Below are 56,621 nucleotides of genomic sequence, written 5' to 3'. Positions count from 1 at the left end.
TGAAAAATGGCAAAAGAGAAATTTGAGCGGACCAAGCCGCACGTCAACGTCGGCACGATCGGTCACGTTGACCACGGCAAGACCACCCTGACCGCGGCCATCACCACCGTGCTGGCGGCCAAGTTCGGTGGCGCCGCCAAGGCCTACGACCAGATCGACGCAGCGCCTGAAGAAAAGGCCCGCGGCATCACCATCAACACCGCCCACGTGGAATACGAAACGGCCAACCGCCATTACGCCCACGTTGACTGCCCCGGCCACGCCGACTACGTCAAGAACATGATCACCGGTGCCGCCCAGATGGATGGCGCCGTGCTGGTGTGCTCCGCCGCTGACGGCCCGATGCCCCAGACCCGCGAGCACATCCTGCTGGCCCGCCAGGTGGGCGTGCCTTACATCATCGTGTTCCTGAACAAGTGCGACATGGTCGACGACGCCGAACTGCTCGAACTCGTCGAAATGGAAGTGCGCGAGCTCCTGGATAAGTACGACTTCCCCGGCGACGCCACCCCCATCATCCACGGCTCGGCCAAGCTCGCCCTCGAAGGCGACAAGGGCCCCCTGGGTGAAGAAGCCATCATGAAGCTGGCCGACGCCCTGGACACCTACATTCCCACGCCCGAGCGCGCTGTGGACGGTGCCTTCCTGATGCCCGTGGAAGATGTGTTCTCCATCTCCGGCCGCGGCACCGTCGTGACCGGTCGTATCGAGCGCGGCATCGTCAAGGTCGGCGAAGAAATCGAAATTGTCGGTATCAGCGACACCCAGAAGACCACCTGCACCGGCGTGGAAATGTTCCGCAAGCTGCTGGACCAGGGTCAGGCTGGCGACAACGTCGGTATCCTGCTGCGCGGCACCAAGCGCGAAGACGTGCAGCGCGGCCAGGTGCTGTGCAAGCCCGGCTCCATCAAGCCCCACACCCACTTCACGGGTGAGGTGTACGTGCTGTCCAAGGATGAAGGTGGCCGTCACACGCCGTTCTTCAACAACTACCGTCCGCAGTTCTACTTCCGCACCACCGACGTGACCGGCTCGATCGAGCTGCCCGAAGGCAAGGAAATGGTCATGCCAGGCGACAACGTGTCGATCACGGTCAAGCTGATTGCCCCGATCGCCATGGAAGAAGGTCTGCGTTTCGCCATTCGCGAAGGTGGCCGTACCGTCGGCGCCGGTGTGGTTGCCAAGATCATCGCGTAAGTTCAACGCCCGCTAGGGCACAGCCAGTAGGGGTATAGCTCAATTGGCAGAGCGTCGGTCTCCAAAACCGAAGGTTGTAGGTTCGATTCCTACTGCCCCTGCCACAAAACAGGCAAGCATCGGAACCTGAATCCGCTCTGTTTTCGTGGTTTACAAGCCCGCCGAAGTCGTCAAGACCTCTGGTGGGCTTGCGTGTCTCAAGCCTCGGGCTTCGATGTCGCGCGTTTTTGTTACGAATCGTCTGGAACCCCATGGCCTCTTCCGAAGTTCAAACCGTCAACACCAGCGCCGACAAGGCCAAGCTGGCGGTCGCTGTTGTGCTGCTGCTGGGGGCGTTCGTTGCGTTTTATCTGCTGTCGGGCCGGGGTGCGCTCGCGCAATGGGGCGCGTTGATCGCTTGCCTGGTGGCCGCCGTGGTGGTGTTTGGTGTGTCCGAGTCCGGCAAGCGGCTTGTGGCCTTTGGGCGTGATTCCTGGCGTGAAGCCAAAAAGGTGGTCTGGCCGGCGCGCAAGGAAGCGATCCAGATGACGGCTTATGTGTTTGCCTTCGTGTTTGTGATGGCGCTCTTTCTGTGGCTGACCGACAAGACCCTGGAATGGTTGTTCTACGACCTGATCCTGGGCTGGAGAAAATAATGACCGACCAACACAGTCCTGTGACGGATGGCGTGGCCGCTGAGGGCATGCGCTGGTACGTGGTGCACGCCTATTCCGGCATGGAAAAGGCGGCCGAGCGCAACATCATTGAGCGCATCAACCGCGAGGGCATGCAGGACAAGTTCGGCCGCATCCTGGTGCCCACCGAAGAAGTGGTGGAGGTCAAGAACGGTCAGAAGCGCACCACCGAGCGCAAGTTTTTCCCCGGCTACGTGTTGGTGGAAATGGTGATGGACGACGAAACCTGGCACCTGGTGAAGCACACCAACAAGGTGACCGGTTTCGTGGGTGGTGCCAAAAACCGCCCGGCCCCGATTTCCGAGGAAGACGTCCAGAAGATCGTCAACCAGATGCAGGAAGGCACCGACAAGCCGCGCCACAAGGTGGAATTTGTTGTGGGCGAATATGTGCGCGTCAAGGAAGGCCCGTTCACGGACTTCAACGGCACGGTCGAAGAAGTCAACTACGAGAAGAACAAGATGCGCGTGTCGGTGACCATTTTCGGTCGCGCCACGCCGGTTGAACTCGAATTCAGCCAGGTCGAAAAGACCTGAGGTTTCCGTGACGCTGGTGGGTCGGCCCGACGCCAGCGCCATTTGTCTTTTCCGGGTCCCCCACCGCGAGGAGGTTGTCTTGATGGCAGCCGTCTGCACTCGCAGGAGCTAAAAAATGGCGAAAAAAATCGTCGGCTTCATCAAGCTGCAAGTGCCAGCTGGTAAAGCCAACCCATCCCCACCGATCGGCCCGGCCCTGGGCCAGCGCGGCCTCAACATCATGGAGTTCTGCAAGGCGTTCAACGCCCAGACCCAGGGTCTTGAGCCCGGCATGCCGATCCCGGTGACCATCACCGCGTTTGCGGACAAGAGCTTCACCTTCAAGATGGGTACGCCCCCGGCGACCTACATGATCAAGAAGGCCATCAAGCTCGACAAGGGTTCTCCGGTGCCCAACAAGCAAAAGGTCGGCAAGATCACGCGCGCTCAGCTCGAAGAGATCGTGAAGACCAAGATGAAAGACATGACCGCCGCCGATGTGGACGCCGCTGTGCGCACGATCGCCGGTTCGGCCCGCTCGATGGGCGTGATTGTGGAGGGTGTGTAAATGTCCAAGCTGACCAAAAAGCAAAAAGCTTTCGCCGGCAAAGTGGATGCCAACAAGCTCTACGCGCTGACCGACGCCCTGGCCATCATCAAAGAATGTGCCAACGCCAAGTTTGACGAATCCATCGACGTGGCGATCCAGCTCGGCGTGGACGCCAAGAAATCCGACCAGGTGGTGCGTGGCGCCGTCGTGATGCCCAACGGCACCGGCAAGACCAAGCGCGTGGCCGTGTTCGCCCAGGGTGCCAAGGCCGAAGAAGCCAAGGCCGCTGGTGCCGACATCGTCGGCATGGACGACCTGGCTGCTGAAGTCAAGGCCGGCAAGATGGACTTCGACGTCGTCATTGCTTCGCCCGACGCCATGCGTGTGGTCGGTACCCTGGGTCAGATCCTGGGCCCGCGCGGCCTGATGCCCAACCCCAAGGTGGGTACCGTGACGCCTGACGTGGCGCAAGCGGTGCGCAACGCCAAGGCGGGCCAGGTGCAGTTCCGTGTTGACAAGGCCGGCATCGTGCACGGCACGATCGGTCGCCGTTCGTTCGAAGCCGACAAGCTCCAGGGCAACCTGGTGGCCCTGCTCGACGCGCTGACCAAGGCCAAGCCTGCTACCAGCAAGGGTGTTTACCTGCGCAAAGTGGCCGTTTCTTCGACCATGGGTGTGGGCGTTCGCGTCGACATGCAGTCCATCGCGGCCTGATCGCGAAAAGAATTCGGGCCACTCCGGTGGCCCGGGTGTGGTGGGTCCGGGGTTTGACAGTACCGTCAGTCCACGGGGCCATCCAAGACCGTTGGTGTCGGGGAGTGTTCGTTAGAGCGCCGACCGACTTAATTGTGATAAGCCAACGCAGATGGCGATCCCGCTGCAGATGGAATGAGTTCCTGAAACAGTTGGTCGCTGCAATGAGGCGTGCCGGAGGCTTTTGGGCCGAGGGCACATTTAAGGAGTAGACCTTGAGTCTGAATCGCAGTGAGAAAGAAGCGGTCATTTCCGAAGTGACCAGCCTCGCCGCTAAAGCTCAAACGCTCGTGATGGCGGAATACCGTGGCATCACGGTCGCGAACATGGACAAATTGCGTGTCACAGCCCGCAACAGCGGTGTGAGCCTGAGCGTGTTGAAAAACACCCTGGCCCGCCGTGCGGTGGCTGGCAGCAGTTTTGAAGTGGTCGCCGACCAGATGACCGGTCCGCTGATCTATGGCTTCTCCGAAGACGCCGTGGCCGCCGCGAAAGTGGTGGCCGAATTCGCGAAAACCAACGACAAGTTGGTGATTCGCGCTGGCGTCTACGGTGGCAAAGTCCTGGACATCGAGGGCGTCAAGCAGCTCGCCAGCATCCCTTCCAAGGAAGTGCTGTTGGCTCAGCTGTGTGGCTTGCTGATGTCGCCTATTTCGCGTACGGCCGTTGTGCTGGGCGCGTTGGCGGCGAAAAAAGGCGAAGGCGCTGCCGCTCCGGCAGAAGCAGCTGCAGAACCCGCAGCTGAACCCGCCGCACCGGCAGAAGACGCTGCCGCCGCCTGAGCGCGCGGCAGATTCGTTTAACCAATTGTTAGGAAATCAAAATGGCATTCGATAAAGACGCATTTTTGACCGCGCTGGACAGCATGACGGTCATGGAACTCAACGACCTGGTGAAAGCCATCGAAGAGAAGTTTGGTGTGAGCGCTGCCGCCATGGCCGCTCCTGCCGCTGGTGGTGGCGGTGCCGCTGCTGCTGCTGAAGAGAAGACCGAATTCAACGTTGTGCTGCTCGAAGCCGGCGCCAACAAGGTCTCCGTCATCAAGGCCGTGCGCGAAATCACCGGTCTGGGCCTGAAAGAAGCCAAGGACCTGGTCGACGGCGCTCCGAAGAACGTGAAAGAAGCTGTTGCCAAGGCCGACGCCGAAGCCGCAGTGAAGAAGCTGGTGGATGCCGGCGCCAAGGCCGAGTTGAAGTAATTCGCTCGCCAGGCCAGGGCTGGAGTGCTCGAAAGAGCCTCCAGCCTTTGGTGCTTTCTGAGCCGCCAGTGCCAATGGGCTGGCGCAGTGGGTTCGCCCACTGTCAACGCCCATGGCATTGGCGCAGTGTTTTAAATAGACACTGATAAGCAGACTCGCCAGAGTCTGCTTATCAGTGTTTTCTGACCCCGACTGCAGAAAACGACTTGGTTCGGGCCCGTGTGCAATGCACGGGCCGTCCGCCAATGGTTGGTAGAGGCCAGCCACCAAGCAAGTCACCAGGAGTCCATCCCTGGTAGGCAGACAGTCGCCGCAGACCTCAAGCCCGGAGATCTCATGGCCACAGCATCGAATTATTCATACACCGAACGCAAACGCATCCGAAAGAGTTTTGGCACCCGCGAAACCGTCATCGCGATCCCTTACCTCTTGCAGATGCAAAAGGACGCGTACACCGCGTTCCTGCAAGCCGATTCGGCTCCCAAAAAGCGCACCAACGAGGGCCTGCAGGCAGCGTTCGAAGCGGCATTCCCCATCGTCTCGCACAACGGCTTTGTCGAGATGAAGTTCGTCGAATACAACCTGGCCAAGCCGGCGTTTGACGTGCGCGAATGCCAGACCCGTGGTCTGACGTTTGCTTCGGCTGTGCGCGCCCGCGTGCAGCTCATCATCTATGACCGCGAGTCCTCGACCAGCCAGTCCAAGGTGATCAAGGAAGTCAAGGAGCAAGAGGTTTACATGGGCGAAGTGCCCCTGATGACCGACAAGGGTTCCTTCATCATCAACGGCACCGAGCGTGTCATCGTGTCGCAGCTGCACCGCTCACCCGGTGTGTTCTTCGAACACGACAAGGGCAAGACCCACAGCTCGGGCAAGCTGCTGTTCTCGGCCCGCATCATTCCTTATCGCGGTTCGTGGCTCGACTTCGAGTTCGATCCGAAAGACGTGCTGTTCTTCCGCGTCGACCGCCGCCGCAAGATGCCGGTCACCATCCTGCTCAAGGCCATCGGTCTGACGCCGGAAACCATCCTGGCCAACTTCTTCGTCAACGACCACTTCCGCCTGATGGACAGCGGCGCCCAGATGGCCTTCGTGCCCGAGCGCCTGCGTGGCGAGGTGGCCCGTTTCGACATCACCGACAAGTCGGGCAAGGTCGTGGTCGCCAAGGACAAGCGCATCACCGTGCGCCATACCCGTGAGATGGAACAGTCCGGCACCACGCACATCAGCGTGCCCGAAGACTTCATGATCGGCCGCGTGGTCGCGCGCAACATCGTTGACGCCGACACCGGCGAGATCATCGCCAAGGCCAACGACGAGTTGACCGAAGTGCTGCTGAAGAAACTGCGCACCTCGGGCGTGCAGGACCTGCAGTGCCTCTACACCAACGAACTCGACCAGGGCGCCTACATTTCGCAGACCCTGCGCAGCGACGAAACCGCTGACGAGTTCGCCGCCCGTGTCGCCATCTACCGCATGATGCGCCCCGGCGAACCGCCAACCGAAGACGCGGTGCAGGCCCTGTTCCACCGCCTGTTCTACAACCCGGACACGTACGACCTGTCGCGCGTGGGCCGCATGAAGTTCAACGCCCGCGTGGGCCGCGACGAATCCACCGGCGCCATGGTGCTGTCCAACGAAGACATCCTGGCCGTGGTCAAGATCCTCGTGGACCTGCGCAACGGCCGTGGTGAAGTCGATGACATCGACCACCTGGGCAACCGCCGCGTGCGCTGCGTCGGCGAACTCGCCGAGAACCAGTACCGCACCGGTCTGGCGCGCATCGAAAAAGCCGTGAAAGAGCGTCTGGGCCAGGCAGAGCAAGAGCCGTTGATGCCGCACGACCTGATCAACTCCAAGCCGATTTCGGCCGCCCTGAAGGAGTTTTTCGGTGCGTCCCAGCTGTCGCAGTTCATGGACCAGACCAACCCGCTGGCCGAGATCACCCACAAGCGCCGCGTGTCGGCCCTTGGCCCGGGTGGTCTGACCCGCGAACGTGCCGGCTTCGAAGTGCGCGACGTGCACGTGACCCACTACGGTCGCGTCTGCCCGATCGAAACGCCTGAAGGTCCGAACATCGGTCTGATCAACTCGCTGGCCCTGTACGCCCGTCTGAACGAATACGGTTTCATCGAAACCCCGTACCGTCGCGTGATCGATGGCCAGGTGACGAACCAGATCGACTACCTGTCGGCCATCGAAGAAGGCAAGTACGTCATCGCCCAGGCCAATGCCATGCTGGACGCCGAAGGCCGTCTGACCGGTGACCTGATCTCTGCGCGTGAAAAGGGTGAATCCATCCTGACCACGGCCGACACCATCCAGTACATGGACGTGTCGCCCGCGCAGATCGTGTCCGTGGCCGCTTCGCTGGTGCCCTTCCTGGAGCACGATGACGCGAACCGCGCGCTGATGGGCGCCAACATGTCGCGCCAGGCCGTGCCCGTGCTGCGCCCCGAAAAGCCGCTGGTCGGCACCGGCATCGAGCGCGTCGCCGCGATCGACTCCGGCACCGTGGTCACCGCCAAGCGCGGCGGTGTGGTCGACTACGTGGACGCGACCCGCATCGTGATCCGCGTGAACGACGCCGAAGCCGTGGCCGGTGAAGTCGGTGTGGACATCTACAACCTGATCAAGTACCAGCGTTCCAACCAGAACACCAACATCCACCAGCGTCCCATCGTCAAGAAGGGCGATCAGCTGGGCAAGGGTGACGTGATCGCCGATGGCGCTTCGACCGACCTGGGTGAAATCTCGATCGGCCAGAACATGCTGATCGCCTTCATGCCCTGGAACGGCTACAACTTCGAAGACTCGATCCTGATCTCCGAGCGCGTGGTCGCCGAAGACCGCTACACCTCGATCCACATCGAGGAACTGGTGGTCATGGCGCGCGACACCAAGCTGGGTGCGGAAGAAATCACCCGCGACATCCCCAACCTGGCCGAGCAGCAGCTCAACCGCCTGGACGACTCCGGCATCATCTACGTCGGCGCCGAAGTGCTGCCCGGCGACGTGCTGGTCGGCAAGGTCACGCCCAAGGGCGAGACCACGCTGACGCCTGAAGAAAAACTGCTGCGCGCCATCTTTGGCGAGAAGGCCAGCGATGTGAAGGACACCTCGCTGCGCGTGGACCAGGGCTCACAAGGCACCGTGATCGACGTGCAGGTCTTCACCCGCGAAGGCATCACGCGCGACAAGCGCGCCCAGCAGATCATCGACGACGAACTCAAGCGCTTCCGCCTGGACCTGAACGACCAGCTGCGCATCGTGGAAGCCGACGCCTTCGACCGTATCGAGAAGCTGCTGACCGGCAAGATCGCCAACGGTGGCCCGAAGAAGCTGTCCAAGGGCACGACCATCGACAAGGCCTACCTGGCCGACGTCGAGAAGTACCACTGGTTTGACATCCGCCCGGCCGACGACGAAGTCGCCGCCCAGCTGGAGTCGATCAAGAACTCCATGGAGCAGACGCGCCACAGCTTCGACCTCGCGTTTGAAGAAAAGCGCAAGAAGCTCACGCAAGGCGACGAGCTGCCGGCTGGCGTGCTGAAGATGGTCAAGGTCTACCTGGCCGTCAAGCGCCGCCTGCAGCCGGGTGACAAGATGGCCGGCCGCCACGGCAACAAGGGTGTCGTTTCCAAGATCGTTCCGGTCGAAGACATGCCTTACATGGCCGACGGCACGCCCGCCGACATCGTGCTGAATCCGCTCGGCGTGCCTTCGCGCATGAACGTGGGTCAGGTGCTGGAAGTCCACCTGGGCTGGGCCGGCAAGGGCATCGGTCAGCGCATCGGCGACATGCTGCAACAGGAAGCCAAGGCTTCTGAAATGCGCACGTTCCTGGAAACGGTCTACAACCACACCGGCAAGAAGGAAACTCTGTCCGACCTCAGCGACGCTGACGTGATGGAAATGGCCGAGAACCTGCAGAACGGTGTGCCGTTTGCGACTCCGGTGTTCGATGGTGCATCGGAAGACGAAATCCGCGCCATGCTGAAGCTGGCGTACCCGGACGACATCGCCGCCAAGAAGGGCCTGACCGAAACCCGCACCCAGGCGCAGCTGTACGACGGTCGCACCGGTGACGCTTTCGAGCGCAAGACCACCGTGGGTTACATGCACTTCCTGAAGCTGCACCACCTGGTTGACGACAAGATGCACGCCCGTTCCACCGGCCCGTACTCCCTGGTCACGCAGCAGCCGCTGGGCGGCAAGGCGCAGTTCGGTGGTCAGCGTTTCGGCGAGATGGAAGTGTGGGCGCTGGAAGCCTATGGCGCTTCCTACATCCTGCAGGAAATGCTCACCGTCAAGTCCGACGACGTGCAGGGCCGCACCAAGGTGTACGAAAGCATCGTCAAGGGCGAGCACTCGATCGAAGCGGGCATGCCCGAGTCGTTCAACGTGCTGGTCAAGGAAATTCGCTCGCTCGGTATCGACATCGAGTTGGAACGCTCCTAATTCGCCGGCAAGACAAGGATTGAACCCATGAAATCATTACTCGACCTGTTCAAGCAGTTCACGCCCGACGAGCATTTCGATGCCATCCGCATCGGCCTGGCTTCGCCGGAAAAAATCCGCTCGTGGTCTTTCGGCGAAGTCAAAAAGCCCGAAACCATCAACTACCGCACGTTCAAGCCCGAGCGCGACGGCCTGTTCTGCGCCAAGATTTTTGGTCCCATCAAGGACTACGAATGCCTGTGCGGCAAGTACAAGCGCCTCAAGCACCGCGGCGTGATCTGCGAGAAGTGCGGCGTTGAAGTCACGCAGACCAAGGTGCGCCGCGAGCGCATGGGTCACATCGATCTGGCCGCGCCCTGCGCCCACATCTGGTTCCTGAAGTCGCTGCCTTCGCGTCTGGGCCTGATCCTGGACATGACGCTGCGTGACATCGAACGCGTGCTGTACTTTGAAGCCTATGTGATCGTCGATCCGGGCATGACCCCGCTGAAGAAATTCGCGATCATGAGCGAAGACGACTTTGACGCCAAGCGCAAGGAATTCGGCGACGAATTCATCGCCAAGATGGGCGCCGAAGGCATCAAGGAACTGCTGCAGGCGATCGACCTCGACATCGAGATCGAGAAGCTGCGCAACGACCTGACCGGCTCCGAGCTCAAGATCAAGAAGAACGCCAAGCGCCTCAAGGTGCTGGAAGCCTTCAAGAAATCGGGCATCAAGCCCGAGTGGATGGTGCTCGACGTGCTGCCCGTGCTGCCGCCGGACCTGCGTCCGCTGGTGCCCCTGGATGGTGGCCGCTTCGCGACCTCCGACCTGAACGACCTGTACCGCCGCGTCATCAACCGCAACAGCCGCCTGCGCCGTCTGCTGGAACTCAAGGCCCCTGAGATCATTGCGCGCAACGAAAAGCGCATGCTGCAGGAAGCCGTGGACTCGCTGCTGGACAACGGCCGCCGTGGCAAGGCCATGACGGGCGCCAACAAGCGCGCCCTGAAGTCGCTGGCTGACATGATCAAAGGCAAGAGCGGTCGTTTCCGTCAGAACTTGCTGGGCAAGCGCGTTGACTACTCGGGCCGTTCGGTCATCGTGGTCGGACCGACGCTCAAGCTGCACCAGTGCGGCCTGCCCAAGCTGATGGCCCTGGAGCTGTTCAAGCCCTTCATCTTCTCGCGCCTGGAAGCCATGGGCATCGCGACCACCATCAAGGCCGCGAAGAAGGAAGTGGAAGCCGGCACGCCGGTGGTGTGGGACATCCTGGAAGAGGTGATCAAAGAGCACCCGGTGATGCTGAACCGCGCACCGACGCTGCACCGCCTGGGCATCCAGGCCTTCGAACCCATCCTGATCGAAGGCAAGGCGATCCAGCTGCACCCCCTCGTTTGCGCGGCCTTCAACGCCGACTTCGACGGTGACCAGATGGCCGTTCACGTGCCACTGTCGGTGGAAGCGCAGATCGAAGCCCGCACCCTGATGCTGGCCTCGAACAACATCCTGTTCCCGGCCAACGGCGAGCCCTCCATCGTGCCGTCGCAAGACGTGGTGCTGGGTCTGTACTACGCGACCCGCGAGCGCATCAACGGCAAGGGCGAAGGCATGATCTTCGCCGACCTGCTGGAGCTGCAGCGCGCGCTGGACAACGGCGCAGTCGAAATCACCGCCAAGATCAGCGTGCGTCTGCAGCAGTACACGCTGGACAAGGCGACGGGCGAATTCACGCCCTTCGTGTCCCTGGTGGACACGACGGTTGGCCGTGCGCTGCTGTCCGAGATCCTGCCCAAGGGCCTGCCTTTCGAAGTGCTGAACAAGCCGCTGAAGAAGAAGGAAATCTCCAAGCTGATCAACGTGTCCTTCCGCAAGTGCGGTCTGAAGGAAACGGTGGTCTTCGCCGACAAGCTGCTGCAGAACGGTTTCCGCCTGGCGACCCGTGCCGGCATCTCGATCGCCGTGGACGACATGCTGGTGCCGAAGGAAAAGCCGGCCATCATCGAGCGCTCGGAAAAAGAGGTGAAGGAAATCGCCCAGCAATACGCTTCGGGTCTGGTGACCGCGGGCGAGCGCTACAACAAGGTGGTGGACATCTGGGGCAAGGCCGGTGACGAGATCTCCAAGGTGATGATGGCCCAGCTGGCCAAGCAGAAGACCACCGACCGCCACGGCAAGGAAGTGGACCAGGAGTCCTTCAACTCCATCTACATGATGGCCGACTCGGGTGCCCGCGGTTCCGCGGCCCAGATCCGCCAGCTGGCCGGCATGCGTGGCCTGATGGCCAAGCCCGATGGCTCCATCATCGAGACCCCCATCACGGCGAACTTCCGTGAAGGTCTGAACGTGTTGCAGTACTTCATCTCCACCCACGGCGCCCGAAAGGGTCTGGCCGACACGGCGCTGAAGACCGCGAACTCGGGTTACCTGACCCGACGTCTGGTGGACGTGACGCAGGATCTGGTGGTCAACAGCCAGGACTGCGGCACGAGCAACGGCACGGTGATGCGCGCCATCGTCGAAGGCGGTGAAGTGATCGAGTCGCTGCGCGACCGCATCCTGGGCCGCACCACCTGCGATGAGGTGATCCACCCGGAGACCCGCGCGGTCCTGTTGCCGGCCGGCACCCTGCTGGACGAAGACATGCTCGACGAGCTGGAAGCCGCTGGCGTGGACGAGGTGAAGGTGCGCACCGCACTGACCTGCGAGACCCGCTTCGGCATCTGCGCCAAGTGCTATGGCCGCGACCTGGGCCGTGGTGGTCTGGTGAACATCGGTGAAGCCGTCGGTGTGATCGCTGCCCAGTCCATTGGTGAACCCGGCACGCAGCTGACCATGCGTACCTTCCACATCGGTGGTGCGGCGTCGCGTGCGGCCGTGGCCTCCAGCGTGGAAGCCAAGTCCAGCGGTTCGATCGGTTTCAACGCCACCATGCGTTATGTGACCAACACCAAGGGCGAGCTGGTGGTGATCGCGCGCTCCGGCGAAATCATCATCCACGATGAAATCGGTCGTGAGCGCGAACGCCACAAGGTGCCTTACGGCGCCATCCTGGCGGTCAAGGCCGACCAGGCCATCAAGGCCGGCGCGATCCTGGCCAATTGGGACCCGCTGACCCGACCCATCATCACGGAATTCGCCGGTCAGGTGAAGTTCGAGAACGTGGAAGAAGGTCTGACGGTGGCCAAGCAGGTCAACGACGTGACCGGTCTGTCCTCGCTGGTGGTGATCGATCCGAAGCACCGCGGTTCGACCAAGGTGGTGCGTCCGCTGGTCAAGCTGCTCGACGCCCAGGGCAACGAAGTGAAGATACCCGGCACCGACCACTCGGTGACGGTGGGCTTCCAGATCGGCGCGCTGCTGGAAGTGCGCGACGGTCAGGACGTCGGCCCCGGCCACGTGCTCGCCCGCATCCCGGTCGAAGGCCAGAAGACGCGCGACATCACCGGCGGTCTGCCGCGGGTGGCCGAGCTGTTCGAAGCCCGCAGCCCGAAAGACAAGGGCATGCTGGCCGAGATGACCGGTACCGTGTCGTTCGGCAAGGAAACCAAGGGCAAGGTCCGCCTGCAGATCACCGATCCGGAAGGCAAGATCTGGGACGAACTCATCCCCAAGGAAAAGAACATCCTGGTGCACGAAGGCCAGGTGGTCAACAAGGGCGAGAGCGTGGTCGACGGCCCGGCCGATCCGCAGGACATCCTGCGCCTGCTGGGCATCGAAGAGCTGTCGCGCTACATCGTGGACGAAGTGCAGGACGTGTACCGTCTGCAGGGCGTGAAGATCAACGACAAGCACATCGAAGTGATCGTTCGCCAGATGCTGCGCCGCGTGATCGTCGACAGCGTGGGCGATTCGTCGTACATCGCTGGCGAGCAGGTCGAGCGTTCGGAGATCCTCAACACCAACGACGCGCTGCGCGCCGAGGGCAAGCTGCCCGCGGTCTACAGCAACGTGCTGCTGGGCATCACCAAGGCCTCGCTGTCCACCGACTCCTTCATCTCGGCGGCCTCCTTCCAGGAAACCACCCGCGTGCTCACCGAAGCGGCCATCATGGGCAAGCGCGACGAGCTGCGTGGCCTGAAGGAAAACGTGATCGTGGGTCGCCTGATCCCGGCCGGTACCGGCATGGCGTACCACGAAGCGCGCAAGATCAAGGAGAAGATGGACGACGAAGAGCGCCGTGCCATTGCCGAAGCCGACGCCGTGTCGCTGGCGGCCGATCAGGCCGACGCTTCGAGCACCAACGAAGCGGCTGAATAAGCCAACTCACCTGAACCCGGCATCATCGCCGGGTTCCTGAACGCCTCCGGCCATCTGGCCGGAGGCGTTTTTTTTGCCCGATGGCCAACGCCCCTGACAGCGCCGACAGGCGCTGGGGTATATTGCCTGCGCCCTGGCACCGGATCGGGGCGCTTGTTCAACAACCGGAGTTCACACACCATGTCGGCTACTTTGTGGGTTTTGCTGGCCGTTGGGCTGGCGTTGGTGTTCTGGGCCGTGGGCGCCTACAACCGCCTGGTGCGGCTGAAAAACGCCATCGCCAACGCGTTCGGCCAGATCGATGTGCAGCTGAAACGGCGCTACGACCTGATCCCCAACCTGGTTGAGGTCGCGCGCAAGTATCTGGCTCACGAGGCGCAGACCCTGGAAGCCGTGATCGCCGCGCGCAACCAGGCCCGCAGCGCCGAACAAGGCGCTGCCGCCAGCCCCCTGAACGCGGGCGCGCTGGGTGCACTCGCGGGAGCCGAGCAACTGCTCGGTGGCGCGCTCGGGCGCCTGTTCGCGGTGGCCGAGGCCTACCCCGATCTGAAGGCCGACCAGACCATGCGGGAGCTCAGTGAAGAGCTCTCCAGCACCGAAAACCGCATTGGTTTCGCGCGCCAGGCTTACAACGACCATGTGCTCGAATTCAACGATGCGGCGGCCCAGTTTCCGACGCTGATCGTGGCGCGCCTGTTCAATTTCTCCACCCAGTCGATGCTGGAATCCACCAGCAGCGAAGTCGAGCGCCAGCCCGTGAAGGTGGCGTTCTGACGTGCTGATTTTCGAATCCCAACGCGAGGCGCGGGGCCAGACGCGTCAACTGCTGCTGGTGTTCGCGCTCACCGTGTTGCTGCTGGTGCTGGCGGTCAATGCGGCTCTGGCCCTGGCCTGGGGGTTGACGTGGAGCTTCTGGTTCCCGGGCGCCGGATTCCCTCGGCACTTTTTCGCCGTCAACACCGCTGTGGTGCTGTTGTTCGTGCTGGGTGGCTGGTGGGTGGAAACCTCGCGTCTGGCCAGTGGTGGCGGCCAGCGCCTGGCCGAACAGATGGGCGCACGGCCCGCGCAGCCATCGGGCGATTTCGACGAGCGGCGCTTCTGCAACATCGTTGACGAGATGGCCATCTCATCCGGGCTGAAGCGGCCGACCGCCATGGTGGTGGCGCGCGACCAGGGCATCAATGCCTTTGCCACCGGCTGGGACGAGGACGATGCGGTTGTCGCTGTCACCCGGGGTGCGCTGGAGGTCCTGACGCGCGAAGAATTGCAGGGGCTCGTGGCCCACGAGTTCAGCCACATCCGGGAGGGCGATACGCGCCTCAACATGCGGTTGATCGGCATGGTGTTTGGTCTGGAGATGCTCTACCGCATGGGCCAGCACCTGTTTGAGCCCGATGAGCGGGGTCGGCGCATGGCCGCTGCCTTGCTGGGTCTGGCCATCATGGCCGCCGGCTGGCTGGGCTGGGTGGCCGGGCATGCGTTGCAGGCGGCGGTGTCGCGCCAGCGCGAATACCTGGCCGACGCGCGCGCCGTGCAATGGACGCGCAGCCGCGATGGCCTCGGCGGTGTGCTGCGCAAGGCCATGAGCGAGCGCCAGGCGGACTTTGAACCCCGCCAGCTCGGCTCCACAGTGCAACACATGCTGCTGGTGGGGAACGAGGTCGGTCAGGTGGCACACTGGCTCGATTCGCACCCCACGCTGGAGCAGCGCATTCGCCGGATCTATGGGCGCCCCATGGGGGCGCTGCCTCTGGAGCGCGACCGCACGCTGGATGCCACCACCCCGGGCCAGAACCCGGCGACCGGGCCTTCAGACCCTCAGGCTCCGGGCTGGACACTCATCTGACCGTGAACTTCAAGCAGGACCCTCATTGACTTCTACCCGCCCCGCAGACCGCCCGGTGCCCAGCGCGCCCACGCTGGCCACTCAGTTGCGCTGGACCGCGCACTGTGTGCTCGCGGTCGAACAGGGCCACTCGCTCAGCGAGGTGCTGCCGCAAATCGTTTCGGCGCTGCGACCGGGTGTGCAGGCGCTCACCTTCCAGACCCTGCGTCAGCTCGGCGCCGCGCGCGCGCTCGGTCGGCTGTTGGCCCAGCGTGCGCCCGCAGCACCGGTGCTGGCCTTGCTGCACAGTGCGCTGGCCGTGCTGCTGGGGGATGAAAACGGGCAGCACTACCAGCCCCACACCGTCGTGGATCAGACGGTGGAGGCGGCCAAGCAGCAGCGCAGCACCAGCATGCAGGCGGGCTTTCTCAACGCCTGCCTGCGCCGGTTTCTGCGCGAGCGAGAGGCCTTGTGCGCGCAGCTGGTGGACGATCCGGTCGCGCGCTGGAACCACCCGCTGTGGTGGGTGGAGCGGCTGCAGCACGATCATCCCGAGCACTGGGCCGCGATCCTCGAGGCCAACAACGTACCCGGCCCGATGGCGCTGCGGGTCAACCGGCGCCGCGCCGCGCGGGACGACTACCGCGCCGTGCTGGAGGCCGCCGGTCTGTCGGCCAGCCCGGTGGGCGATGACGGTCTGGTGCTGTCGGCCGCGCAGCCGGTGGAGCGCCTGCCCGGCTTTGCCCGAGGGCATGTTTCCGTGCAGGACGCAGCGGCCCAGATGGCCGCCAGCCTGCTGCTCGACGGCCGCGCCTGGAGCACCGCCGACCGCGTGCTCGACGCCTGTGCCGCGCCCGGCGGCAAAACCGCGCACCTGCTCGAACGCGCCGATCTCGACCTGCTCGCGCTGGACGTCGACGCCCGGCGCTGCACCCGCATCCACGACAACCTGAGCCGCCTGGGCCTGAGCGCCGAGGTGCAGTGCGCCGACGCCGCCAACACCGCGGGCTGGTGGGACGGGCGCCCCTTTGACGCCATCCTGCTTGACGCGCCCTGCACGGCTTCGGGCATCGTGCGTCGGCACCCCGACGTGCGCTGGCTGCGCCGTGCCAGCGACGTGGCCCAGCTCGTGGCCGTGCAGCGGCAGTTGCTGGAGCGGCTGTGGCCGCTGCTCAAGCCGGGCGGTCGCCTGCTGTATTGCACCTGCTCCGTGTTTCATGCCGAAGGATCAGAACAGGTCAATGCGTTTCTGCAGCGCCACACCGATGCCGTTCTGCTGCCCTCGCCGGGCCATTTGCTCCCTGGAACTGTCGTTGCCAATGGGGAGTTCTACGACAATGTGCCCGGTGGATACGACGGTTTTTATTACGCACGCATCGACAAGGCTGGTCCTTGATGGGGCGGTGCGCCGGGTGGTAGGGAGCCTGTCGCTGCGGTGTGTTCGTGCGCTGGTCTGGGTGTTCGCGCTCGCCTGCCTGGCAGCGCCGGCCATGGCGCGCGAGCCCGAGATCCAGTTTGTCGGCCTGCAGCGGAACACGGACGCACTGACCCTCACCGTGCGGCTGGGCTCGGTGGCCACGCCAGCGGTTGAAGATGCCCTGTTCAAAGGGGTGCCGATGTACTTCGTCTGGCAGGCCGACGTGTACCGCGACCGCTGGTACTGGACCGACAAGCGCGTGAGTTCGGTGGTTCGCACTTTCCGGCTCGCCTACCAGCCGCTGACCCGGCGCTGGCGCCTGAGTCAGGCCCACGATGGTGTGACAGGCGCCGGTGCTGCGGCACTGCAATACGCGCTGCACCAGAACTTCGAGGGCCTCGATGAGGTACTGGCGGTGGTGGGCCGCGTTTCCAACTGGGCGATTGCCGACGCCGCACGGCTGGACAACGATGTCGAGCACCGGGTCGAATGGCGCTTCAGCCTGGATCTTTCCCTGCTGCCCCGCCCGTTCCAGATCGGCATGGCGACCCAGTCTGACTGGAACATCGAGGTGGACGGCCGCCTTGACGTGCCCATGCGCGCACCGGTCGAACCGCACCCGGAAATCGCTGTTGAGGTCAAGCCCGGCGAGTCGGCGCGTTGATACGCGATTGCCTTCGGATCCTCTCCCACTTCTGTTGAACCATGAGCGACCCACACCTCCGATCCCCGGAAAAGCAGCGCACTTCGCGGCGCTGGGCGGTGGTTGTTGCACTGGTTTTCATGACCGGACTGGGCATGGTGTTGCTGTTCCTGCTCACGCTGGCAACGCGCAACCGCGTGCTCTACGAAGAGAACTTCACCTGGCTGGTCGGTATCAACGTGGCGGTGGCCTCGCTGCTGTTCCTGGCCATCGTCTGGCTGGCGGTGCGGCTGGTCAAGCGACTGCGGCGGGGCAAGTTCGGCAGCCAGTTGCTGCTCAAGCTGGCCGCCATCATCGGGCTGGTCGGGGTGTTGCCCGGGTTGCTGATCTACACGGTGTCGTACCAGTTTGTTTCGCGTTCCATCGAAAGCTGGTTCGACGTGCGGGTCGAATCCGCATTGTCGGCGGGGCTGAACCTGGGTCGCACCACGCTGGACACCCTGAGTGCCGATCTCGGCGCGAAGACCCGACTGGCCGCCGAACAGCTGGCGCGGGTACCCGACGCCTCGGCGGTGCTGGCGCTGGAGCGGCTGCGCGAAAACCTGTCGGCGAGCGATCTGGTGCTCTGGAATGCCTCCGGCCAGGCCATCGCCAGCGCTGGCGCCTCCCGCTTCGACTTTTCACCCAACCGTCCTGCCATTGCCCAGCTGCGCAGCGTGCGCGCGAACCGGGTGATGGTGCTGGTCGAGGGGCTTGAAGAGGTGGGTGAAGAGCCGCTGCAGACCGGCTTGTCGGTGGCGCAGGCGCACATCAAGGTGCTGGCCCTCGTGGAGGCCACCGGATTCGGATTCAATGAAAACCCGCGCTACCTTCAGGTCGTGGTGCCCTTGCCGCGCGCGCTGGTCGCCGATGCCCTGGCCGTTCAGGTGGCCAACCGCGAGTACCAGGAGCGCGCGCTCGGACGCCAGGGGCTGCAGCGCATGTACATCGGTACGCTAACACTGGCCCTCTTTCTGGCCATCTTCGGCGCCGTGTTGCTGGCCGTGCTGCTGGGCAACCATCTGGTGCGTCCGCTGCTCGTGCTCGCGGAAGGCATGCGCGAGGTCGCCCAGGGCAACCTTGCGCCCAAGGTGGAGCTGGCCTCGCGCGACGAGCTTGCGGGTCTGACCCGTACCTTTGCCCACATGACACAGGACCTGGCCGATGCGCGCTCGGCGGTGCAGCACAGCATGGAACAGGTGGACGCTGCCAGGGAAAATCTGCAGACCATCCTGGACAACCTCACGGCCGGGGTGGTCGTGCTCGACGAACGCGGCGGCGTGCTCAGTGTCAATCCCGGTGCGGCCCGCATTCTGCGCACCCCGCTGGGGCTGCACCTGGGGCAACCGCTGGCGGCCGTGGTCGGTCTGGAGAATTTTGCGGCGCAGGTGCTGCAGCAGTTCGAACGCTTCCTGTCCGACGACACCCCCCACGAAGGCGGCCACTGGCAACAATCGTTCGAACTCGGCGCCCACGGCGACACCGGCAACAACCAGGGCATCACCTTGATCGCACGTGGCGCACTGCTGCCCAACAACGAGCGCTTGCTGGTGTTCGACGACGTGTCGGAAATGGTGTCCGCCCAGCGCGCCCGGGCCTGGGGGGAGGTGGCCCGGCGCCTGGCGCACGAGATCAAAAACCCGCTCACGCCGATCCAGCTGTCTGCCGAGCGCCTGGCCATGAAACTGCAGGGCAAGATCCAGCCGGCCGAGCAGGCCCTGCTGGACAAATCGGTCCGCACCATCGTCGATCAGGTCGACGCCATGAAGCACCTGGTCAACGAATTCCGCGACTACGCGCGGCTGCCGGCGGCACAGCTCACCCCCATCGACCTCAATGCCCTGGTGCGTGACATCCTGGTCCTGTACGACAGCTCGGCCGTGCCCGTGAGAGCCGATCTGGACAACGACTGCCCCAGCGTGATGGCCGATCCGCAGCAACTGCGGCAGATCCTGCACAACCTGGTGCAGAACGCGCAGGACGCCATGGCCGGACAGGCCGGTGCCGAAGTGCTGCTCCACACGCGGCGCTCGGGCTCGGGCCAGTGGGTGCGTCTGTCGGTGGTCGATCAGGGCCCCGGATTCGCCGAGAACATCCTGAAGCGGGCGTTCGAACCGTATGTCACGACCAAGACCAAAGGCACCGGTCTGGGCCTTGCGGTGGTCAAAAAAATCATGGAAGAGCACGGTGGGCGCGTCGATATCAGCAACCGGTTGATCGACGGCAAAGTGGTGGGCGCCCAAGTGTCGTTATCATTCGCAGTTGCAAATTGACAACACGGACAGAGGGAAACATTTCACGCTATGGCAACTATTCTGGTCGTTGACGACGAATTGGGCATTCGGGACCTGCTCTCCGAAATTCTCAACGATGAAGGCCACACGGTCGAACTGGCAGAAAACGCCGCCCAGGCCCGAGTTCTGCGTGCGCAGATGCGTCCGGATCTGGTGTTGCTGGACATCTGGATGCCCGACACCGACGGCGTGACCCTGCTGAAGGAATGGGCCAGTGGTGGCCTGCTCAACATGCCCGTGATCATGATGAGTGGGCACGCCACCATCGACACCGCCGTGGAAGCCACGCGCATCGGTGCCACCGCTTTCCTCGAAAAACCCATCACCCTGCAGAAGCTGCTCAAAGCCGTGGACATGGGGCTGAACAAACCGGTGGCCAAGGTCGGCGCTGCGTTGCCCCTGAAAAATGGCGCGCTCGCGCCCGTGATGGAGCTGACCGTGGAAGTGGCCATGACCGGTGGCAGCCAGCCCGAAGTGGTGTTTGACATCGGTCCTCAATCTTCGCAGGCCTTCAACCTGGAGGGGCCGCTGCGAGAGGCGCGCGACGAATTCGAGAAGGCCTATTTCGAATACCACCTGGCCAAGGAGTCCGGCTCCATGACGCGGGTGGCTGAAAAGACGGGTCTGGAGCGCACGCACCTCTACCGCAAACTCAAGCAGCTCGGCGTCGACCTCGCCCGCAGCAAGCGCAACGCGCTCTGATGGCGCTGGCCCGAAAGAACAGCGCCGGATTCCCTGCTATAATTCCGCTTCTGTTTGGCCCGGTAGCTCAGTTGGTAGAGCAGCGGATTGAAAATCCGCGTGTCGATGGTTCGATTCCGTCCCAGGCCACCAAAATTTGGGAAAAGATCAACGGGTTACGCTCAACGGCGTGGCCCGTTTTTCTTTGTGTGGTCAACCGTTCCAATGGATTCGGGCGCCTGGCCTCAGGCCGGTGGTCCGGCGATATCTGGACACAGTGCCCAGTCATCGTCACATGGGCGTGCCCGAAGATGCGTACCGGCAGATCATGAAAATTCGCCTGCTTCAGAACCGTATCGATCCCAGCCATGAGAATCCGCTGATCGCGGGCTTCGATGCTTTCGACTTCAGCCACAACCCCCACCCCGAATGGCGGGAGTTCCAGGTCTTTGAGCACATCGTTGCGAACGGCGTGCATCGCACCGCCGATGTTCTGGGGGCTGTTTCCAGCCGTTTCCAGGCCAAAGGCCTGCTCGACGGGAACGACGTGCGCCAGTGGATCGAAGCCAATCCCGGGTATGAGGTGTATGTCACCAACCCGTGGGCCCACATGAGTTACTGCAATTTCAGCAGCAATGACCGTTCGCCGATCATCCATGGGGATTCCGAGGTGCTGCACCGGTTCCAGGCGGTTCTGGACAAGGCCGGCGTTGGACTGGACTTTCTGACGTCGACACGGCAGCACAACGGCAACTACGGGCTTTGTAGCTACTGGTTCGGTACGCCCATGTTCTGGGAGCGCTTTCTCTCCGAGCTGGTCGCGCCGGTCATTCACCTGAGCCGCAATGAACTGGGCAGTGAGCTTCACGATTTCCTGTACCGCCCGATGCAGTACTACGGCGACGCCAGGCACAGGCCGGGCGCACTTCCGTTCTTGCTGGAACGGGCCACCAGCCTTTACATCGCCAGCGCGTTTCCGCAGTCATCGGCGTTTTACCCAAGAACACGGCAGCAGGTGCTCGATTGTTGTCTCTACCCGTTTGAACGGGACCTGATCACTCTTTTCGGCGATCAGGTGGACGCTTGGGACGCCGCGGCACACTACGAGCCAGCCGCCCGGGCCTATTTTGATCGTGCATGCCTGCATGCGAACCATGGCTGGTTGCTGTACGGAGCCCTGCACCGAATCGGCTTCGACCACGGCAATCCCCGCCCCTACCTCCCTTGGTTCACACAAGGCAGCACTCGTGCGGAAACTGCTAAAATGCCTGCTCCGGAATGGGCGGCTTAAACGGCCTTTCGCTTGTTCCTCGTTTTCGTCCCAGGCCACCAAACACCTCGCAAAAGCCCATCCTTCGAGATGGGCTTTTGACTTTCTGGGTCGTCCTTTCGGGGCGGTGTGCCCCGGACCGTTTCGGCTTTGAACCGGTCCATGGCCTCTCAGGATTCACGTTCGGCACGACCGACCCGCCGGGCTCCGGCTTTCCATCATTCAAGGACTCCCTGTGGCCATTGATACTTTTGTGCATGCGCACACCGAACTGGTCGCCCAGCTGGTGAGCCAGCTCAGCACCCGCACCCTGAACCGCTTTGCCGAAGAATCCCGCGAGGATGGGGAAAGCCTGAAAGACGCGCTCGACCGCTATGAGATCGACTACGCCTGGCATGTCCTGGGCTCGGACCGGATGCGCGACGCCACCGTGGCGGTGCTGGAGGCCAGGCTCCAGCGTTCGGCCACGGACGAGCACCGGGACTGCGTAGCGGTGGTTCTGACCTCGGCTGCCGAGAAGCTGGCACCCGATGTGCTGATGAGTTTTGACAACGATGTGCCCGAGCAGTTGGGCGGCCTGTTGCAGGCCTGGTTCGTCGGCAAGCCCGCTCTGGCGACCGGGAACGCATCCTGACCGGCGGGTTCCGACCGTTGCACAAAAAACCGGCGCGAGGCCGGTTTTTTTGTCATGGGCGTCAGCCGAGGCTCAGTTGAACGGACGGGACTTCGGCGTCTTGTCGGTCGAGGGCAGCGTGATCTGCGGTTGCTGACCCGTCAGGGTTTTGAGGAAAGCCACGATCTTGGCGTTTTCGTCTTTGTTGAACTCGCGGCCTGCAGTTGCAGGCGGCCCATCAGGTCCACGGCCTGGGTCATGGTTTCAGCGGCGCCGTCGTGGAAGCAGGGGCAGGTGAGTTCGATGTTGCGCAGCGCTGGCGCCTTGAAGTTCAGGCGGTCGGCGTCCTTGCCGGTCACGCTGGGTGCATCCACCGCGTGGCGAGCGCGGTGGGATCAGCGCCAGCCGGGCGTCTTGTCCAGTCGGAAATACAGGCTGGGCTGGGACGTGGCGCTGCCCTCTGCCGGACGGCGGATGCCGCGAATGACCTGCCCGCACGCCAGAGGCGCCCCCGCCCAGACCGCCTCCATGGTCACGCCGTCGGCGGATTCGTCGAGGTTGAACTCTCCGTCCACCACATCCCCTGAAACCTGGGTCTGCACATCGTTGCCGGTGGTGGATCGCCTGATGTGACCTCGCACGCTGCCAGGATAGTCGGGGTGGCGCTCGAACAGCACGGCGCCGCGGGACTGTGGTTCGGTTTCCCGTCCGTCCAGCGGCCAGAGCGTGAGCTGCCACAGGCCGTAGAGATGGGCGGGCGCCATGTCAGCCGGTTCGGTACAGGCCGCTGCCGGCGGGGTGGGGCGGCTCTGGGCGGTGGCATTGGGTGAGGGCGTTGCCGCCAGCAAGGCCAGCAGCGTGGTGCCGATCCACGCGGCCTTGGCGCGATCCTTGGGCGAGCGGTGCAGGCTCATGGTGTATTCGCAGCTTTCTGCGCGGCCTGGTCGGTGGCGCGTTGGGCGAACTCGGCGCGCAGCGCGCGCAGCTTTTCGCGCGGGTCTTCTTTCACGGTGTTCTGGTCCAGCGCCATCTCTTTGATGAAGCGGCTGGCCATGCCGGGCACACTTTCCCGGCCCTTCTTGCGGCGCTTGAGCCAGCTCACGGCCAGCGTGCGCTGCGCGCGCGTGATGCCCACGTACATCAGGCGGCGCTCTTCCTGCAGGCGCTGCGCCAGGCTCTCGGCGCTGGCGTCGCGGTTGCTCTCTTCGTCCATCTTGAATGGCAGCAGGCCCTCGTTCACACCGACCAGCATCACGTGCGGCCATTCCAGGCCTTTCGAGGCGTGCAGGGTGGAGAGCGTCACCACGTTCTGGTCTTTCTCGCGCTCGGACAGCGTCGAGAGCAGGGCGATGGTCTGCACCACTTCGAGCAGGGTCTTGCGTTCGGTTTCGGTCTGCACGCCGGCTTCGTCCTCGATCTGGCCGCCGCAGCGCCCGGCCACCCAGTCGCAGAACTCCACCACGTTGGTCCAGCGGGCGGCCGCGACCTTCTCGTTGTCCTCGCTGTCGTACAGGTGCTTCTCGTAGGCGATGTCTTTCAGCCACTCGGTGAGGAAGGCGCGCGCGGCCTCGTGGCCCACCGTGTGTTTGGCGCGGTACTCCAGATCGTTCACCGCACGGCCGAACTCGTGCAGCGTGGCCACGGCGCGCGCGGGCAGGGTGGCCCCCAGCGAGTTGGAGAACAGCGCCTCGAACAGGCTCAGTTTGTATTGCGTGGCGAAGTTGCCGAGTTGCTGCAGCGTGGTGTGGCCGATGCCGCGCTTGGGCGTGGTGGCCGAACGCAGGAAGGCCGGGTCGTCGTCGTTGTTCACCAGCAGGCGCAGCCAGGCGCAGAGGTCACGGATCTCGGCTTTGTCAAAAAAGCTCTGGCCACCCGAGACCTTGTACGGGATCTGGGCGCGGCGCAGCGACTGCTCGAACGAGCGCGCCATGTGGTTGGCGCGGTAGAGGATCGCGAAGTCGCGCCACTCCTTGTGCGGCGAGATCGTGCGCAGGCTCTGGATGCGCGCCACCGCGCGCTCGGCCTCGTGCTCCTCGTTGTCGGCGTCGACCACGCGGACCGGTTCGCCTTCGCCGAGGTCGCTCCACAGCGTCTTGGGGAACAGTTTGGGGTTGGGGCCGATGACATTGTTGGCCGCGCGCAGGATGGCGCTGGTGGAGCGGTAGTTCTGCTCCAGCTTGATGACTTTGAGCTCGGGAAAGTCCTGCGGCAGGCGTTTCAGGTTGTCCAGCGTGGCCCCGCGCCAGCCGTAGATCGACTGGTCGTCGTCGCCCACGGCGGTGAAGCGCGCGCGTTCGCCCACCAGCAGCTTCAGCAATTCGTACTGCGTGGCGTTGGTGTCCTGGTACTCGTCCACCAGCACGTGGCCCATCTTCTTCTGCCAGCGCTCGCGCACGTCCAGGTGCTCGGTGAGCAGCTTGAGCGGCAGGCTGATCAGGTCGTCGAAGTCCACGCTCTGGTAGGCCGTGAGGCGCTCCTCATAGCGCGCCATGATGGTCGCGGTGACGCGTTCGTTTTCGTCCTTCGCCTGCGCCAGCGCCTGGGCCGAATTCAGGCCTGCGCTCTTCAGGGCGCTGATGCCCCATTGCCAGCCGCGTGCGGTGTTGGCGTCGGTGGTGCCGCCGCAGTCTTTCAACATGCTGGTGATGTCGTCGGTGTCGAGGATGCTGAAGTTCTTTTTGAGGCCCAGCGCCGCGCCGTCATCGCGCAGCAGGCGCACACCCAGCGCGTGAAAGGTGCAGATCAGCACCTTCTTCGCGTCGCGGCCCACCAACTGTTTGGCGCGCTCGCGCATTTCGGCGGCGGCCTTGTTGGTGAAGGTGATGGCGGCGATGCGGTCGGCCGCAAGGCCTGCGTTGATGAGGCGGCCGATCTTGTGCGTGATCACGCGCGTCTTGCCCGAGCCCGCGCCGGCCAGCACCAGGCAGGGGCCGCCCAGGTGGTTCACGGCTTCGAGTTGGGCAAGGTTCAGGCCGTGGGACATGGGAACTTCATCGCTGGCATTCGGCAAAGCGTCTGATGATACCGGCGGCCCCGGCCGGGCGTGGGGGTGCGGCCATGTCGCCGCCTTGCCCGGTGCCCCGATGTGATCCTGAGACAATCGCCCACCGTGCTCAACATCCTGCTCGTCACCTTCCCCTTCTTCGCGCTCGTGCTGGCCGGTTTTCTGGCCGCCCACCGGCGCATGCTTCCGCTGGAGGCGATCCCGGGACTGAACGGTTTTGTGCTGTTCTTCGCACTGCCCTGCATGCTGTACCGCTTCGGCTCGACCACACCGATTGCCGAGCTGCTCGACGCTTCGGTGGCCGGTGTCTACTTGCTGTGTGCGCTGGTGATGGTGGCGTTTGCCATCGTCATGACGATGAACAGCCGCATCCGCTGGAACGACGCGGCCATGGGCGCGCTGGTGGCGGCCTTTCCCAACACCGGTTTCATGGGCGTGCCGCTGCTGGCGGCGCTGCTGGGGCCGCAGAGCGCGGGTCCGGTGATCGTGCTGATCGTGGTGGACATGGTCATCACCAGCTCGCTGTGCATCGCGCTCTCCCGGCTCGACGAGGGCGAGGGCCATGGCGGCCAGGCCATGCTGGTGGCGGGGCGCAAGGCTCTGCGCGGGGTGGTGGTGAACCCCATGCCCTGGGCCATCTTGCTGGGTGGCGTGGCGTCGGCGGTGCAGTTCACCCTGCCCGGACCGGTGGAAAAGACCGTCTGGCTGCTGGCCGATGCCGCTTCGCCTGTGGCGCTGTTCACCATCGGCGCGGTGCTGGCGCGTTCGCAGATCCAGTCCAGCCACCCCATGCCCACCAGCGATTACTTGCCGGTGGCGATCATGAAGCTGTTGTTGCACCCGCTGCTGGTGCTCGCGGTGGGCACGGCGGCGATCCAGCTCGGCGTGCCATTGCAGCCGTTCGCGCTGACGGTGATGGTGCTGGTGTCGGCCCTGCCCAGCGCCAGCAACGTGTCGCTGCTGGCCGAGCGCTTCGGCGCCGACAACGGGCGCATCGCCCGCATCATCCTGGTGACGACTGCGGCGGCCTTCCTCACGTTCTCGGGCGCCGTTGCGCTGATGACCTGACGGTATAGAAATTTGCTATCGATTGCCTAGTGACAATCAAGTTGTCAAATGGGTGAGCGGAGCGCACAGTGGAGGCTCGATCACTCGCTGGAGCCCTGCCATGACACCCGACACCTTCGCCTGCTTCCTGGCCGACTGTGTGGAACGTTTCGCAGCACTGGCCCAAGCACACTGAACGAGCCCGTTCAACCCCCTGGAGACCCCCATGAGCAAGCCCGCCGCCGAATCCAAGTGCCCCTTCCACGCCGCTGCTGGCGCACGCGCCACACAAGGCGCACAGTCCAACGCCGACTGGTGGCCGAACCAGCTGAACCTGGGCATCCTGCACCAGCACACCCCGGCGTCCAATCCGATGGACCCCGACTTTGATTACGCCGAAGCCTTCAAACAGCTGGACTTTGCCGCGCTCAAGCAAGACCTGACCGCGCTCATGACCGACAGCCAGGACTGGTGGCCGGCCGACTGGGGCCACTACGGCGGCCTGTTCATCCGCATGGCCTGGCACAGCGCCGGCACCTACCGCACGGCCGACGGCCGCGGTGGCGCGGGCACCGGCAACCAGCGCTTTGCGCCCGTCAACAGCTGGCCCGACAACGGCAACCTCGACAAGGCGCGTCGCCTGCTCTGGCCGATCAAGCAGAAGTACGGCAACGCCATCTCCTGGGCCGACCTCATGATCCTGGCCGGCAACGTGGCCATGGAGTCCATGGGCTTCAAGACCTTCGGTTTTGGTGGCGGCCGCGCCGACATCTGGCAACCCGAAGAAGACATCTACTGGGGTGCCGAAAAAGAGTGGCTGGCCACCAGCGACAAGGCCAACAGCCGCTACAGCGGTGAGCGCGACCTCGAGAACCCGCTGGCCGCCGTGCAGATGGGCCTGATCTACGTGAACCCCGAAGGCCCGGACGGCAACCCCGACCCGGTGCTTTCCGGCCGCGACGTGCGTGAAACCTTCGCCCGCATGGCCATGAACGACCACGAGACCGTGGCCCTGGTGGCCGGTGGCCACACCTTCGGCAAGGCGCACGGCGCGGGCGACCCCAAGCTGGTGGGGCCTGAGCCCGAGGCCGCGCCCATCGAGCAGATGGGCTTCGGCTGGATCAACCAGCACGGCAGCGGCAAGGGCGGCGACACCACCACCAGTGGCATCGAAGGCGCGTGGAAACCCAACTCCACCACCTGGGACATGGGTTACTTCAAGGTGCTGTTCAAGTACGAATGGGAGCTGGTCAAGAGCCCCTCGGGTGCGCACCAGTGGCGCGCCAAGGACGTGGCGCCGGAAGACATGATCCCCGACGCGCACGACCCGAGCAAGAAATATGCGCCCATGATGACCACGGCCGACATGTCGCTGCGCATGGACCCGGTCTACGAAAAGATCTCGCGCCACTTCATGGCGAATCCCGACGAGTTCGCCGACGCCTACGCCCGCGCCTGGTTCAAGCTGACCCACCGCGACATGGGGCCGAAGAGCCTGTACCTCGGCCCCGAAGTGCCGGCCGAAGACCTGATCTGGCAGGACCCGGTGTCGGCCGTCAACCACCCGCTGATCGATGCGAAAGACATCGCCACGCTCAAGGCCCAGGTGCTGGCCTCGGGCCTCTCGGTGAGCGAGCTCGTGTCCACCGCTTGGGCCTCCGCGTCCAGCTTCCGCGGCAGCGACAAACGTGGCGGCGCCAACGGTGCCCGCATCCGCCTGGCTCCGCAGAAAGACTGGGAAGCCAACCAGCCTGCACAGCTGGCCAAGGTGCTGGCCGTGTTCGAAGGCATCCAGACCACCTTCAACAGCACGCAGGCGGGCGGCAAGCGGGTGTCGATGGCCGACCTGATCGTGCTCGCCGGCAGCGCTGCGGTGGAAGCCGCGGCCAAGGCCGCGGGCCAGACCCTTGAAGTGCCCTTCACCCCGGGCCGCAGCGACGCCACGCAGGCACAGACCGATGTCGAGTCCTTCAGCGTCTTGGAACCGCAGGCCGACGGCTTCCGTAACTACGCCAAGGCCGCCTACAGCGTCGCGCCCGAAGCAATGTTGCTCGACAAGGCCCAGCTGCTCACGCTCAGCGCCCCGGAAATGACGGTACTGGTCGGCGGCCTGCGTGTGCTCGGCGCCAACCACGGTGGCAGCCCGGCGGGCGTGTTCACCAGCCGCCCGGGTCAGCTGACGAACGATTTCTTCGTCAACCTGGTGGACATGTCCACCGCCTGGAAGCCGAGCGGCGACAACGCCTACGAAGGCCGCGACCGCCAGACCGGTGCCGTGAAGTGGACGGCGACCCGCGTGGACCTGGCCTTCGGATCCAACTCGCAACTGCGGGCGATTGCAGAGGTTTATGCGCAGAACGATGGCGGCCAGAAGTTCGTCAAAGACTTCGTCGCCGCCTGGAACAAAGTCATGAACCTCGACCGCTTTGACCTGAAGAAGTGATGCGTTGATCCGGCAGGTTGTCCTGCCCCGGCCCCCGCAGCTTCGGCCCCGGGGGCTTTTTTGTGTCGGTGCGAAGATCGGGGCTTTCCACCTGACCCCCTCCGAATGGCCCTGACCCTTCTGCTGGCCCGCCACGGCCAGACCGACCTCAACACCGACGAGCGCTGGCAGGGTCGGCTCGACCTGCCGCTCAACGCCACCGGCCAGGCCCAGGCCGAGCAGCTCGCGCTGTCGCTGCCCGGTGGCATCGACACCCTGGTGGTCTCGCCCATGTTGCGGGCACGCCAGACGGCCGAACCGGTGGCGCGCGCGCGCGGGCTGGTGCCGCGTCTGGACGCCGATTTCCGCGAGCGCGATTTCGGCCTCTTCGAAGGCCTCACCGCCGACGAAGCCGCGCAGCAGTTCCCCGAACTCGCCGCACGCAACGTGGCCTATCGCTGGGACGAAGAACCCCCCGGTGCCGAAGCCACCCGCGCGGTGGTGGACCGGGTCGGGCGCGGGCTGCAGCAGCTGCGCGCGATGCACGACGGCCAGACCGTGTTGCTGGTATCGCACGGTTTCGTGGTGCGCTGTCTGCGTTACCTGATCGACGGGCTGAGCGATGCGGCCTTTTTTGAAGCCGAGCGCATCCCGAACGGCGCCTTCCTGACGCGACAGCTGCCCTGAGCCCTACGGGTCCGTGTCCTGCAGCAGCCTGGCCAGCACCGCCGGGATCTTCTTCGGCGCCAGGATGCGCAGCTGCTTGTTGACGTTGAAGCGGCCGAACACCACGGTGATGGCCTTGGCCGGCACGTCGAATTCCTCCGCCAGGAACTTCACCATGTGGTCGGTCGCCTTGCCCGCCACCGGCGTGGCGGTCACGCTCACCTTGAGCTGGTGGCCCTTGGTCTTGCCGATCGCGTCGCGTTTGGCCGCCGGCGTGCCCAGGATGTTGACCACCAGCGTGTCGCCGTCCCACGCACAGGGCGTGTTCATCTTCATGCGCGGCGCGGCCGAGCCCGGCTCTTCGGCTTCGTCGTCGGGCGCTGGTGTCAGGGCTTGTGTTTTGGATTTGCGTGCCATGGTGTTCCCTCGCAGGGGGTGTTTCCATCGGGGGCATTGTGCTGTTTTCCACGGGCATCGCCGCTGGCCTGTGTTTTGTGCGGGCTCAGGCTCACGTTTGGCCTTGGCGTGCCGATGAGGGATGTGTACAGACCCCCGGAGACCCCATGCTCTTTGCTCCCTTGCCCCGAAACGAGGCCAAGCGCCTGGAGGCACTTCGCTCGCTGCTGATTCTGGACACCGCGCCCGAAGAGCGTTTCGACCGCATCTCGGCCTTCGCCGCGAGAGAGTTCGATGTGCCGATCGCGCTCGTGTCTCTGGTCGATCGGGACCGGCAATGGTCCAAATCCCACTTCGGTCTGGAGGTGTGCGAGACACCGCGAGACGTTTCCTTCTGCGGCCATGCCATCGCCAAGTCGGAAGCGCTGGTGGTGCCCGACGCGTTGAAGGACCCCCGCTTTGCCGACAACCCGCTGGTGACCGGCCACCCCTTCGTCCGCTTTTATGCCGGTGCGGGCTTGCGCCTGCCCTACGGCCAGGTGGTCGGCACACTGTGCCTCATGGACCGTCGACCGCGTGAGTTCGACCGACTCGATGTGGCCATTCTGGGCGGCTTGCGCGACATGGTGGTGGAGGAGCTGTTCCGTCGCGAGGAGGCTGCAGTATGAGCACTCCGGGAGGCGCCCTCGCTCGCAAGGTGCTGCTGATCGAACCCGACGGTCTGGTGCGCGGGACCGTGGCCTCGGTGTGCCGCGAGATGCAGATTGCGCGTGTGCGTCAGGCGATCAGCATCGCGTCGGCCGAACAATGGCTCAAGACCGGAGTGCCGCAGGCCTTGCTGATGTCGCTGGTCGAAGGCGATGCCGCGCTGGATTTCATGACCCGGCTGCGGGCCGGCGCGTTCCGCTGCGATGCGGACATCCCGGTGGTGGCGATGGCACGTGTGGTCGACACGGCGCTGGTGGCCCGCCTCAAGGCGCTCGATGTGCGCCGGTTGCTGCTGCAGCCGTTCAGGTTGCACGACGTGATCCACACGCTGGAGCAGCTCTGGCCTGCGCTGGCAGCACTCCCGGCGTGAACCGCCCCTAAGGCAACGCTGAAAAAGTCCCTCGTGGCGCGGGCATCCCGCTCTCGGGCGGTCTGCGGCGTTGCAAAGCCTCGCCGGGCCGCCCACCCCGTCTGCGTTTTGCGCCTTGCAGCCCATCCCGACAGCAGGCGCCCGCATCCACGGGGACTTATTCAGCGTCGCCCTAAATCGACAGCGGGTCCACGTCCACCGCCCAGCGCACCAGGCCCTTGGCCTCCGGCGCGCTGCGGCAGCCGTGCAGCACCGGCTGCCAGGCCGACAGAAAGCGCTGCAGCGCGCCGCGCGAATCGGTCTCCACCAGCATCTGCGCGCGCTCCACGTTGGCCACGCGCTGGATCGTCAGCGGAACCGCGGGGTAGAGCGTGATCTGGTCGCGGTGTGGCAGGCCGGCGGCCTGTTCGGCGGCGATGTTCAGAAACGCTTGCGCCGCCTGCTGGGTGCGCGCGTCGGCGCGCAGCAGGGCCTGAAAGCCGTAGGGCGGCATGCCGGCCTGTTCGCGCTCGGTCAGTTGCTCGGCGGCGAAGGCCGGGAAGTCGTGTTTTTTCAGCGTGGCAAACAGCGGGTGCTGCGGGTACCAGGTCTGAACCCACATCTCGCTCGCGCCGCTCTGGGTGGCGTCGCGCCCGGCGCGGCCCGCCGCCTGCATGAGCAGGGCAAACAGGCGTTCGGGCGCGCGGTAGTCGCTGGCGAAAAGGGCCGAGTCGGCGTTGATACCGGCCACCAGTGTGATGCGCCGGAAATCGTGGCCCTTGGCGATCATCTGCGTGCCCACCAAGACATCCACCTCACCGCTGTGCAGCGCCGCGAGCTGCAGTTCCAGGCTGCCCTTGAGGCGGGTCGAGTCCGCGTCCATGCGCGCCACGCGCGCGGGGCTGCCGTCTGGCCGTTTCACGTCGGCCAGCAGGCCGGCGAGCTGCTCTTCGATCTGTTCGGTGCCCCGGCCCACGGGTGCGATGTCGAGGTTGCCGCAGTCCGGGCAGGCGCGCGGCACGCGCTCGGTGAAGCCGCAGTGGTGGCAGCGCAGGGTGCGGTCCAGCTTGTGGAACACGCGGTAGGCGCTGCAATGCGGGCAGCCGCTCTTCCAGCCGCAGTCGTGGCAGGCCAGCACCGGCGCGTAGCCCCGGCGGTTCAGCAGCACCAGGCACTGCTCACCACGCGCGATGCGCTCGCCCATGGCCGCCACCAGCGGGGGCGCCAGCACCGCGCCCTTGGGCTGGTGGTTCATGTCCACCAGGCGCAGGCGCGGCAGCGTCCCGCCGCCGATGCGCCCCGGCATGGTCAGCCGCACATAACGCCCCTGATCCGCCGCGTGCCAGCTCTCCAGCGAGGGCGTGGCCGAGCCCAGCAGCACCTGGCAACGCGGGTTTTCTCCCTCTCCCACGGGCGGGAGAGGGCTGGGGTGAGGGGCATTGGCCAGCGCCTCGCTCTCCACCTTCGCCCGGTACACCGCCAGATCCCGTGCCGAATAGCGTGCCCCTTCCTGGCTCTTGTAGCTCGGGTCGTGCTCCTCATCCACCACGATCAGCCGCAGCCCCGGCAGGCTGGCAAACACCGCCATGCGCGTGCCCAGCACGATGCGCGCGCTGCCGGTGTGTGCGGCCAGCCAGCTGGTCAGGCGCTGTGCCGGCGTCATGCCGCTGTGCAGGCAGACCACCGAGCCGGCGCCGAACGCGGGCTCGAAGCGCTCCCGAAAGCGCGCCTCCAGCTGCGGCGTGAGGTTGATCTCGGGCACCATCACCAGCACCTGGGTGGGTGCCTCGTTTTCGGGCGTGGCGGTTTCCAGCACCGCCTGTGTGGCGCGCAGATACACCTCGGTCTTGCCGCTGCCGGTGGCGCCGTACAGCAGCACCGGCGCTTTGGCCGCGGCGAGGGCCCGCAGCGCTTCGGCCTGCTCGGCGCTCAGGTCGTGGCCCTGCAGCGCCTCGGGCGCCGTGGGTGGCACCCCGGCCGCCGCCTTGGCGCGGCGCTTGAGCCGGCGCGCCAGCTGGGTGCTGTCGAGCTCACGCAGCTGCGGCGGCAGGGCGGCCAGCGCCACCTCGCCCAGGCTGCGCTGGTAATACTGGGCGCAGAATTTCACCAGCTGGCGCCAGCACCCATTCAGTGCCGGCAGGCCCTCCAGCACGCCCGCGATCGCCTTGGTCCGGGCTTCGGTGAGCCCTTCGGGTGGTGCGTCCGGGCAGTCCCAGACCACGCCCAGTACTTCGCGCGAACCCAGCGGCACGCGCACCAGCACACCCGGCGCGAGCGACAACTCACTTCGGTAGGTGAGCGCCGCTCCCACGCCGCTGTGGGCCGGGGTGGCAACGACGATGCTGGGCCAAAAAGCCATGGTTAGCGGGATTTCCTCGTTTCAACTGTCGGAAAGCGATGTAAGTCTTTGATTTGTCATGGCTTCCGGGGCTATCCAGACTTTCTGTGGATAACTTTGTTGATAGGTGCGTTTTGCGGGCCGGGAAGCCTTGTAAATCAAGGGCTTGCTTAGACTGCCCGGAAAAAAAGCAGAAATCAAAAGCCAATCAAATCAACAACTTGCAAGAGTTGGCTTGCGCCGAACCGATTCACAAGCGCCGAAAAATTGTTGCGGCGCCGCAGCACAAGATTTGTGCATAAGTGAGTTGTGTCAAGCGGTTTTTTTTTGAAGTTTTGTGCTAAGGGCTGCGCAGGCCGGGTTTTTGCCCCACCTGTGACGGTCCGGGACCGACCGACCGGCCGGTCTGGTCAGGGCCGCGTTCAGCCTTGCGTGCGCAGGCGTTTCGAGTGCGTGTGCACCGCGTCCACCAGCACCTTCACGCTCTCTGGCGGGGTGTACTGGCTGATGCCGTGGCCCAGGTTGAAGATGTGCGTGGGGCCGGTGCCAGCGCCCTGGTGCGGTTTGCCAAAACTCTCCAGCACGGCTGCCACTTCGCGGTCGATCGCCTCCGGCGGCGCGAACAGCACGTTCGGGTCGATGTTGCCCTGCAGCGCCTTGCTGTCGCCCACCGCCGCGCGCGCCTTGGCCAGATTCACCGTCCAGTCCAGGCCTAGGGCTTCGCAGTCCAGGCCTTTCATGTCGTCCAGCCACAGGCCGCCGCCCTTGGTGAACACGATGCGCGGAATGGTCGCTCCGGCGCTGTCGGTGCGCTTGAGCTGCGCCAGCACGCGCTTCGTGTAGGCCAGCGAAAAATCCTGGAACTTGCCGTCGGCCAGCACGCCGCCCCAGCTGTCAAACACCATCACCGCCTGCGCGCCGGCGTCGATCTGCGCGTTCAGGTAGGTCGCCACCGAGTCGGCGTTGATGGCCAGGATGCGGTGCATCAGGTCCGGGCGGCTGTACATCAGGCTCTTGACGGCGCGGTAGTCGTCCGAGCCGCCGCCCTCGACCATGTAGCAGGCCAGCGTCCAGGGGCTGCCCGAGAAGCCGATCAGCGGCACCCGGCCGTTGAGCGCCTTGCGGATGCTGGTGACCGCGTCGAACACGTAGCGCAATTTGTCCATGTCGGGTACGGCCAGCGTGGCCACATCGGCCTCGGTGCGCACCGTTTTTGCAAACTTCGGGCCTTCTCCCTGCGCGAACGACAGGCCCAGACCCATCGCGTCCGGCACGGTCAGGATGTCCGAGAACAGGATCGCCGCGTCCAGCGCATACCGCTCCAGCGGTTGCAGCGTCACCTCGGTCGCGTAGTCCACGTTCGTCGCCAGCCCCATGAACGAACCGGCCCGGGCGCGCGTGGCGCAGTACTCCGGCAAGTAGCGGCCAGCCTGGCGCATCAGCCACACCGGCGTGTGATCGGTCGATTGGCGCAGGCAGGCGCGCAGGAAAGTGTCGTTCTGCAGGGGGGCGTAGCTCATGGGGTGTCCGGTGCGGGGTCGTCAAAGGGAAGCCGCGATTATCCCGCCTGGGCTATGACCGCACTTTGAGCCAGCGCAGGTCGGTCAGCCAGCCGCGAGCGAGGCGTCCTCCGGCGGGTGGTGCCGCCGGTCGCGATCTTGAACACAGGCGTGCAAATCTGGGTCTCCGACAGGTCGGTTCTTTCCCATCCCCTGGACGTCGCATGAGGAGAAACACAGAGCGCGGTGGTGCTCGTCGTCGACCGCCTGTTCAATGGCCTCGTCGGGGCCGCGATCTGCGGACAGATCGGAACCGACCGCGATCGGCTTCGAAGGGCGGCGTGTGTGGGCCCGCCACGACCGGTGCGCGGGCACGCATCGGATGCCCCAGCTCTGAAAGGGCTGCTTGACCTTCCCATGATGAGAACGTCCAGGCTGAGGTCCTCGACATGACCCAGGAGCTTCAACATGGATCACGCGCACCACGTTCCTCATCCCGCCGGCCATGGCGGGCAGCGCCCAGCCAGCCAGGGTGGCGATTCCCTGAACCGCACGGCACTGGTGGCCACGCTGCACTGTCTTCTGGGCTGTGCCATCGGCGAAGTGGCGGGCCTGCTCATCGGAACCGCATGGGGGTGGAGCAACAGCGCCACCATTGCCCTGGCGGTCGGGCTGGCTTTTTTTGCCGGCTTTGCGCTCACCGCGCTCCCTTTCCTGCGTCGGGGATACCCGCTCAAGGCCGCACTCAAGATCGCGCTCGCAGCCGACGCGGCCTCCATCACCCTCATGGAGATCGTTGACAACGCCCTCATGCTGGCCATCCCCGGCGCCATGGACGCTTCCATCGACTCCCTGTTCTTCTGGGCCAGCATGGCGGTTTCACTGGCCGTCGCAGGCCTGGCCGCGTACCCGGTCAACCGTTGGCTCATTGCCCGAGGTCGGGGCCACGCAGTGGCTCATGTTCACCATTGAGCGCTGCGCAGAGACCGGCGCCCGCCCTTTGTCCAGGGTCTCTTCCGGCGTGTCACCCGGGCCTCAGGGCGCCAAGGCCCCGTCTGCGCTTCGGGGCCCGGGTGCCCGCCGGCCCCGCGCGGCCTCAGCCTTCGGTTGAACGCTGGGAAAGCGATGTAAGTCTCTGATTTACTTTGGCTTTTGCCGCTGTCCAAGGTTTCTGTGGATAACTTTGTTGATAGTGTCTGTGCACAGGTCGGCAGGCCTTTTAAATCAAGGGCTTGCTTAAATTGCACGGAAAAAAAGCAGGCACCAGAAGCCAATGAAATCAACGGTCTTCGGGGGTGTGAGCCCGATGCCCCACCTTGGGCGGGTGGTTTTTTCTCCTGACGTCCGCTGTTGGTCCGTGGCACAAATTTTGTGCATAAGTGATGGCTGCAAAATGCGCTTTTTTGCAGGGTTTTCTCCGATGGACGACCCCTTGCCAAGTTGGGTCGCAGATGGACGCACACAACCTGCATTGGCAACTTGCAAGCGTCTGCGCACCCCCGGTCGAGAACCTGCACCTCGCGACCGACCTGATCGCCGTGTTTTCGAGGGACGGTCGGGCGCTGCTGTTGGGGTCTCCGAGCAGGACCGACCATGGACAACTCGAACCCTTCCTGGTGCCGCAGAAGCGCCGAACCCTCTCCGAACCTCACACCTTCCTCGTGGCCAACTACGACTGCCGGGGGCTTGGCCAATCCGGTGCCGGACACATTGCGCCCGTCGGCGCCCTCAGTCCGGCTCCCGACCGCCTGCTGGTCCTCGATGTCGCGGCCCGCAAGTACCCTTGCGCCTGGGTTCCGGTGCCCAGACGCTGGGGCGCGATGAACACGGTTGAGGCTGACTCCGGGAGAACCCGGAGCGACCTTCTGGTCAGCCCCTTGGCGGCCCATGAAGGAAGGACAACACTTTCTTCCCCGGTCCGGTGGCGCCACATCCCATAGAAACGGATGGTGGCCCCGCGGCATGAGGAAGGCGCTGCCGCCGAGGCTCAGCTTTTGTATTTGATGCTGCAGCCGTAGGCCTGGCTGGTGGTGGTGCTCAGGGGTTTGCCCGCCAGCAGTTCGCCCAGGCCCTGGCGCACGTGGTTGGTGGCTTTTTCGATGTCGGCCACCCGGGCCGATGGGATGCTGTCGATGGCGCCGGCGTAGGCCAGCAGGCCCTGGGCGTTGACGATGAACATATGGGGCGTGACGCGCGCGCCGTAGGCCGTGCCGACATGGCCGTCTTCGTCCATCAGCGTGGCGCTGGGGCTGGCGCCTTGGTCCTGCATCCAGCGCGCGAGCTGGGGCGGGCTGAGGTAGTCGGCGCTGGCGTCTTCGGTGGAGTTGATGGCGAGCCAGACCACGCCCTGGTGGGTGAAGTCTTTCTGCAGCGCCTGCATGTTGCCGTTGTAGTGCTTGCGCACAAAGGGGCAGCCGGGGTTGTTCCATTCCAGCACGACCGGCTTGCCTTTGAATTGCGAGAGCTTGACCGGCTTGCCGGCCGTGTCTGTGAGCGTGAAGTCGGGCGCGGGCTGACCGACGCTGGCGGCAGCGTGGGCGGAGCGGGGCAGCAGGCTGGCGGGCAGGGCGAGCGCGCCAAGGCCGGCGGCGCCCAAGGTGTTGAAGTGGCGGCGTTGCATCATGGTCTGGCTCCGTTGGATGACAGAAAACCTGAGACCAGCGCGGGGACGTTTTGGTTCAAGGCACCCGCGGAACCGGTTTTGCCGGGCAGCCAGGAGCGCCACCTTGGGGGCGCCGCCAGGGGGCTACAGCCCAGCGATCACCGCGCGAATCTCGTCCACGCTCAGCACTTCAGACAGCACCTGCGGGGCCAGTCCGTTCTGGTGGATCGCGTAGACCGGCACGCCGTTTCGGCCCAGGCGGGCGAGTTCGGCGGTCACGGCCGGGTCGCGGCGGGTCCAGTCGGCGCGCAGCAGGGCCACGTTTTTGGCGGCGATGTCGCCCAGCACATCGGCGTTGGCCAGCGTGGTGCGCTTGTTGTACTGGCAGGTCACGCACCAGGCGGCGGTGAAGTCCACAAACACGGGGCGGCCTTCGGCCAGCAGCGCGGCCTGGCGCTCCGGGCTCCAGGCTTGCCAGCTCACGCCCTGCACCGCGGTGGCGACTTCGGCGCCGGGGCTCGCGTCCTGCAGGCGCGTGACGTTCGGGCCCACGTTCCAGCCCAGCCACAGCAGGCCGGCGAGCGAGAGGCCGGCCAGCACGGTGCGGCTCTTGCCACGCAGACCGAGCGCCCACACCAGCAGCGCCAGCACCACCAGCAGCATCAGCAGCGCAGCGGCGCCGTCGATACCACTTTGTTGACCCAGCACCCAGAGCAGCCAGACCACGGTGGCGAACATGGGGAAGGCCATGCCCCGGCGGAAGGTGTCCATCCAGGCACCGGGGCGCGGCAGCGCGCGCGCGATGGCCGGCCACCAGCTGGCGGTCAGGTAAGGCAAGGCCATGCCCAAGCCGAGCACGCCGAACACGGCCAGCGCCTGCACCGCGGGCAGACCGATGGCCAGGCCGAGCGAGGCGCCCATGAACGGCGCGGTGCAGGGTGAGGCGATGGCCGTGGCGAGCACGCCGGTCAGGAAGGCATCGGCTGTGGGGTTTTTGGCCTGCAGGCTGGCCAGGCGGCTGGGCAGCACGTTGCCGAACTCGAACAGGCCGGCGAGGTTGAGGCCGATCAGGGTGAAGAGCACGGCCAGCGCGGCCACCACGCCGGGGCTCTGCAACTGGAAGCCCCAGCCGAGTTGTTCGCCCGCGGCCCGCAGGCCCAGCAGCAGGCCGCCGAGCGCCAGGAAAGAGAGCACCACACCGGCGGTGTAGGCCAGGCCGTTGGCACGGTGGGCGCTGCGGTCGTCGGCGTGTTTGGCGAACGCCAGCACCTTGATCGCAAGCACCGGGAACACGCAGGGCATGAGGTTGAGGATCACACCACCCAAAAGGGCGCCGATCAGCGCGGCCCAGAGCGTGATCGGGGCGCCTGTCGGACCCGCCGGGACCGTGGCGCGGGCGGCGTTGGCGTCGAGCGCGGCCTGCAGCGCGTCGGGCACGGCCACCGGCAGGGCCGCCGCAGCGGGCCAGTTGCCCTGCACCGGTACGGTCAGCCGGGCGCCGGCACTGCCCGCGCCTTCACCGGGCGGGTCGGCCTGGGCAACCACCAGCGCCAGCTGGGCCGGGCTGTCGCTGCGCTGCGGCGAGAGCGGCACGCGCGCGGTCCAGCGAGCCCCGTCCCAGGCCTGGGTCCAGGCGGCGCCGGGTTCGATCAGGCCGGTGGCTTCGGGGAAAAACTCCAGCTTTTGTCCTTGCCATGCCGGGGGCAGGCCGGCGAGCGAGGCGTTCAGGAAACCGGGTTCGGGCGTCAGCGTGCTGTCGGCGGCGGGCTGGTCTTTCGGGCCGGCGGCCAGCGCGGCCTCGAACGCCAGGCCGTTCAGCGCGGTGGATCCTTGCACGGGGATGCGCAGCGTGAAACGGCCTTCTTCGGGAATGCACTCCTTGCGGCAGGCGAGCCAGGCGGCGTAGAGTTGCACGTCGACATGGCTGCCCTTGAAGTCGGGCGCGACGGTCAGCGGCACCGGCAGCAGCACGGTGCCGTTGTAGCCGTAGTTGGCCAGCGTGCCGAGCGGGAACTTGCGTGGCGTGGGCCAGGCGATGTCACCGGCGGTGACACCCTCGGGCAGGGTCCACTGCAGCTCGGTGGGCAGGCCGGAGTCGCCGGAGTTCTTCCAGTAGGTGTGCCACTCGGGGGTGTGCGTGAGCTGCAGGCCGACCCAGAGCTTGGCGCCGGGCGCGGCGCCTTCGGGCGCGTGGGCCAGCAGCTCGGCCTGCACCATCTGGGGCGGGTTCTGGCTGGTGGCGCCACCGAGGATGCCCTGCGCCTGCACGGCGAGTGGCAGCAGCAGGCTCAGCGACAAGGCCGGGAGCAGGCGCCGGGCAGAGCGGGTGGCGCAGGAAAGCAGTTTCTGGAGCATCGGGAGCGGGGTGAGTGGGGGCGTCGCAGCGGTCGGCGGGTGGTGCCGGTCGAAGTATGAGGGCGCTGCCGGCTCCAAGTTCCTGGGACCCCGGTGTGTCCGGGCATCGGCTGAATATAAGTCAGGGCTGTTGGCTTGTCCTGGGGTGCCGGCCGGCGCCCCCAGGCCGTCTATCGGAATCATGGAACGGTTGGGGTGGTCAAAGGGGTTCACAGAACCAGAAGCTTTATGTAAAAACCGAATCCTGGGCGGATATGCATGGAGGAACGTGCATGGGATCGATTGTCGAACGTGCGCTGCTGCCGTGGGCGCAGCGGGTGAAGACCCAGGTGAACCTGCCGGTGCGCCTGAGTTGGGGCGCGGGCGGCGGCTCGTCGCTGGCGCTGGGCGATTTCGAGCAGCCGATGGTGGAAATCCGTGTGCGCGATCCGTCGGCGCTGCCGCTGCTGATTGATCCGGGGCTGGACACGCTGGGCCAGGCCTATGTGGAGGGGCTGGTGGACGTGGACGGCTCGGTGGCCGACATCCTCGCCGTGGCGCACCGGCTGGCCGAGACGGCCCAGCCCGAAGCGGGTGTGCTGGGGCGCATTCGCCGCCACTTCGCCCACACGCGCGCGAGCGACAGCGAGGCGATCCAGTACCACTACGACGTGTCCAACGCGTTCTACGCCCAGTGGCTCGGTGAGGGCATGGTGTATTCGTGCGCCTATTTCGAAAACGGCGATGAGACGCTGGACGAGGCTCAGCTGAAAAAGATCGACCACATCCTGCGCAAGATCCGCCTGCAGCCGGGTCAGCGCCTGCTCGACATCGGCTGCGGCTGGGGTGCACTGGCGCTGCGCGCGGCGCAGCAGTTCGGCGCGCAGTGCGTGGGCGTGACGCTGTCGCAGAACCAGTTTGACCTCGCGCGCGAGCGCGTGAAAGCCGCCGGGATGCAGGACCGCGTTGAGATCCGCCTGCAGGACTACCGCGACGTGCATGACGCGCCGTTCGACCGCATCACCAGCGTGGGCATGTTCGAGCACGTGGGGCTGGAGCATCTGGTGGGCTACTTCGGCCACATCCGCCGCCTGCTCAAGCCCGATGGCTGGGTGATGAACCACGGCATCACCAGCACCGACGCCTTCGACGGCGAGACGAGCCTGGGCGGGGGGCATTTCATCGACCGCTATGTGTTCCCGCGCGGCGAGCTGCCGCACATCAGCACCGTGTTGCGCACCCTGCAGGAAGGGGGTCTCGAAGCTTTCGACGTGGAGAACCTGCGCCGCCACTACCAGCGCACCACCCAGCTCTGGAGCGAGGCTTTTGAAGCCCACAGCGCGGGTATCCGGCCGCTGGTGGACGAGAAGCGCTGGCGCATCTGGCGCATCTACCTCGCGGGGTGCGCGTGGGCGTTCGAGAACGACGAGGTGGCGCTGTACCAGGTGCTGTGCCGGCCGTCCGGGCAGGCGGCGACGGGGCTGCCGTGGTCGCGGAACTGGATGTATGGCTAGCTAGCCCATGCGCCACAGCTGACACGCACCGTGTGAGGCGGCCCATCCCGGAGACACTGAAGAACCTGCTTGGCCGGGCCTCTGGTGTTGTCCTCCTTCAGCAGGGTGGCGCCGAAGGTGACGTGGGGGGTGCTTCCTGAAATCCGAGCACCACGCGGCGCGTGGTGGCGCTCTTCTTCTCGATTTTGGTGACCACGATGCGGCCGATCTCGGCGGTGTTGGCCACGTGCGTGCCGCCGCAGGGCTGCAGGTCGATCAGCGTGGTTTCTCCAATGCGCACGGTGCGCACCGTGCCGCTGCCACGCGGCGGCGAGACGCTCATGCTTTTGACCAGCGAGGGGTTGGCGTCCAGCTCATCGTCGGTGATGGCGCCGATGGTCACCGGGTGCGCCGCGGCGACCAGGGCGGCGATGCCGGCGTTGAGCGCATCCTTGTCCAGCGGATCGGTGAGGGCCAGATCAAGCCGCGCGTAGTCGGGCGTGATCGAGCAGCCGTTGACGGGCACAGGCACCAGGTGGCACAGCAGGTGGGTGGTGGTGTGAAAGCGCATCAGCCGGTGGCGCCGCGCCCAGTCGATGCGCGCGGTCAGGGCCGTGCCCGGCTGCAGGGTGGCGAGCAGCGCGTCCTGGCCCGGGGCGGGCACATGCACGATGTCGGCCGTGGGCCGGCCTTCGGCGTCCTTGCCCTTGCGGGTGTCGGCGATGGTGATCATGGCGCCGCCAAGCAGCAGTTCGCCCGCGTCGCCCGCCTGTCCGCCGCCAAGCGGGTAGAACACGCTGCGGTCGAGCACGATGCCGTGCTCGTGGATGGCGGTGACGGTGGCGCTGCACTCGGTGAGGTAGGCGTCCTGGCGGAAGAGGTCCTGGGTCATGGCGGCATCTTACGGGGCTGTGCGGGGCCGCCACAAGCCGTAAACTGCCAGCCATGAACGCGCCCACCCGCCACTGGTCCGACCTCGGCACCGCCGACTTCGCCGCGCTCGACCGCGCGCGCGCCATCGCGGTGCTGCCGGTGGCCGCCACCGAGCAGCACGGGCCGCACCTGCCGCTGTCGGTGGACACCGATCTGGTCAACGGCGCGATCGCCGCCGCGCTGCCGCACATTCCGCACGACCTGCCGGCGCTGTTTTTGCCGACGCAGGCGGTGGGCTTCAGCCCGGAGCACACCCGTTTCGCCGGCACGCTCACGCTCAAGGCCGACACCGTGTTGCGCCTGTGGACCGAGATCGGCGAGTGCGTGGCCGCCAGCGGCGTGAAGAAGCTGGTGCTGCTCAACGCCCACGGCGGGCAGGTGGGCCTGATGGACCTGGTGGCGCGCGACCTGCGCGCGCGGCTGGGCATGCTGGTCTACAGCGTGAACTGGTTCAACCTGCCGCTGACCGATGCGCAGGGGCAGGACGTGAACGCGCGCTTCAGCGCCGAAGAACACCGCTTCGGCATCCACGCCGGCGAGATCGAAACGGCCATGATGCTGGCGTTGCGTCCTGAGCGGGTGCACATGGACCAGGCCGAATACTTCCGCTCCACTTCGCAGGACCGCGCGATGCACTTTCCCATCCTCGGCAACGGCCGGAGCGCCAAACTCGGCTGGATGATGCAGGACTACAACGCCAACGGCGCGGTGGGCAACGCGGGCGCCGCCACCGCCGCAAACGGCCACGCCGTGCTCGACGCCGCGGGCCGCGCGCTGGCGCAGTTGCTGGGCGAGATCGACCGCCTGCCGCCCGACACGCTCACCGAACGCACCGCGTTCGACTGATCAGGCGTAGGTGATCCATTCTTGGTAGTCCGGGCCGTCGAGGTGCGGCAGTGTGTTGTAGGTCAGCAAGGTGTGGCGCCGGGCGCTGAACTGGAACTCGGTGACCGCGCTGTTGCGGATGCGCATGTTGAGCTCGATGGTGGCGTCCGGGCTCAGGCCCAGCACATGGCCCACCGCGGTGGCGATCGGCCCGCCGCTGGAGACCAGCAGCACGTTCTGGCCGTGGTGGTGCGCGCGCACATGGTCCAGGGCGCTGGTGATGCCGTGCACAAAATCGGTGTACTCCGGCATGCCCTGCGGGCTCACGGTGCCCGCCATCCATTGGGCCAGGCCGTCGCGCAGCAGGCGGAAATGGGCACGGTAGGCCTCCGGGCTGTCGGGCTTTTGCAGCGGGTGCGGGTGGATGCTGCGGATCACCGCCTCGCTGTCGTATTCGTTCAGGCCCGGCCAGACCAGGGGCTGGGCGTCCAGGCCCGCCCCGCTGGCGATGCCGGTCCAGGTCTGGGCGTGGCGTTTGAGCGTGCCGGTCAGCACGGCGTCGAAGCGCAGGCCGCGCTCGGCCCAGTAGCGGCCCAGGCGTTCGCTCTGGCTCTGGCCGAGCGCGCTGAGCTGGTCGTAGTCGTCGGCGCCAAACGAGGCCTGGCCATGGCGCACTAGGTAGAGGGTTCCCATGGGCCGGATTCTGTGGGCGCAGGGCCGTGTGGCTTTGTCCCGACAGCGACTGCCCGTTGCGCTGCTGTCGCAGGCGTGTCTGTGGCAGTCACCGGATGTGTGACCGGCAGGGACAACGCCGGATTGGCGGTGCATATCCGGCGATGGCGGGTGCTCCCGCTGTGCTTCAATCAACCGGTTGGGGTCTCTCTTTTAGAACATCACATGCCATTTGATCTGCAGACGATTCTGGTGCTGCGGCTGTGCGTTGAGCTGGTCGTGGCCGGCGCCTTCGTGGTCCAGGCGCGTCGTCATCCCACGGTGGGTGGCCCGGGCTGGTGGGCTGCGGCCGTCGTGTTTTCCACACTGGGTTCGCTCGGTTTCGGGTTGCGCATCCACAGCCTGAACCTGCTCACGGTCAGTGTCGCCAACACCCTGTTGTGCGGCGCGGCTTTGTTCGCCTGGCTGGGTTTGCGCAGCTATCTCGGGCTGCCCCGTTCGCTGCGCTGGACGGCGGCGGGCTTGCTGGCCATTCTGTTGGGCCAGGTGCTGTTTTATGTGGTGTGGGACTCGGCGCCCGCGCGGCAGGCCCTGTTTGCCCTGACCGGTGTGGTGGTGCGCATCGGCACGCTGCGGGACATACAGACGCACGACCCGCAGCGCCGCCAGCCCGTGCTGCAATTCCTGCGCTGGTTGACCTGGGGCGAACTGCTGCTGCTCGGGTTCGTGGGGGTGGCGGTCTGGTTCGTTCCCGATACCTCCCCGGCGCGCTTCGGTGCCCTGGTGCCCTCGCTGCTGGTGTTCTTCATGGTCGACCTGTTGCTGCGCATGGTGGTCAGCTTCTCGCTGGTGACGGCGCGGCTGCAGCAGGAGAGTGACCGGGCCCGCCAGCTGGTGCTGACGCGCGAGACGGCGTCGCGCGCGCTGGTGGACAACCTGAGCGCTGGCGTGATGGTGTTCCGGCCCGACCAGACGCTGGCGACCATCAACACCGCGGCGCGCCGCTTGCTGGGCTGGAGCACCAGCGGCGCCAACAGCGCCATGCCCGAACCGCAGGCACCGGACTGGCGCTTGCTGCGCGAAGACGGTCGGCCCCTGCCACGCCACGAGATACCGTTCGAGCGCGTGCTGGCGACCGGGCAGCCGCTGAGCAACATCGTGATCGGCGTGCAGACCGGCTCGGGCGACGCGGTGAGCTGGGTGCTCTGCAACGCCTACCCCGACAACGACGCCCTCGGCGGCCTGCGCCACGTGGTGTTCACCTTCGTCGACATCACCTCGCTCAAACGCGCCCAGCAACAGCAGCAGGCGCTGGAACACCAGCTGGCGCAATCGCACAAGATGGAAGCGCTCGGCACGCTGGCGGGTGGCGTCGCGCACGACTTCAACAACATCCTGGCCGCCATCCTGGGCAACGCCGACCTCGCGCGCCAGGACCTGCCGCCCGGGGCGCCGGCCCGCGAGAGCCTGCACGAGATCAGCACCGCAGCGCGGCGCGGGCGCGAGCTGGTGCGACAGGTCCAGGCCTTCAGCCGCCAGCAACCCATGGAACGCCGACCGGTGCAGGTGGCCGAAGTGGTGGCCGAATCCGGCCGTTTGCTGCGGGCGGCCACGGCATCGCCCTTTGAGCTGGTGCAGACCTGTGCGGATGGCGTGCTGCCCATCCTCGCCGACGCCACGCAACTGAGCCAGGTGCTGCTCAACCTGGGCACCAACGCTGCGCACGCGCTGGAAGGCCGGGCCGGGCGCATCGAATACCGGATCGACGCATTGGCGTCCGACGATCCGCACCTGCCCGCTGCGATGGTGCAGGCGTGTGCCGGCAACGGGGCGGTCCGGGTGCAGGTGCAGGACAACGGCTGTGGCATGGACAAGGCCACGCGCGTGCGCATGTTCGAACCGTTCTTCACCACCCGCGTGGTGGGTTCCGGTACCGGCCTGGGGCTGCCAGTGGTGCTGGGCATCGTGCAGGCGCACGGTGGTGCCATCGAGGTGGACAGCGAGCCCGGCGTGGGCACCACCTTCACACTGTATTTCCCCGCAGTTCGGGCGCTGCCCGCGGCTGTAGCCGAAACCGGACTTGCCTCGGATGCGGGCACAATGGCGGCCAACACAAGTGGTAACACCGAGTTGCCCGGCCCCTCTTCAGTGGAGAACCCCGTCATGGCTCCTGATGCGATCACCGAACCGCGCCATATCCTCTACCTCGACGACGACGACACCCTGGTGTTCCTGGTGCGCCGCCTGCTGGAGCGTCGTGGCTACAAGGTCACCGCCGTGACCGATCAGAGTGTGGCCATCGAGGCCGTCCGCAACCAGCCCACCGGGTTTGATCTGCTGATGACCGACTACAACATGCCCGGCATGTCGGGTCTGGAAGTCGCCAGGGCCGTGCTGGCGATCAACCCGGATCTGCCGGTGGCCGTGGCCTCGGGGTACATCACCGACGAACTGCAGGTCGAAGCGTTGGCCTGCGGGGTGCGCGAAGTGGTGTTCAAGACGGACGCGGTGGATGCGTTTTGCGAGGTGGTTGCACGATTGGTGTCCCCCCCGCGCCCCGCCTAAGGGCGGGTCACCCCCCCCGGGGGGCGATGCTGGCGGCCCGGCAAAGCCGGCTCCGCGGCATCCTGGGTACGAACCCTCGCGCCGGAGGGTCCTCGTTTTCAGTTGGTGTTGGCCAACACCTTGGAGAACACTTCACTGTCGACGTTGCCGCCGCACAGCGTGGTGCCGACGATCTTTCCTTTCAGGCTTTCCCGCTCCTGCCACGCGGCCGCGAAACTCGCGGCGCCCGCGCCTTCGGCCACGTTGTGCGTGTCAGCAAACAGCGTGCGCATGGCTTGGGCGACTTCGTCGTCACTGACCTTCACCACGCGCTCTAGGTGCGGCATCAACACGGCGAGTGCGGCGGCGTCGGCGACACGGCAGGCCATGCCGTCGGCGAGTTCGGTGCTCACGGGTGCTTCGACCACCCGGCCCGCGACGATGGAGTCCGCGTAGGTGGTGGCGTGGGCACTGACCACGCCGACGATGCGGGCCTGGTGCCCGAGAGCGAGCTTGGCCGCGATGGCCGAACACGCGCCCGAACCCTGGCCGATGGGCACGTAGACCACGTCGAGCTGCGGCACAGCCTGGAAGAGCTCCCACCAGTAGGTGCTCACGCCGCGCAGCAGGTCCTTGTGGTAACTCGGCACCATGTGCGCGCCGCGTTCGGCCGCGAGGTGCATGGCGTGTTCGCGCGCCGCCTGGAAGTCGTCCCCGTGTTCGATCAGGTTCACGCCGAGCGCGCGCATGGCGGCGTTTTTCTCCAGCGAGTTGCCCCGCGGCACGACGATGCTGCAGGCGACGCCGTTCGCGCGTGCCGCCCAGCCGATGCTCTGGCCGTGGTTGCCGCGCGTGGCGCTGATGACCTCGCGCGGCATCGCGCCGCGCTGCTGGAGTTGATCGAAGTACGTCAGGCCGCCGCGGATCTTGAACGCACCCACCGGCGTGTGGTTCTCATGCTTGACCCAGCAGTCCGCGCCCAGTCGCTGCGACAGCGTGCCCCAGCGGTATTGCGGCGTGGCCTGGAAGGATTGGTAGACCACCCGGGCGGCGGCTTCGATGTCGTGCAGGTTGGGTAACTGGAGGGGCATGAAATGTACCGAAGGGTCAGAAGGGCGAGCTCAGCGTGTGCGGGGCCAGGGGTGTGTCGAGCTGCGCGATCAGCGCGGCGGGGCCAGGCATCACCGCCATGGGAGCCAGGCCGATCGCGTCCAGCGCCTGTTGCAGCTGGGGTGCGTCGGGGTGGCTGAGCGTGAGGCTCTGCAGCGCGAGACCGCTCGCGGGCATGGTGTCGGCCGGATGAACGTCACCCCACTGGATCAGTGTGGGCAGTGCACCACCAAACAGGCGCTGACCGTCGTCCCGTACGGTGATGCGCCATTGCAGCAGGCCCGACGGAGTGGGCCGCGAGGCGGCGATGGCCGGGCCGCATTCGATGCCGAGGGCCCGCAGGCCCACGGTGGCCGCTTTGATGTCGGGCACGCTGGCCACCCAGTGGACCAGTTGCGGCCCGTGCTGGGCCAGCCGCGCCTGCAGGGCCGGGTCATCAAGGTCGAACCAGCGCTTCAGCGGTGCGGGGCGCGTGGGCGTGGCCTGCGGGTTCACGGCGATGATTTCCAGGTAGGCGCGCTGGGCGTGTTCGCAGTGCAGCCGCAACAGCCGGTTGTGCGTGCCGAACAGGGCATGTTCGCCACCCGGTCCGGGCAGCACGCCCAGCGTGGCCTCGCACCAGGTCACGCCTTCGTCCAGCGTGCGCGCGGCCACCACGAGGTGGTCGATCTGCGCGCTGTGCGGGGTAGTCACAGGGTCACGTGGCCGTGAATGCAGGTGACGGACTGGCCGCCGACCCAGATCGTGCCGTCGGCGTCGCGCTCGATGAACACGCGGCCCTCGCGCGCCAGCGCCGTGCCTTGCGCGGCCACGTAGCGCTCGGGGGCGAGGCCCGCGCCGATCAGCCATTGCGCGAGCGCGGCGTTCAGGCTGCCGGTGACGGGGTCTTCGCACAGGCCGTTGTTGCCGGGGAAAAAGGCGCGCACCTCGAACAAGGTGTCGTGTTCCTCGCGGGCACCGACCACGCCGACCTTGCCGCGCGGGCCCACGACGCCGATGTCCAGACCGGCCAGCACTGCGCCGTCGGGCCTGAGCGCCAGCACCTGCTCGGCGCTCTTCAGCATCACGCCGCGCCAGTTGGGTCCGTTGTCGCACCAGGCGTGGGCGGTGATGTCGCTGCGCGCCACACCGAGGCCGCGCGCGATCAGCGTCACGTCGTCTTCGGGCAGTGGACCGCTCTTGATCAGCGGCGGCGCCGCAAACGCAAGCCGTTGACCATCGCGCCGCAGCCGCACCAGGCCCACACCACATTCCTGCACCACGTGTTCACCGCGCGGTACACCGCCGGCTTCGAGCCAGGCGTGGCAGCTGCCCAGCGTGGGGTGGCCGGCGAAGGGCAGCTCGCGGCCGGGGCAGAAGATGCGCACGCGGTAGTCGGCTCCCGCCGCACGGCCTTCTTCGCTGGGCGGCAGCAGGAAGGTGCACTCCGACAGGTTGGTCCAGTTGGTGAAGTGCTGCATGGCCTCGGTGGCAAGGCCGCTGCCGTCGAGCACCACGGCCAGCGGGTTGCCGCGGTAGGGCGTGGCGGTGAACACGTCGACCTGTTTGAAGGGGCGTTGTTGCATGGCGGGTCTCCGGTGTCAGGACAGGGGGAGGTCGAGCACGCCGCGGCTCGCGGGCAAGCAGAGCCACTGCGCGTACCAGCGTTCCAGGTTAGGCCAGGCCGGACGCGGCTGCGGCAGGCCCCACCAGCGGTGCACCTCGCAGGCGATGGGGATGTCGGCCATGCTCAGCGCGTCGCCGGCCATGAAGGCCTGGTGCGCGAGGTGCTCGTCCAGCTGCTGGAACTTCGGCTCGGTCGCGGCCACCGACGCGGCAATGACCTGCGGGTTGCGTCGCTCGGCCGGCGTGCGGACCCACTGCTTGAAGGCGGGACTGCCAGCCGGGTTCAGCTCGGTCTGCTGCCAGTCCATCCAGCGTTCGGCGTTGAAGCGTTGCTGGAGGTCTTGGGGGTACAGCGGTGAACCCGCGCGTGCACACAGGTAACGCACGATCACGTTCGACTCCCAGAGCGTGAAGTCACCGTCTTCGAGCAGCGGCACCAGGCCGTTCGGGTTCCTGGCGCGGTAGTCCGGCGTGTTCACGATGCCGAAGCCCAGGCCCGCGTCGATGCGTTCAACCTCCAGTCCGAGCACCTGCGCGCAGAGCACCACCTTGCGCACATTGATGGAGCTGATGCGGCCCCAGAGGCGCAGCATGGTGGTCAGCCCTTCGCGGCTTCGCGGATCGCCTGCGCCAGCGCGGCGATGCCGATGTGGATCAGCTCCACGCTCGCCGTCACGAAGGACAGGCGCAACGTGCGCGGGTCCGCATGGTCCGCGTAGAACGCGGCACCGGGCACGAAGGCCACGCCCTTGTCCACCGCCTTCGGCAGCAGCTCCACGGCGCTCATGCCGGCGGGCAGGCGCACCCAGAGGAACATGCCACCGTCGGGCGAATTCCACACCACGTCCAGCCCGGCCATCTCGGTCTTCAGCGCCTCCAGCATCGCGGCGCACTGGCTCTTGTAGAGCGCGCGGATGGTGGGCACGTGGCGGTCGATGAAGCCGTCTTTCAGCACCTCCGACACCATGCGCTGGTTGAAGCTGGGGCTGTGCAGATCCGCCGCCTGCTTGGCCTGCAGCAGCTTGGGCATGATGGCCTTGGGCGCGATCACATACCCCAACCGCAAGCCGGGCGCGAGCACCTTGGAGAACGAACCCAGGTAGATGCAGCCCTCGGGGTTGCGCGCGGTCAGTGGCTTCGGGGGCGGCTGGTCAAACCACAGGTCACCATACGGGTTGTCTTCGACCAGCGGCAGGCCCAGCGCGCTGGCCCGTTCGACCAGCGCCTGGCGCCGAGCTTCGCTCATGCTGCGACCGGTGGGGTTCTGGAAATTGGGCAGCACGTAGAAGAAACGCGCACCTTCCGCTTTCGCGGCGAGGTCGTCCACATCGACGCCTTCGGCATCACTGTCCACGCTGACGATGGCCGGTTCCATCGGCGTGAAGGCCTGCAGCGCGCCCAGGTAGGTGGGCGTTTCCACCAGCACTTTGCTTCCTTCGTCGATCAGCACCTTGGCCACCAGGTCCAGACCCTGCTGGCTGCCGGTGGTGATCAGCACCTGATCGGCCGACACGTCCCAGGGCATGCTGGCCGCGACCCATTCGCAGAGCGGGCGGTAGCCTTCGCTGGCGGCGTACTGCAGCGCGGCGCGGCCATCGGTGCGCAGCACCGTTTCGCAGGCAGCGGCGAAGGCCTCGACCGGGAAGGTCTTGGGCGAGGGCAGGCCACCGGCGAAGCTGATGATGCCGGGCTTCTCGGTCACTTTCAGGATCTCGCGGATCACCGACGGGTTCATCTTGTGGGCGCGTCTCGCGAGGGTCCAGGTGCTGCTCATGAAGTGTCCTTGTTGGATTTCGGATGTGTGATGGGCGGGGCGGCCATGCGGCGCCCCATGAAGACGGTGGCGACGACGGCGAGCGCAAAGCCCAGCGTCATCGCATCCAGCGATTCTCCCAGCAGCGGCACGGCGGCCAGGATGCTGACGAAGGGCTGCAGCAGTTGCAGCTGGCTCACGCGCAGCGCGCCGCCCAGCGCCAGCCCGCGGAACCAGGCAAAGAAGCCGGCCCACATGGAAAACACGCCCACATAGATCAGAGCCCACCAGGCCGAGGTGTGGATGGGCTGCTCGGGCCAGGTCAGCAGCGCGCCGGGCACCGTGAGCGGCAGCGCCATCACGCATACCCAGCTGATCACGCGCTCGGCGCCGAGCACCGGCGTGACCTTGGCGCCCGCCACGTAGCCGAGTGAGGCGGCGATGACGGCACCCACCAGCAGGAGGTCGGCCCAGGCCAGGCCAAAGCCGTGGCCGAGCTGGTGCGCGCGCAGCACGCTGTAGGCCGCCACCAGCAAGCTGCCGAGCCCGGCGAACAGCCAGAAACCCAGGCGCGCGCGCTGGTGCAGCAGCCAGGCGGCCGCGGCGGCGGTGGCCAGCGGCAGCAAGGCGGTGATGACGGCGGCGTGGCTGGCCGTGACGTGGCGCAGCGCCCAGCCCAGCAACAGCGGGTAACCGATGGCATTCCCCAGCAGCGAGAGCGCGATCGGCTGGCGGTGCTCGGGCGCCGGTAGCGGCGAACGTGTTGCCAGCAGGTAGATCAGTGAGAGGCCGCCGGCCAGCGCGGCGCGTGCCCAGGTGACGAACCAGGGCGAGAGCTGGGGCGCGTCGGCCGTGCCGGTGGCCAGCCGCGTCATCGGCAGGGTGAGCGCGAACACCACCACGCCGATGAGACCGAGCCACAGGCCCAGGGTCTGTTCGCGGGGGCTGGGCAAGGCGGGCAGCGCCGTGACCTGGCTCATGGTTGGCCGCCCAGCCCTGCTATCAGCATCCACGCCGAGGTGAGCACCAGCGCGCTGGCCATGATGCGGTTGAAGGCCAGAAGGCGCGCGCCAGTGGCCACGCCGTCCACCACCGGCCCGGCCAGCCAGTGGCGCAGCAGGGAACCGACGGTGGCGTAGAGCAGGTTGCTGAAGAACGCAAAGGCCAGCATCAGCGGCAGCACTTGCACGAAGCGCTCCAGCGCATCCGGCCGCCCGGCGATCCAGCCCCCCACGATGGACAGCGCCAGCATCCAGGCCTTGATGTTGAGGAACTGCAAACCCACGCCTTGCATGAAGGTGACCTGCAGCCGCTCGGCCTTGACCTGGCTGAGCGAGCGGCTGCCCCAGAGTTTCCACGCCATCCACGAAAGGTAGGTGCAGCCACCGATGAGAATGGCCCAGCGCAAGGCCGGCTGCGCCACGATCAGCGTGCCCAGCCCACCGGCGCACAGCGCCAGCAGCACACCCCAGCCCACCGGCACCGCGCAGACGAAACGCAGCGAGTGCCGCAGGCCGAAGTTGGCCGCGAGCGCAGTGGACAAGGTGGTGTTGGGGCCCGGGGTGAAGCTGGTGGCCGTGGCCAGCACCAGCAGGGCGCTGAACTCGGTGGCGTTCATGGGCTGCCCTTCGTGTGTGCACACCGGTCCGGTGCCTTGAACGGACGGTTGTGACTGAAAAGGGCTTGCGGGCGCATGGCAGACACTTTATCCTTTCGCACCAATACACAAGCCATACAGTTTGGGCATTCAGTTCAACAACTGTGTGGTTCGTTCTGCCCACACACTGCCATGTTCAACCCCCCCGACGCCAGTCCCGGCGATGCGTTGGCCAGCGCGCCCGCCCTCAGCCGCACGGCGGCGCAGACGCTGGCCGAGCAGCTGGCCGAGCGCTTTGCCGCCCGCATCCGCGACCGCCTGCTCGCACCCGGTGCACGCCTGCCCAGCGTGCGCCAGTGCGCGACCCAGCAGGGCCTGAGCCCGTCCACGGTGGTGGCGGCCTACGACCTGTTGCTGGCGCAGGGTCTGGTGCAGGCGCAGCGCTACCGCGGCTTTTTCGTGCGCGAACGCACGCCGCTGCGGGGCACGGGTGCCGGGCGTGCGGCCCCGGCACCGGGCGCCGAGTTGTCCGACCGCATGGCCGCGCCGGTGAACGCGGCGGCGCTGATCCGCGGCATGTTCCACCCGGCGGGCTCGCGGCCGCAGCCCGGCATGGGCGCCTTCCCGCCTGACTGGATGGTCTCCACCTTCATGCAGGCGGCGGTGCGCCGCGTCACCACGGGGTCCGCGCTGGCCGACAACTCGCTGCGTTATGGCGAACCGCTGGGCGACGGGCAGCTGCGCCGCGTGCTGGCCGACCGCCTGCAGGTGCTGGGCCTGCCCGCCGGGCCGCAGCAGATCATCACCACCGTGGGCGCTACGCACGCGCTCGACATCGTGAGCCGCACCCTGCTCAAACCGGGCGATTGTGTGATGGTGGAAGAGCCGGGCTGGGCGGTCGAGTTCGCGCGGCTGGCGGCCATGGGCATGCGCATCCTGCCGGTGCCGCGCGGATCGGCGGGGCCCGATCTGGCGGTGATGGCGCGCTACTGCGAAGAACACGCGCCCAAGTTGTTCGTGAGCGTGAGCGTGCTGCACAACCCGACCGGCTACAGCCTCTCGCCGGCCAGCGCGCACCGTGTGCTGCAACTCGCGCAGCAGCACGGTTTCTACGTGGTGGAGGATGACACCTACGGCCACATCGCGCCCGAGCACGCCACCCGCATGAGCGTGCTCGACGGTCTGCAGCGCACCATCTATGTCAGCGGTTTTGCCAAGATCCTGGCGCCCAACTGGCGTGTGGGCTACCTGGTGGCGCCGCCCGACTGGGTGGAGCGCCTGCTCGACACCAAGCTGCTCACCACGCTGACCACGCCCAGCCTGCTGGAGCGCGCGCTGGCGCACTGCATCGAGCAGGGCCAGTTGCGCCGCCACGCCGAACGCATCCGCAGCCGGCTCGACGAGGCGCGCGGCCGCAGCGTGAAGCTCGCGCAGGCGGCGGGCTGCCATTTCGTTTCGGAGCCCGCCGGCCTGTTTGGCTGGGTGGACACGGGCGTGGACACCGAGGCGCTCGCGCAGCGCATGCTGGACGAGGGCTACCTGATCGCGCCCGGTTCGCTGTTCCACGCCGCGCGCGCACCGAGCACGCTGATGCGCATCAACTTTGCGACCACGCAGGACGCGGCGTTCTGGAAGGTGTTCAGGCGGCTGGCGACGCGCTGAGCAGCGCGGCCAACGCACCGTCGATCTGCTTTGCCTCGGCCTGCATCAGCGGCAGGGCGCGGCCGAAGAGTGGCCAGTCGCGTGAACGCGCGGCCAGTTCCAGGCCCTTGGACAGGCGGGCGCCGCGCTCGGCTGTCATGCTGCCCAGCGAACCCTTGAGCCCGTGCGCATGGGCCACGGCCATCTCGATGTCTTGCGCCAGAAGCGCCTGTTGCAGCGCCAGCAAGCGCTGGCGCAGATCGGTTCGCATGGCCTGGGCGAGCTGGCGCAAGGTGGTTTCGTCACCATCCAGCCGCCGGCGCAGCTTGTCGATGTCCAGCGCCGCCACCACGCCGGGTTGGTGCGCGGGGGATGGCTCCGGCGTTGCGGCGCGCGGGACGCCGCAGCGGGTGCTGCGCATCAGGGCTTCATCCATGGCGCGGATCAGCGCTTGCGGACTGACGGGCTTGGACGTGTAGCCGTCCATCCCGGCCAGCAGGCAGGCTTCGCGGTCGCCGTTCATGGCATTGGCCGTGACCGCCACGATCGGCGTGTGCGGGCGGCCCAGCTGGATCTCGCGCTCGCGGATGTGCCGCGTCGCCTCCAGGCCGTTGCTGCCAGGCATCTGAACGTCCATCAGCACGAGGTCCACGCCACCCAGTTCCCACTGCGCGACCGCCTGCTCGCCGTCCCGTGCCAGCCGCACGCTGCAGCCCAGGCGCTGCAGCAATTGTTTCATCAGCAGTTCGTTGACCGGGTGGTCTTCGGCCACCAGCACGCACAGACCCGCGAAGCGCTGGCCGGCCTGCGCCACCTCGTTGAGTTCCATGGGGGCGCTCAGCGGGTCGCTGTCTGTGGCAGTGGTTTCGCCCAGCGGCAGTGTGACGGTGAAGGTGCTGCCCTGGCCGAGTTCGCTCACCAGGTCGATGCGGCCACCCATGAGCTGGACCAGGCGCGAACAGATGGCCAGACCCAGGCCACTGCCGCCGAATTTGCGCGCGGTGGACGCATCGGCCTGGGTGAACGCATCGAAGATGGTGGACTGGTGCTTTTTCGCGATGCCCACACCACTGTCCTGCACCTGCAGGCGCAACTGGTGCGAACCGCCAGCGTTGCCGGCCAGCATGTCCGCGGTCAGGCGGATGCGCCCGCCGCGGGGCGTGAACTTCAGCGCGTTGGAGAGCAGGTTGTTCAGCACCTGCCGCAGGCGCCCCGGATCGCCTTGCATGTGGTCGGGCAACCGGGCCGACAACTGGAGCTCCCAGCTCAGCGGTTTGGCGCGCGCCTGCTCGGCATAGAGCGCACTGACTTCCTCCAGCGTGTCGCGCAGCGGGAACTGCACGCTTTCCATGCTGAGCTTGCCGGCCTCGATGCGCGAAAGGTCCAGCACATCGTTGAGCAGGTCGAGCAGGGCGTGGGCCGAGCTGTCCATCAGGTCCAGCCAGCTCTTCTGCTCGGCGTTGAGCGGCGAATCCATCACCAGGCGGGTCAGCCCCATGAGCGCATTGAGCGGTGTGCGCACCTCGTGACTGATGTTGGCCAGGAACTCGCTTTTGGCCTGGCTCGCCTGCTCGGCCTGGGCGCGGGCTTGTGCACCTTCGGCTTCCACGCGCTTGCGTTCGCGGATGTCAGCGTGCGATCCCATCAGCCGCAGCGGGCGGCCCTTGGCGTCGTGCTCGGCGACCATGCCATGGCTTTCGATCCACAGCCATCCTTCGGCGGTGCGCACGCGGTACTGGACCACCGCGCGCTGCTGCCGGCCCTCCAGCAGTTCGCCCGCAGTCGCTTGTGCACGGGCGCGGTCGTCCGGATGCACACGCTCGATGAGGGCGGACGTGTCCCAGTAGCCATCGACAGCGATGTCGCCCAGCATTTCGCCCCAGCGCGCCGTCAGGAACACCTGTTTTGACGGCAGTTGCCAGTCCCAAAGCGCCAGGCCGGCGGCTTCAACCGCGAGTTGCAATCGGTCGCTGGTTTCGTCCAGCGCCTCTTCGGCCAGCAAGCGGCTGTTGGATTCGCGGTGCACCGAGCCGCGCAACCGGTCCAGTTCGTGGTTCTGCCGGTCCAGCTCAGCCATGAGCTGGCGGGTGCGTTCCCGTTCATTCTGCAGGTCTTGCAGCGCTCGCTGGAGATCTTGAGCGAGGCGTTGGGGTGTCATGGGCATGAGCGGTTGGTGTGCGGGGTGCAGCCCGTCCGGTTTGGGCGTTCAACTGCCTCCGAGCACCTCCCAGCGCTCCAAGGCCTGCATCCATTCAGACTCTATTTCGGCGTGTCGGGCGCCCAATTGAGTGGCGCGGGCCGGATCGGTGGCAAAGAGTTGACCGCCCGCCAGCGCGCGGTCGATGTCGGCCTGCTCGGCCTCCAGTGCGGCGATCTTCCCTTGCAGGGCTTCGAATTCGCGCTGTTCCTTGTAGCTGAGCTTGCGTTTCGGGGATGCCGGGTTGGCGGGCGCAACGGGTGCGACCGACGGGGCAACCGGAGCCGCTGGCGCCGCGGCGGGTGCTCGCTCGCGCTGCAGCGCTTCGGCACGCGCCGACTGTGTGAGCCAGTCCTGCACATCACCCACGTATTCGCGCCAGCGGCCTTCGCCCTCAGACACCAGTGTGCTGGTGACCACGTTGTCGAGGAAGCGCCGATCGTGGCTGACGAGAAACACCGTGCCTTCATATTGCTGCAGCAGGTCTTCCAACAGCTCCAGCGTGTCGATGTCC

At 66.1% G+C, this 56,621-nt stretch carries 46 protein-coding genes, 2 tRNA genes and 1 pseudogene (1 of these 49 running past the window's edge); 30 read left to right on the top strand and 19 right to left on the bottom strand.

Going from position 1 to position 56,621, the window contains the following annotated elements; all coding sequences use genetic code 11:
• Positions 1 to 6 precede the first annotated feature (6 nt).
• From tuf to ACN5W5_RS23575, 19 genes are all read left to right on the top strand, one after another.
• Positions 7 to 1,197, top strand: a complete 1,191-nt coding sequence (gene tuf, locus ACN5W5_RS23665; protein WP_420050742.1) for an elongation factor Tu — start codon at positions 7 to 9, stop codon at positions 1,195 to 1,197.
• Positions 1,198 to 1,225: 28 nt separating this feature from the next.
• Positions 1,226 to 1,301 (top strand) — tRNA-Trp (locus ACN5W5_RS23660).
• Between the two features lie 147 nt (positions 1,302 to 1,448).
• Positions 1,449 to 1,832, top strand: coding sequence for a preprotein translocase subunit SecE (gene secE, locus ACN5W5_RS23655; RefSeq protein WP_177132502.1), 384 nt, complete (start codon positions 1,449 to 1,451; stop codon positions 1,830 to 1,832).
• Positions 1,832 to 2,407 carry a transcription termination/antitermination protein NusG gene (gene nusG, locus ACN5W5_RS23650; protein ID WP_177132500.1) on the top strand — a complete coding sequence of 192 codons (576 nt, stop codon included), beginning with the start codon at positions 1,832 to 1,834 and terminating at the stop codon, positions 2,405 to 2,407. Before secE ends, nusG begins: the two co-directional genes overlap by 1 nt.
• Positions 2,408 to 2,522: 115 nt before the next feature.
• The gene (gene rplK, locus ACN5W5_RS23645; RefSeq protein WP_077333067.1) at positions 2,523 to 2,954 is read left to right on the top strand and encodes a 50S ribosomal protein L11; all 432 of its coding nucleotides are present in this window, start codon (positions 2,523 to 2,525) and stop codon (positions 2,952 to 2,954) included.
• On the top strand, positions 2,955 to 3,650 hold the full coding sequence (gene rplA / locus ACN5W5_RS23640; protein ID WP_177132498.1) for a 50S ribosomal protein L1: 696 nt from the start codon (positions 2,955 to 2,957) through the stop codon (positions 3,648 to 3,650).
• Positions 3,651 to 3,904: 254 nt separating this feature from the next.
• Positions 3,905 to 4,471: a 50S ribosomal protein L10 gene (rplJ, locus tag ACN5W5_RS23635; protein WP_177132497.1), complete on the top strand. Its 567-nt coding sequence runs from the start codon at positions 3,905 to 3,907 to the stop codon at positions 4,469 to 4,471.
• Positions 4,472 to 4,512: 41 nt separating this feature from the next.
• Complete coding sequence (gene rplL / locus ACN5W5_RS23630) at positions 4,513 to 4,887, top strand: 50S ribosomal protein L7/L12 (protein WP_177132494.1); 375 nt, start codon at positions 4,513 to 4,515, stop codon at positions 4,885 to 4,887.
• A gap of 336 nt (positions 4,888 to 5,223) precedes the next feature.
• Positions 5,224 to 9,348 (top strand): DNA-directed RNA polymerase subunit beta, encoded by a 4,125-nt coding sequence (gene rpoB / locus ACN5W5_RS23625; protein WP_420050854.1) that lies wholly within the window; start codon positions 5,224 to 5,226, stop codon positions 9,346 to 9,348.
• Between the two features lie 27 nt (positions 9,349 to 9,375).
• On the top strand, positions 9,376 to 13,590 hold the full coding sequence (gene rpoC / locus ACN5W5_RS23620) for a DNA-directed RNA polymerase subunit beta' (RefSeq protein ID WP_420050853.1): 4,215 nt from the start codon (positions 9,376 to 9,378) through the stop codon (positions 13,588 to 13,590).
• A gap of 180 nt (positions 13,591 to 13,770) precedes the next feature.
• Positions 13,771 to 14,364 carry a LemA family protein gene (locus ACN5W5_RS23615; protein WP_420050852.1) on the top strand — a complete coding sequence of 198 codons (594 nt, stop codon included), beginning with the start codon at positions 13,771 to 13,773 and terminating at the stop codon, positions 14,362 to 14,364.
• A gap of 1 nt (position 14,365) precedes the next feature.
• Positions 14,366 to 15,436, top strand: coding sequence for a M48 family metalloprotease (locus ACN5W5_RS23610; RefSeq protein ID WP_420050851.1), 1,071 nt, complete (start codon positions 14,366 to 14,368; stop codon positions 15,434 to 15,436).
• Between the two features lie 25 nt (positions 15,437 to 15,461).
• Entirely contained in the window at positions 15,462 to 16,811 is a 1,350-nt protein-coding gene (gene rsmB / locus ACN5W5_RS23605) for a 16S rRNA (cytosine(967)-C(5))-methyltransferase RsmB (protein ID WP_420050850.1), read from the top strand.
• A 16-nt stretch (positions 16,812 to 16,827) separates the two neighbouring features.
• The gene (locus ACN5W5_RS23600; RefSeq protein WP_420050849.1) at positions 16,828 to 17,496 is read left to right on the top strand and encodes a DUF4390 domain-containing protein; all 669 of its coding nucleotides are present in this window, start codon (positions 16,828 to 16,830) and stop codon (positions 17,494 to 17,496) included.
• A 41-nt stretch (positions 17,497 to 17,537) separates the two neighbouring features.
• A complete protein-coding gene (locus ACN5W5_RS23595) occupies positions 17,538 to 19,787 on the top strand; it encodes an ATP-binding protein (RefSeq protein WP_420050848.1) in 2,250 nt (749 codons plus the stop codon).
• 30 nt (positions 19,788 to 19,817) lie between these two features.
• Complete coding sequence (locus ACN5W5_RS23590; protein WP_177132477.1) at positions 19,818 to 20,510, top strand: response regulator; 693 nt, start codon at positions 19,818 to 19,820, stop codon at positions 20,508 to 20,510.
• A 56-nt stretch (positions 20,511 to 20,566) separates the two neighbouring features.
• Positions 20,567 to 20,642: transfer RNA gene (locus tag ACN5W5_RS23585), tRNA-Phe, on the top strand.
• A gap of 142 nt (positions 20,643 to 20,784) precedes the next feature.
• Positions 20,785 to 21,780 carry a hypothetical protein gene (locus ACN5W5_RS23580; protein ID WP_420050847.1) on the top strand — a complete coding sequence of 332 codons (996 nt, stop codon included), beginning with the start codon at positions 20,785 to 20,787 and terminating at the stop codon, positions 21,778 to 21,780.
• Positions 21,781 to 21,994: 214 nt separating this feature from the next.
• Complete coding sequence (locus ACN5W5_RS23575) at positions 21,995 to 22,393, top strand: hypothetical protein (RefSeq protein ID WP_420050846.1); 399 nt, start codon at positions 21,995 to 21,997, stop codon at positions 22,391 to 22,393.
• Positions 22,394 to 22,465: 72 nt separating this feature from the next.
• On the opposite strand, the pseudogene ACN5W5_RS23570 reads toward ACN5W5_RS23575, so the two are convergent.
• From ACN5W5_RS23570 to ACN5W5_RS23560, 3 genes and pseudogenes are all read right to left on the bottom strand, one after another.
• Positions 22,466 to 22,734: pseudogene (locus tag ACN5W5_RS23570) on the bottom strand (cytochrome C biogenesis protein CcsA); the annotation flags it as partial.
• A 33-nt stretch (positions 22,735 to 22,767) separates the two neighbouring features.
• Complete coding sequence (locus tag ACN5W5_RS23565) at positions 22,768 to 23,286, bottom strand: hypothetical protein (protein WP_420050845.1); 519 nt, start codon at positions 23,284 to 23,286, stop codon at positions 22,768 to 22,770.
• On the bottom strand, positions 23,283 to 25,355 hold the full coding sequence (locus ACN5W5_RS23560) for an ATP-dependent helicase (RefSeq protein WP_420050844.1): 2,073 nt from the start codon (positions 25,353 to 25,355) through the stop codon (positions 23,283 to 23,285). Before ACN5W5_RS23560 ends, ACN5W5_RS23565 begins: the two co-directional genes overlap by 4 nt.
• A 126-nt stretch (positions 25,356 to 25,481) precedes the next feature.
• Between ACN5W5_RS23560 and ACN5W5_RS23555 the strand changes: the two genes are divergently transcribed.
• From ACN5W5_RS23555 to ACN5W5_RS23545, 3 genes are all read left to right on the top strand, one after another.
• A complete protein-coding gene (locus ACN5W5_RS23555; RefSeq protein ID WP_420050856.1) occupies positions 25,482 to 26,444 on the top strand; it encodes an AEC family transporter in 963 nt (320 codons plus the stop codon).
• Positions 26,445 to 26,649: 205 nt separating this feature from the next.
• Entirely contained in the window at positions 26,650 to 28,866 is a 2,217-nt protein-coding gene (gene katG / locus ACN5W5_RS23550; RefSeq protein WP_420050843.1) for a catalase/peroxidase HPI, read from the top strand.
• Between the two features lie 105 nt (positions 28,867 to 28,971).
• Positions 28,972 to 29,532 (top strand): histidine phosphatase family protein, encoded by a 561-nt coding sequence (locus ACN5W5_RS23545; RefSeq protein ID WP_420050842.1) that lies wholly within the window; start codon positions 28,972 to 28,974, stop codon positions 29,530 to 29,532.
• A gap of 3 nt (positions 29,533 to 29,535) precedes the next feature.
• On the opposite strand, the gene ACN5W5_RS23540 is transcribed toward ACN5W5_RS23545, so the two are convergent.
• Positions 29,536 to 29,847 (bottom strand): DUF167 domain-containing protein, encoded by a 312-nt coding sequence (locus ACN5W5_RS23540; protein ID WP_420050855.1) that lies wholly within the window; start codon positions 29,845 to 29,847, stop codon positions 29,536 to 29,538.
• A 227-nt stretch (positions 29,848 to 30,074) separates the two neighbouring features.
• Here ACN5W5_RS23540 and ACN5W5_RS23535 point away from each other — a divergent pair, with 227 nt between their 5' ends.
• Both ACN5W5_RS23535 and ACN5W5_RS23530 read left to right on the top strand, forming a co-directional pair.
• A complete protein-coding gene (locus ACN5W5_RS23535; protein ID WP_420050841.1) occupies positions 30,075 to 30,575 on the top strand; it encodes a GAF domain-containing protein in 501 nt (166 codons plus the stop codon).
• Positions 30,572 to 30,985, top strand: coding sequence for a hypothetical protein (locus tag ACN5W5_RS23530; RefSeq protein WP_420050840.1), 414 nt, complete (start codon positions 30,572 to 30,574; stop codon positions 30,983 to 30,985). Before ACN5W5_RS23535 ends, ACN5W5_RS23530 begins: the two co-directional genes overlap by 4 nt.
• 172 nt (positions 30,986 to 31,157) lie before the next feature.
• On the opposite strand, the gene priA is transcribed toward ACN5W5_RS23530, so the two are convergent.
• Both priA and hemE read right to left on the bottom strand, forming a co-directional pair.
• Positions 31,158 to 33,323 (bottom strand): replication restart helicase PriA, encoded by a 2,166-nt coding sequence (gene priA, locus ACN5W5_RS23525; RefSeq protein ID WP_420050839.1) that lies wholly within the window; start codon positions 33,321 to 33,323, stop codon positions 31,158 to 31,160.
• A 401-nt stretch (positions 33,324 to 33,724) separates the two neighbouring features.
• The gene (hemE, locus tag ACN5W5_RS23520) at positions 33,725 to 34,822 is read right to left on the bottom strand and encodes a uroporphyrinogen decarboxylase (RefSeq protein WP_420050838.1); all 1,098 of its coding nucleotides are present in this window, start codon (positions 34,820 to 34,822) and stop codon (positions 33,725 to 33,727) included.
• A 447-nt stretch (positions 34,823 to 35,269) separates the two neighbouring features.
• Here hemE and ACN5W5_RS23515 point away from each other — a divergent pair, with 447 nt between their 5' ends.
• Both ACN5W5_RS23515 and ACN5W5_RS23510 read left to right on the top strand, forming a co-directional pair.
• Positions 35,270 to 35,773 (top strand): DUF4396 domain-containing protein, encoded by a 504-nt coding sequence (locus tag ACN5W5_RS23515; protein WP_420050837.1) that lies wholly within the window; start codon positions 35,270 to 35,272, stop codon positions 35,771 to 35,773.
• A 410-nt stretch (positions 35,774 to 36,183) separates the two neighbouring features.
• Positions 36,184 to 36,741: a phytochelatin synthase family protein gene (locus ACN5W5_RS23510; RefSeq protein ID WP_420050836.1), complete on the top strand. Its 558-nt coding sequence runs from the start codon at positions 36,184 to 36,186 to the stop codon at positions 36,739 to 36,741.
• A gap of 47 nt (positions 36,742 to 36,788) precedes the next feature.
• Here ACN5W5_RS23510 and ACN5W5_RS23505 read toward each other — a convergent pair whose 3' ends face one another.
• Positions 36,789 to 37,424, bottom strand: a complete 636-nt coding sequence (locus ACN5W5_RS23505; protein ID WP_420050835.1) for a thioredoxin family protein — start codon at positions 37,422 to 37,424, stop codon at positions 36,789 to 36,791.
• Positions 37,425 to 37,547: 123 nt separating this feature from the next.
• A complete protein-coding gene (locus tag ACN5W5_RS23500) occupies positions 37,548 to 39,758 on the bottom strand; it encodes a protein-disulfide reductase DsbD family protein (protein WP_420050834.1) in 2,211 nt (736 codons plus the stop codon).
• A 272-nt stretch (positions 39,759 to 40,030) separates the two neighbouring features.
• Between ACN5W5_RS23500 and ACN5W5_RS23495 the strand changes: the two genes are divergently transcribed.
• The gene (locus tag ACN5W5_RS23495; protein ID WP_420050833.1) at positions 40,031 to 41,251 is read left to right on the top strand and encodes a class I SAM-dependent methyltransferase; all 1,221 of its coding nucleotides are present in this window, start codon (positions 40,031 to 40,033) and stop codon (positions 41,249 to 41,251) included.
• 97 nt (positions 41,252 to 41,348) lie between these two features.
• Here ACN5W5_RS23495 and ACN5W5_RS23490 read toward each other — a convergent pair whose 3' ends face one another.
• Entirely contained in the window at positions 41,349 to 42,122 is a 774-nt protein-coding gene (locus ACN5W5_RS23490) for an alanyl-tRNA editing protein (protein WP_420050832.1), read from the bottom strand.
• Between the two features lie 53 nt (positions 42,123 to 42,175).
• Between ACN5W5_RS23490 and ACN5W5_RS23485 the strand changes: the two genes are divergently transcribed.
• Positions 42,176 to 43,009 (top strand): creatininase family protein, encoded by an 834-nt coding sequence (locus ACN5W5_RS23485; protein ID WP_420050831.1) that lies wholly within the window; start codon positions 42,176 to 42,178, stop codon positions 43,007 to 43,009.
• Here ACN5W5_RS23485 and ACN5W5_RS23480 read toward each other — a convergent pair whose 3' ends face one another.
• Positions 43,010 to 43,681: a histidine phosphatase family protein gene (locus tag ACN5W5_RS23480; protein WP_420050830.1), complete on the bottom strand. Its 672-nt coding sequence runs from the start codon at positions 43,679 to 43,681 to the stop codon at positions 43,010 to 43,012. It lies immediately after the preceding gene.
• Between the two features lie 204 nt (positions 43,682 to 43,885).
• On the opposite strand from ACN5W5_RS23480, the gene ACN5W5_RS23475 reads away from it, so the two are divergent.
• Positions 43,886 to 46,225 (top strand): ATP-binding protein, encoded by a 2,340-nt coding sequence (locus ACN5W5_RS23475; protein ID WP_420050829.1) that lies wholly within the window; start codon positions 43,886 to 43,888, stop codon positions 46,223 to 46,225.
• Between the two features lie 98 nt (positions 46,226 to 46,323).
• On the opposite strand, the gene ACN5W5_RS23470 is transcribed toward ACN5W5_RS23475, so the two are convergent.
• From ACN5W5_RS23470 to ACN5W5_RS23440, 7 genes are read right to left on the bottom strand one after another with little or no spacing between them, the layout of a single operon-like run.
• Positions 46,324 to 47,295, bottom strand: coding sequence for a threonine dehydratase (locus ACN5W5_RS23470; protein WP_420050828.1), 972 nt, complete (start codon positions 47,293 to 47,295; stop codon positions 46,324 to 46,326).
• Between the two features lie 16 nt (positions 47,296 to 47,311).
• The gene (locus tag ACN5W5_RS23465; RefSeq protein WP_420050827.1) at positions 47,312 to 48,007 is read right to left on the bottom strand and encodes a VOC family protein; all 696 of its coding nucleotides are present in this window, start codon (positions 48,005 to 48,007) and stop codon (positions 47,312 to 47,314) included.
• Positions 48,004 to 48,879: a PhzF family phenazine biosynthesis protein gene (locus ACN5W5_RS23460; RefSeq protein ID WP_420050826.1), complete on the bottom strand. Its 876-nt coding sequence runs from the start codon at positions 48,877 to 48,879 to the stop codon at positions 48,004 to 48,006. Before ACN5W5_RS23460 ends, ACN5W5_RS23465 begins: the two co-directional genes overlap by 4 nt.
• Before the next feature lie 15 nt (positions 48,880 to 48,894).
• Positions 48,895 to 49,512, bottom strand: coding sequence for a glutathione S-transferase family protein (locus ACN5W5_RS23455; protein ID WP_420050825.1), 618 nt, complete (start codon positions 49,510 to 49,512; stop codon positions 48,895 to 48,897).
• Between the two features lie 5 nt (positions 49,513 to 49,517).
• The gene (locus ACN5W5_RS23450) at positions 49,518 to 50,693 is read right to left on the bottom strand and encodes a PLP-dependent aminotransferase family protein (protein WP_420050824.1); all 1,176 of its coding nucleotides are present in this window, start codon (positions 50,691 to 50,693) and stop codon (positions 49,518 to 49,520) included.
• A complete protein-coding gene (locus ACN5W5_RS23445) occupies positions 50,690 to 51,652 on the bottom strand; it encodes a DMT family transporter (protein ID WP_420050823.1) in 963 nt (320 codons plus the stop codon). Before ACN5W5_RS23445 ends, ACN5W5_RS23450 begins: the two co-directional genes overlap by 4 nt.
• Positions 51,649 to 52,290, bottom strand: a complete 642-nt coding sequence (locus ACN5W5_RS23440) for a LysE family translocator (protein WP_420050822.1) — start codon at positions 52,288 to 52,290, stop codon at positions 51,649 to 51,651. The genes ACN5W5_RS23445 and ACN5W5_RS23440 overlap by 4 nt, the downstream gene beginning before the upstream one ends.
• A gap of 171 nt (positions 52,291 to 52,461) precedes the next feature.
• Between ACN5W5_RS23440 and ACN5W5_RS23435 the strand changes: the two genes are divergently transcribed.
• Positions 52,462 to 53,931 carry a PLP-dependent aminotransferase family protein gene (locus ACN5W5_RS23435; protein WP_420050821.1) on the top strand — a complete coding sequence of 490 codons (1,470 nt, stop codon included), beginning with the start codon at positions 52,462 to 52,464 and terminating at the stop codon, positions 53,929 to 53,931.
• Here ACN5W5_RS23435 and ACN5W5_RS23430 read toward each other — a convergent pair.
• Positions 53,909 to 56,074 carry an ATP-binding protein gene (locus ACN5W5_RS23430; RefSeq protein ID WP_420050820.1) on the bottom strand — a complete coding sequence of 722 codons (2,166 nt, stop codon included), beginning with the start codon at positions 56,072 to 56,074 and terminating at the stop codon, positions 53,909 to 53,911. The two genes, ACN5W5_RS23435 and ACN5W5_RS23430, sit on opposite strands and share 23 nt — an antisense overlap.
• Before the next feature lie 42 nt (positions 56,075 to 56,116).
• Positions 56,117 to 56,621 carry the final stretch of an ATP-binding cassette domain-containing protein gene (locus ACN5W5_RS23425; RefSeq protein ID WP_420050819.1) on the bottom strand. The gene runs 1,397 nt beyond the window's last position, so only the last 505 of its 1,902 coding nucleotides appear in the window; its start codon lies beyond the right edge, outside the window; its stop codon occupies positions 56,117 to 56,119.

Origin of the sequence: Hydrogenophaga sp. ZJX-1 (genome assembly GCF_048590325.1) — a bacterium.
Taxonomy (GTDB): domain Bacteria; phylum Pseudomonadota; class Gammaproteobacteria; order Burkholderiales; family Burkholderiaceae_C; genus Hydrogenophaga.
This window is presented reverse-complemented; position numbering and strand designations above follow the sequence as displayed.

Excerpts from the sequence above, each read along its gene's own strand:
- rplK (WP_077333067.1), top strand. The coding sequence starts at position 2,523 with ATGGCGAAAAAAATCGTCGGCTTCATCAAGCTGCAAGTGCCAGCTGGT.
- ACN5W5_RS23535 (WP_420050841.1), top strand. The coding sequence starts at position 30,075 with ATGCTCTTTGCTCCCTTGCCCCGAAACGAGGCCAAGCGCCTGGAGGCA.
- ACN5W5_RS23475 (WP_420050829.1), top strand. The coding sequence starts at position 43,886 with ATGCCATTTGATCTGCAGACGATTCTGGTGCTGCGGCTGTGCGTTGAG.
- ACN5W5_RS23505 (WP_420050835.1), bottom strand. The coding sequence starts at position 37,424 with ATGATGCAACGCCGCCACTTCAACACCTTGGGCGCCGCCGGCCTTGGC.
- ACN5W5_RS23430 (WP_420050820.1), bottom strand. The coding sequence starts at position 56,074 with ATGCCCATGACACCCCAACGCCTCGCTCAAGATCTCCAGCGAGCGCTG.
- ACN5W5_RS23490 (WP_420050832.1), bottom strand. The coding sequence starts at position 42,122 with ATGACCCAGGACCTCTTCCGCCAGGACGCCTACCTCACCGAGTGCAGC.
- ACN5W5_RS23455 (WP_420050825.1), bottom strand. The coding sequence starts at position 49,512 with ATGCTGCGCCTCTGGGGCCGCATCAGCTCCATCAATGTGCGCAAGGTG.
- hemE (WP_420050838.1), bottom strand. The coding sequence starts at position 34,822 with ATGAGCTACGCCCCCCTGCAGAACGACACTTTCCTGCGCGCCTGCCTG.
- ACN5W5_RS23435 (WP_420050821.1), top strand. The coding sequence starts at position 52,462 with ATGTTCAACCCCCCCGACGCCAGTCCCGGCGATGCGTTGGCCAGCGCG.
- priA (WP_420050839.1), bottom strand. The coding sequence starts at position 33,323 with ATGGCTTTTTGGCCCAGCATCGTCGTTGCCACCCCGGCCCACAGCGGC.
- ACN5W5_RS23515 (WP_420050837.1), top strand. The coding sequence starts at position 35,270 with ATGGATCACGCGCACCACGTTCCTCATCCCGCCGGCCATGGCGGGCAG.
- ACN5W5_RS23615 (WP_420050852.1), top strand. The coding sequence starts at position 13,771 with ATGTCGGCTACTTTGTGGGTTTTGCTGGCCGTTGGGCTGGCGTTGGTG.
- ACN5W5_RS23445 (WP_420050823.1), bottom strand. The coding sequence starts at position 51,652 with ATGAGCCAGGTCACGGCGCTGCCCGCCTTGCCCAGCCCCCGCGAACAG.
- ACN5W5_RS23460 (WP_420050826.1), bottom strand. The coding sequence starts at position 48,879 with ATGCAACAACGCCCCTTCAAACAGGTCGACGTGTTCACCGCCACGCCC.
- ACN5W5_RS23540 (WP_420050855.1), bottom strand. The coding sequence starts at position 29,847 with ATGAAGATGAACACGCCCTGTGCGTGGGACGGCGACACGCTGGTGGTC.
- ACN5W5_RS23480 (WP_420050830.1), bottom strand. The coding sequence starts at position 43,681 with ATGGGAACCCTCTACCTAGTGCGCCATGGCCAGGCCTCGTTTGGCGCC.
- secE (WP_177132502.1), top strand. The coding sequence starts at position 1,449 with ATGGCCTCTTCCGAAGTTCAAACCGTCAACACCAGCGCCGACAAGGCC.
- rplL (WP_177132494.1), top strand. The coding sequence starts at position 4,513 with ATGGCATTCGATAAAGACGCATTTTTGACCGCGCTGGACAGCATGACG.
- ACN5W5_RS23440 (WP_420050822.1), bottom strand. The coding sequence starts at position 52,290 with ATGAACGCCACCGAGTTCAGCGCCCTGCTGGTGCTGGCCACGGCCACC.
- ACN5W5_RS23485 (WP_420050831.1), top strand. The coding sequence starts at position 42,176 with ATGAACGCGCCCACCCGCCACTGGTCCGACCTCGGCACCGCCGACTTC.
- rpoB (WP_420050854.1), top strand. The coding sequence starts at position 5,224 with ATGGCCACAGCATCGAATTATTCATACACCGAACGCAAACGCATCCGA.
- ACN5W5_RS23450 (WP_420050824.1), bottom strand. The coding sequence starts at position 50,693 with ATGAGCAGCACCTGGACCCTCGCGAGACGCGCCCACAAGATGAACCCG.
- ACN5W5_RS23510 (WP_420050836.1), top strand. The coding sequence starts at position 36,184 with ATGGCTGCAAAATGCGCTTTTTTGCAGGGTTTTCTCCGATGGACGACC.
- ACN5W5_RS23470 (WP_420050828.1), bottom strand. The coding sequence starts at position 47,295 with ATGCCCCTCCAGTTACCCAACCTGCACGACATCGAAGCCGCCGCCCGG.
- tuf (WP_420050742.1), top strand. The coding sequence starts at position 7 with ATGGCAAAAGAGAAATTTGAGCGGACCAAGCCGCACGTCAACGTCGGC.
- ACN5W5_RS23495 (WP_420050833.1), top strand. The coding sequence starts at position 40,031 with ATGGGATCGATTGTCGAACGTGCGCTGCTGCCGTGGGCGCAGCGGGTG.
- katG (WP_420050843.1), top strand. The coding sequence starts at position 26,650 with ATGAGCAAGCCCGCCGCCGAATCCAAGTGCCCCTTCCACGCCGCTGCT.
- ACN5W5_RS23595 (WP_420050848.1), top strand. The coding sequence starts at position 17,538 with ATGAGCGACCCACACCTCCGATCCCCGGAAAAGCAGCGCACTTCGCGG.
- rpoC (WP_420050853.1), top strand. The coding sequence starts at position 9,376 with ATGAAATCATTACTCGACCTGTTCAAGCAGTTCACGCCCGACGAGCAT.
- ACN5W5_RS23590 (WP_177132477.1), top strand. The coding sequence starts at position 19,818 with ATGGCAACTATTCTGGTCGTTGACGACGAATTGGGCATTCGGGACCTG.
- ACN5W5_RS23560 (WP_420050844.1), bottom strand. The coding sequence starts at position 25,355 with ATGTCCCACGGCCTGAACCTTGCCCAACTCGAAGCCGTGAACCACCTG.
- rplA (WP_177132498.1), top strand. The coding sequence starts at position 2,955 with ATGTCCAAGCTGACCAAAAAGCAAAAAGCTTTCGCCGGCAAAGTGGAT.
- ACN5W5_RS23500 (WP_420050834.1), bottom strand. The coding sequence starts at position 39,758 with ATGCTCCAGAAACTGCTTTCCTGCGCCACCCGCTCTGCCCGGCGCCTG.
- ACN5W5_RS23545 (WP_420050842.1), top strand. The coding sequence starts at position 28,972 with ATGGCCCTGACCCTTCTGCTGGCCCGCCACGGCCAGACCGACCTCAAC.
- ACN5W5_RS23580 (WP_420050847.1), top strand. The coding sequence starts at position 20,785 with ATGGGCGTGCCCGAAGATGCGTACCGGCAGATCATGAAAATTCGCCTG.
- ACN5W5_RS23530 (WP_420050840.1), top strand. The coding sequence starts at position 30,572 with ATGAGCACTCCGGGAGGCGCCCTCGCTCGCAAGGTGCTGCTGATCGAA.
- nusG (WP_177132500.1), top strand. The coding sequence starts at position 1,832 with ATGACCGACCAACACAGTCCTGTGACGGATGGCGTGGCCGCTGAGGGC.
- ACN5W5_RS23565 (WP_420050845.1), bottom strand. The coding sequence starts at position 23,286 with ATGAGCCTGCACCGCTCGCCCAAGGATCGCGCCAAGGCCGCGTGGATC.